This is a genomic window from Pseudomonas shirazensis (genome assembly GCF_050496565.1).
Classification (GTDB): Bacteria; Pseudomonadota; Gammaproteobacteria; order Pseudomonadales; family Pseudomonadaceae; genus Aquipseudomonas; species Aquipseudomonas shirazensis_A.
The window spans coordinates 1-56420 of the sequence record NZ_JBNWAE010000023.1; the positions used below are offsets into that span (position 1 = coordinate 1).

Sequence of the window (56420 nt, forward strand, 5' to 3'; positions counted from 1 at the left end):
ATAGGCCAGAAGGTGTAAACCTTATTCAGGACGGGACAAACGCCCCAAAAAAGTAACCAAAAAAGGGCTCGCTCCTACATCCGGCCCCTTCGCTGCGCTGCGGGGTCCCCTCGCTCCGGCCTTGCTCCCGGGCGGACCGCGCTGTACGGGCCATCCTGGCCCGCAGCGCTTGACGGCCATCCATGGCCGTCACCTCCCTTCGCAAGACCTGCGCTCGGCCTCCTGAAGTCGCAGTAGATCAAGATCAAAAGCAGATCAAGATCAAAGGCACGCCTCGCTGCGCTGGCGCAGAGCGGGATTGGTGTGGCTGTTTGATTTTTGTTTGGTTTGAGATTGCCGGGGCTGCTTCGCAGCCCTTTCGCGACACAAGGCCGCTCCTACAGTTGACTGTGCAAGCTCGTTAGATATGGGTGTTCTCGGTCGGCGTAGGAGCGGCCTTGTGTCGCGAAAGGCCAGCGGAGCTGGCCCGACAATCTAACATCGAACCACAATCGCGAAACCCACGCTCCCCCCGCTCTGCGCCAGCGCAGCGAGGCGTGCTCTTGATCTTGATCCACCGGCGACTCAGGAGGCCGAGCGCAGGTCTTGCGAAGGGAGGTGCCGGCCATGGATGGCCGGCAAGCGCTGCGGGCCAGGAGGCCCGTACAGCGCGGTCCGCCCGGGAGCAAGACCGGAGCGAGGGAACCCCGCAGCGAAGCGAAGGGGCCGGATGTGGAGCCAAGCCCTTTTTTGGTTACTTTTTTGGGGCGTCTGCCAAAAAAGTGACTCGCCGTAAAGGCGAAAGGGGCCCGACCAGCCAACACAACCAACGGATAAGCCCCCCCCTTTTTCAACCCTGCTGCAACCGCGGCCCAAACACAATAATCGTGGCCCCAACCACACACAACAAAGCCCCAACCCAATCGCTCCCCAACGGCCGAACCCGCTCAACCAGCGCCAACCAAAATAGCGAAGAAACAATATAAATCCCGCCATAAGCCGCATAGGCCCGCCCAGCATAGGCCGCCTCAACCCGCGTCAAAATCAGCCCAAACACACTCAGACTAACCAGCGCCGGCACCACCCACCAGGCACTCTTGCCCAACCGCAGCCACAGGTAAAACGCATAGCACCCGCCAATCTCGAACAACGCCGCAAGAAAGAACCAGAAGTAATTGACCACTGCCCACACCCGCACAGATCCAAAACTGCCGAGCATACCGCACTCGCCGACTACTGCCGCGCCTTGGCCCGCATCTTCACCGCCATCCCGGCCATCTCCGCATACAACACCTCCGGCGTCTGGCACTTGAGCTTCCAGGCCGCCCGCCCCGCCTCATGCGGCAAGATCAAAAACTCATCCGCCGCAATCCGCTCATGCATGTAATCGGCAATTTCCGCAGCACTGATCGGCGAGCCCTCGAGCAACTTGCCCACCTGGGCTTTCATCGCCGGGTCCGGCCCGCGGAACGAATCCAGCAGGTTGGTCTGGAAGAACGACGGGCACACCACATGCACCGCCACCTGCACCTGACGCAGCTCGACCAGCAGGCTCTCCGACAACGCCAACACCCCCGCCTTGGCCACGTTGTAGTTGCTCATGCCCGGCCCCTGCATCAGCGCCGCCATCGAGGCGATGTTGACGATCCGCCCCTGGCTGCGCTCGAGCAACGGCAAAAACGCCTTGCAGCCTTTGACCACGCCCATCAGGTTGACCGCCAGTTGCCAGTCCCAGTCCTCCAGCGACAACTCCGCAAAGAACCCGCCCGACGCAACCCCGGCGTTGTTGACGATCATGTCGATGCCGGCAAAGCGTTCCTCACAGGCCTGAGCCAGTGCCGTCAGCTGGCTGTAGTCGCGCACGTCGCAGCGCTGCACAAAACCTTCGCCACCAGCCGCCTGCACCAGCTCCAGAGTCTCGCGCAGGCCGGCTTCGTTGACATCGGCCAGCGCCAGCCGCCAACCCTCGCGCGCCCAACGCAGGGCAATTTCACGGCCGAGGCCAGACCCGGCGCCGGTGATCATCATTCGCTTGTGCATGCTGCAGGCCTTGTTCGGTGGGCAATAACGCGAGTCTAGCCAAGCCCGGCAAGAGCCTGGTGCGCTATCGAAATGCTGAATGAGCGAACATGCCGACAAGGCAGATAATCGATGGAATTTTCTTGTAACAGCCGCGGTCGGAAATGTAAGCGGCCAGGATTGCCCGGCCCCTTCCCCCACGAAAACACGCAAGGATTCTGCCCATGACCACGATCCTCATCATCATCCTGATTCTGCTGCTGGTTGGCGGTTTGCCAGTCTTCCCTCACTCGCGCAGCTGGGGCTATGGCCCGTCCGGCATCATTGGTGCGGTACTGGTGGTCCTGTTGGTGCTGTTGCTACTTGGCATGATATGACCCGGCACCGGTTCGGCTGACAGCTTCTCCAGCTGTCGTTCGAGCTGGTGTATGGCCAGGTGCAGCGCGTGTATTGCGCGCTGCACTTCGGCCACATTGCCTGGCTGTTGACGACAGCATCGCTCAAGTTCCTCACACGCTTTCAACAACGGCCCCGCTCGGGCTATCTGCGCCCCGCCTTTGATCCGATGGGCCAATACGGCCAGTTCTTTCGGATTGTTTGTTTGCTGCTGTAACCGTCGTAAATCCTCGGTCAAACTCCCGCGCAAGTCCTTCAATAAGCCGCGCAAGGCCTGCTGATCAGCGCCGACCAGACGTTGCAGATGGGCAAGGTCCAGCGCTGCATCTTCTCTGCCCGGCCCGGCCTGCGACGCGCCAGCGGTCCTCGCACCTGGGCCGGTCGCCAATGCTGCGGCCAGGCTGCTCAGTGCCAGCGGTTTGAACAGGCAAGCGTCCATACCTGCCGCCCGGCAGCGCTGGCGTTCCTCCTGCACCGCATTGGCGGTCAGCCCGAGCACGCGGCACCTGGGCCTTTGCGTACGCCGCTCATGCAGGCGAATGGCCCGGGCCAGCGCGTAGCCATCCAGGCTTGGCATGCTGCAGTCGCTGATGACCACATCGAATGGCTGGCCAAGCCACAGGCGCAAGGCTTGCGCACCTTCTTCGGCAATGCAGGTGCGGTGGCCGAGGTATTCCAGTTGCTGGGCCAACAGCAGGCGGTTGGCGGGATAGTCGTCGACCACCAGCACCCGCAGGTGGTGCTCGGCTGCAGGCGGCACGGCGCGCGGCGCCGGCTGGCGCTGGCCGTGCCAACGCTGACAACTCAGCAGGATCAACGCCTGTGTGCCGGCGCCGAGCACACTACGCAGGCGTAACTGGCCGCCCATCAGCTCGCACAGGCTGCGGCTGATACTCAGCCCCAAGCCGCTGCTGCAACGCGTTGATTGCTTTTGCCCGGCCTGGCGAAACGGCTGACCCAGTTCGGCCAGGTCTGCCTCGGCGATACCACTGCCGCTGTCCTTGACCAGCAGCTCCAGCGCCAGACTTCCGCCACGCTCGCGCACACACAGACTGACCTCGACGCGTCCCACGCGAGTGAACTTGATCGCATTGCTCAACAGGTTGGCCAGCACCTGCTTGAACCGCAGTGGGTCGAGCAGAACCTGGACATCGCCCGCACCCTCGCAGTGCAGCAACAGCGTCAGGCCTTTACGCCGCGCCTGCTGTTGAAACAGTTGCACCACCTGCTCGACCTGCTCGCGCAACTGCACCGGCTGCAGTGCCAGCTGCAGTTGCCCGGCTTCGATGCGGGTGATGTCCAGAATATCGCCGATCAGCGCCAGCAAGCCGCGCCCGGCATCGGCCGCCACATCAATCGCCACACGGTCCAGTGTGCCTTGCTCGGCCTTGTGCTGGGCCAGTTCAAGCATGCCCAGCAAGGCGTGCATGGGCGTGCGAATCTCATGGCTCATGGTCGCCAGAAAACGCGTCTTGGCCTGGTTGGCGGCTTCCGCCATGTGCTTGGCCTGGTGCAGTTCAGCATGCAACCGGCGCAGGTAGCGGACCCACAGCAGCGCCAGCAGCAACAGCAACAGCACCAGGCCGAAACCGAGCAGGATCTTCAGGCGCTGACGCGGCCACAGACCATCGGCGACGATCATCGGATTGCGCCAGCGTCGCACCAGCGTCTCGGTCTCGCGCGGGGTCAGGCTGAGCAGGGCCTTGTTCACGATACCCTGCAGCTCGACCTCGCCCCGCAGGCTGGCCAAGGCAAAGTGTGCAGGTGGCATGGCCAGGCTGGCGCTGATGCGCAGCTGGCCTGGGTACCAGCGCGCGATCAGCGGGCGCGCATCGTCGAGTGTCAGTACTGCAGCTGTCGCCCGGCCGCTGGCCAGCGCTTGCAGCGCGGCCAGCGGCCCTTGGGCCTGGAGCACGCGCACCTGTGGATAACGCTGGGCCAGTTCATCTTGCACCGCGCTGCCCCACACCACTGCCAGCGACTGCCCCGCCAACTGGCCAAGGCTGCTCGGCGCGGCCGGCTCGGTACGGCTGACCAACACACGCGCAGCGCTCAGGTAAGAGCGACTGAAGCTCAACTGCTGGGCCAGCGCCGGGCTCTGGGGCAAGCCGGCGATCAGCTGAGCATGGCCCTGGCGCAACTGCCCAAGCATGCCCTCGACGCTGCTGGCGGCAGCCAGCTCGAACTGTAAACCGCTGCGCCGGCTGATCAGTTCCAGCACCTCCACGCTCAGACCGCGCCAGTGGCCGCTGCTATCGCGGTAGCTCAGCGGCAGTGATTGCTCGTCGAGCAGTACCTTCACCGTTGGATTGGCCTGCAACCAGCGTTGCTCATCTTCGCTCAGCTGCAGCGGCGCCGCGCTTGCAGGGGCTGCGCCGGTCACGCTCCAGCGCTGCTCGATGCGGGCGCGTTGGCTGGGCGACAACCCTTTGAGCACTGAATCGAGCATGTCAGCCAACGGTGCTGCGTCGCGGCGCAGGGCAAAGCCGATATCCTGCCCGGCCAGGCCTGCACTGCCGATTTCCTCGATACCGCGCAGCGAGGTCCGCGCCAGGGCATAGCGCCCCGCCAGGGCGTGCCCCAGATACAGGTCGGCCTGGCCCAGGGTCAGTGCGGCCAGCGCGCTCAGCGTTGTCGGATGCAGCTCGATCCGCGCCAGCGGATAGAGCTGGCGCAACTGCTCGACGCTGCGATAGCCCTCAACTGCAACCAGCCGAAACGCAGCGCCCGGCGGCGGCGCGGGCTGATCGCCTTGGCGTGCCATCAGCAGCGGCTGGTCCTGCGCATACGCATGCGACAAGCGCAGGCCTGCGGCCAGGGCACGCTCGCGGCTTACCGAGCCGAGCAGGTCAACCATGCCATCGCGTAATCCGGCCACGGCGGCGTCAAACGAGGCAAAGGTATGCACGCTGATGGACAGGTTCAGTTGCTCGGCCACAAGCCCGGCATAGTCGGCAGTGATACCTTCATAGGCCTGCCCAGTGCCGAGGATGTCCAGTGGCGCATCGTCACGCGCGATCACCCCAAGGCGCAGTTGCCGGCGCCCCCACAACCAGCGCAGATCAGCATCGTCGGGCTCGACTCGCTGGTCATCGAGGTTGGCCCTGGCGTGCAACAACGGGGCGGCACCAGCCGGCAGCGTGAACAGCGCCAGAACGCCGCACAGGGCTGCCAGAAAGACACGCGGGCGCACCGGCTGACGACGTCAGAGCAGTTGATTGCGGCGGGCGAAATCCGCCAGATCGATCAACGAGTGCAGGCGCAGTTTTTCCAGCAGCCGGCTCTTGTAGGTGCTGATGGTCTTGTTGCTGAGCAGCATCGTTTCGCCGATGGCCTTGTTGCTCAAGCCGCGTGCCAGGTGCTGCAACACCGTGAGCTCGCGGTCGGTGAGGCCGGCAATGCACTCCCGTTCGCTGGCGCGCAGGTCCTGGCTGCGCACCGAACTCAGGGCCACATCGGGGAAATAGGTAAAGCCGGACAACACCGCACGCACCGCCTTGTTCAGTTCAGCCAGATCGTCGGTTTTCGACACATAGCCCGCGGCACCCGCCTGCAGGCAGCGCAACGAGTAGGCTTCGGCCAATTGCGAAGTGAGGATCACCACCTTGGCCGGTTGCGCCAAGCTCTTGAGCCTGGCGATCACCTCCAGGCCATCCAGCCCAGGCATGGCGATATCGAGGATGATCAGGTCCGGCGCATGCTCACGGGCCAGCAGTACAGCATCGACGCCGTTGTCGGCCTGCGCCACCACCTCGACCTGTTCCTGGCGCAGCAGCATGCACACCGTGGTGCGGATGAATGGGTGATCATCGACCACCAATGCTCTATGCATGGTGCGCTCCGCCGGCATTCAGGCAATCAGAGTTCTGCATCGAAGATCACCGTGGCTTCGCCGGAATAGGTCGTGCCCGGTTGCTTGAGCATGGCCTGCACACCGTTGCGGGCCACGCTGAAGTGGAGTTGGCCGCCGCGGTTCAGGGTTGGCTGCATCGATTCGAACTGCAGCGCTGCCGGACGTCCAGTGGGCAACGACAGTCGGGTCACCGGCCGGCCCTGGTGGCGGATGCCTGCAGGCAAGGTCAGGGCAATGTCCACCGGGACTTGATCATTGTGCTGATTACGAATGCCGCATTGATCACCAAGCGTGTACTGGCAAGTCTTGTAGACCTTGAACGGCCCGGTTGACCACAGCCTGAACGGCAGGTCACGGTACAACTGCGACGGCGCCGCAGCCCCGCCCAGCCATGCCTGCCAGCCGCCTTTGGGCTCCAGCACCGCCCGCTCGGAGCCGGGTGGAAACTCAAAGATGAACGCGTGCTGCACATCGAGCACGAAATTGACCGTGAGGCTGTCGCCGCTCAAAGAGGTGACACCGCTGCCAAAGTCAAAATCACCGCCCGGCCCGATGCTGTATGTCCGGCTACCGCGGTAGATGCCCGCGGCGAGGCGATAAGGCGGCGGGATATCAAGCAGGAACGACAAGCCCATCTGGGATACATCAGAGTTGTCGACGTGACCATCAGGCGCCCAGGAATAACTGGCCCAACACGGCTCCGGCGCCTGCGGCTGGCGCATATAGGTATGGAAGGTGACCGTACGCGCAGCATGACTGGAGAGCCGGTTGCCATTGCTGCAACCGCCCTGCACATCGCCCTGCAACGGGCTGTAGCTGAAGTTCGACGGGGTATGCACCTGTTGGCTAACCGAGAGGATGTCAAAGTTCATCCGACGCATTTCACCGCTGAGCTCGTGAAACACCTCGACCTGTTTGCGTGCCGGAAGCTTCAGGTAGTACCTGTCGCGCAGATCGCCCGCGCTTTGCTGGCTGCGTTTGGAGTAGGCAATCGGCACGTCGACGGTGGATTTGCCGTTACACAGTCCCGACCACAGCCGACACAGCGCAGCCGGTGGCGTGGTATTGACGAATCGCCCGCTGCCACCGCCGCGATACTCGGCGCTGATGGTCACCTCCAGCGCCTGTGCCATTGGCAGCCAGCCGAGTATCGCCATGGCCGCACCCGCCCAACGCAGCATGTATCGAAGGCTATGCGCACTGCTCACCCGGGCACCACCAGTGTCTTGCGCTGGTCGCCTTCGTACATCTCGAACTGGAACACCGGCTTGCCCGCCACCGGCTCGAAGCGCCGCGTACTGCCGGGCAACAAGTGATGCTTGGTGGCGGCTTCGCATTTCTGGTCGGCCGCCTGGCACTGGCGAAAGTGATCCAGCACCACCGTGGCGTTGCCTTGATTGACCACCTGCAGGCGACCGCCCTGGCCCGTTACATCGGTCTGATACTGCGCCGCCGCCGGGTGCACGAACAACAGTGTGCCGTAGCCGGCCAGCAGGTTGACGCCCGCCTTGAGGCTGTCGCGATAGCTTTCGGCCTCCGCTTCGGTGACGGCAAAGCCATCGCCCTGCTCGGGCAATACCGGGATGAAGCGCAGGCGGAAATAGCGCTCCTGGGCTCGCTCACCGCGGTACAGCAAGCGCACCGCCTGCATGCCACGGGCGGGGATGATCAGCCGCGCCGGGCTGGCGATCAGGCCGCGCTGCTCCAATGGCAGTTGCGTCTGGTCGATCTCGCGGGGCACGCCGTTGGCGTCGTACACCAGTTCGGCGACGCTGACCTTGACGAAGGCGGTGCTGTCGCCGCCATTGCGCACCCGTTTGAGCAAGGTGCTGCGGTCGCCTTCGAGATAGTCGTACAGCCCCCCGACATTCAGTTCCGGCGCAGCCTGCAGCGGCAATGGCGCCAGCAGTAGCGACAGGTAAAAGAGTTTCCACGGTTTCATCTGCAACCTCGTTTGATGGTGCCAGGCAAACAGCCAGCGCTCATTTGTGCACATGGGCTGCCGGCAAGAAAGTCAGACCGTTCCGATAAAAAAGAAGAAATTTCCTAGAGACGACTGCTACTCACAGCTCAGCATCGAAGACCACCGTCACCTCACCGGCAAAGCGTGTCCCAGGTTGGCTGAGCATGGTCTGTACTGCACTGCTGGCGGCTTCGAAATGCAGTCGCCCGGGACGGTCGCTGACAATGGTCAGGTGCTCGAAGCGCAAGGCCGCGCCGGGGCCGGTCGGAATCGCCAGGCGGCGCACTGGCTGGCCGCTATGCACGACGCCCTCGGGCAGGCTCAAGGACACCTCGACCGGTGCCTGGACCCCGGCCGGATTGCGGATCGCGCACGCTCCGGCGAGGGTGTACTGGCAGCGTTTGTAGACCTTGAACGGCCCGGTCGACCACATGCGCATCGGCACGTCCCGATACAACCGTCGCGGCGCGCCACGCCCGCCCAGCCAGGCGTTCCAGCCACCTGGGGGCTCAAGCACGGCGATATCCGAGCCCGCCGGAAATTGCAGGACAAAGGCGTGCTGGACGTCCAGCTCGAAGTCCACTACCAGCGTGTCGCTGCTCAGATCCGAGACCTGATTGCCGAAGTCGAAGTCGCCGCCAGGGCCGATACGAAAGGTCACGCTACCGCGATAGAGGCCTTGGCCGAGGCGGCGCGGTGGTGGCAGGAACAGCCGATAACTGATGCCGAAATCGGTGAAGTCGGTGACCCGCACGTCGCCCACGGAGCCGTATGTAGCACTTGAATAGCACGGCTGCGGGCTGCTCGGATTACGGACGCTCCACAGGTAGGCGCCGAATTGGAAGTCAGGTTCTGCCAACTCTCCGGTGACGAACTGGCAGCCGCCTTTTACATCGGTTCCGCTTGCCGGCGAATAGTCCTCACTGCGGACTTGATAAGCCTGGGCGAAGGCGGTGATCTCGAAGCTGACTTCATGGCTTTCGCCAGTCCCTTGATGCACGACCTGCACTTTGCGCGTGCCAGGTACCTTCATGTAGAACTGATCCCGCGCATCCGGTGCGCGATAGATCGAAGTCTTGGCGAAGCTGATCGGCACGCCAACGGTCTCCATGTCTTCGCAAGTACCGAGCCAGCCGGAGCAGAACGGGGCCGGTGGCGTGGTGTTCTCGAAGTGCCCGTCTGTACCGCCCTGATAACGGGCGCTGATGGTCACCTGCGCAGCCTCGACCATCGGGCTGCAGGCAATCAGCAAGGCGCCGGGCAGCGTCAACAGCAACCGAAAAAGTCTACCGTTCATCCTCGTTCTCCTGTGCTCAGCGGGTCACTGCCACCCAGCAGTTGCGGTGGCGCGCAGACCTGATCACCGGCCAGCAAGACGTTGCCCTCGCGAGGCAGCTGCTTTGGCTCAAGCCTGAGCAGGCAAGCGACCTTGCCCGCATGGCGTATCTCCAGCGTCGGCGTGCCTTCGCTCATCTCCACCGCAAAGATCCCGCTGGCCTCGCTGACGCTGCGGCTGGCGTGATTGATCACCAGCGCACCGCGCATGGGCTGGCGCTGCTGATCAAGCAGGCGGCCAAGCACGGTCACCGTGCGCAATACCTTCAACTGGCGATACTCGACGCCGCCGCGATTGAGGTGGTAGTCCAGGCTGGCCGGCTGAATCACCGCGTCGGGGTCATGTTTGCCAGCGAAATCGAACTGCACGGTCCCGGCCCGATAGGCACTGACAGGGATAATGTTGCGCCCTGGGCGCAGGGTGGCGCCCAGCCCGTTGAGGTCATCGGCGCGCAGCTCCAGGTCATCCAGATCGCTGTCGATGTCGACCACCAGGCCGGCTTCGTGGGGCAGGTATTGGCCACTCAGGGCCAGCTTGCCGCCGCCCACGGCCAGCGTGCTCTGCAGGTTCAGGCCGGCACTGAGCTGGCCGCTGTAGGACGACGACTGCGCGTAGGCGTCGCCATACACCTGCTGGTTCTGAAACTGGGTGTTGGCGCCGAAACCTGCACCGTAGCGGTCGACATTGAGCGTGCCGCCTACACTGCGTATTGCGCCCAGCTGCACGTCCTGCTGATAGCTCAGCGATGCATTCTGATCGCGTCCGCCATCGTGCGAAGTGCGACTGCCGAGGCTGGCGGCGATGCGCTGGCCCGGCCCACCGAGGCTCATGCTCAGGCTCAGATTGACCCCACGGTTGCGGCTGTCGCCCGTGCTTGCGGTGCCAGGGCGGTCGAACAGCGACAGGCGCCAGTTGGCATCCGAGCCGCCGAGCTTACCGTAGTAAGACCAGCCCAGATCGATCCCCAAGCCGTTGGCGGCACCTGAGCTGTGGTCCAGACGCAGGCTCGCCGTGCTGCGCGCATCAAGGCGCTGGCTGAGGGACAGCGAACTCTGGCTGATCTCCTGCTGGCGGCGTGCGCCACGCCAGCCTGAATTGCCGGTGTCGATCCAGGTGCGGCTGTGGCTTGCCACCAGCGAGCCATTGGGCAGGTTGCTGATCACCTGCAGGTCGTAACCGGTGCCTTGGTTGTCGCTGCGGTAAACGTTGCCATACAGCTTAAGCTGGTCGAGCGCGTCCCAGTCCAGCGAGGTGCCGTACTGCATGGCTTCGTCGACCCGCTGTGCGGACACACCGAGCACGGCGCGCGGGTGCAGCAGATAGTTGGCCAGCACGCCCGCGCCGAGGCTGTCCTGGTAGTCCTTGTCCCAGTTGCTCAACAGGTTGCTCTGGCGGCCGGCGTAGACGTTGTAGCGCCAGCGGCTGTCGGGGTTGCTCCAGTTGTTTGGTTTGTAGATGAAAGCGTCGCTGCGCGAGGTTTCCTGGCCGTCTTCGAGCAGGCGTACCTCAATCTGATAAATGCCGCCGGGCAATACCCGCGTGTCGAGGGTCTGCAGACCGGCCTGCACCGGCTGACTGTTGATCAGCACGCCGTTGCGGTAGATCTCGACCACGCCGGGCCGATTGGGGGTGACATAAACGGGGGTGGCACTGGCCTGGCCGTTGTCGATCAACAGGCTGTCACTGCTGCCGAACATCACCCCCAAGGTGGTATCCGGGCTGCTGCCCAGCAGGCGCGGCTGGCGGGTCAGGCCTTGCGCGCTCGGGGTGAAATAGCCCAGCCGCAGAAATTGCTGGTCGAACAAACGCTCGGCGTACAACTGATCGAGGCGGTGACGGACCCGGTCGGATTGCTCGTTGCCGCGGTCAAACTGCGCATCGGCAAGGGTTGTCCAGTTGCCGATGCTGCCTTGGCCCTGGGCGGCGAAGCGGCCGTTGGTCTGGCTGCCGTTGCGCACCAGGTTGAGCTGATTACGCAGCAACAGGCCGCTGCTGCCCTGCTCGGGGAGGGTGTAATAGCGCGGCTGCTCGAGGTTGGCTTCGGCGCTGGCGGTCACCAGCGACAGCTGTGAATTGACCAGACTGTAATGAATGGCCTGGAGCCCATCGGCACAGTCGCTGACGCAGGCCCCCAGTGCTCGCCCGTCAGCCAGGCGCTGCAACCAGCGGCTGCGCAGTTGCGCCGGTTCGCGGCTTTCCTGGGTGTCGGTGAACTCCAGCAACTGGACCTGGCCGGCGCGGCTGAGCACCACCATCGCATCGCCCAGGTAACGGCCATTCAGATCGACGCGCACCGCGAGCGGCACATCAAAGAAATGCGCTTCGAATTCTTTCGGCAAGCCTTGCGCTTGGCTCACCATGTTCAACGCTGCCGGCGGCGCCGCCCAGGCTGGCAACAGCGCGCAGCAGGCGCCGAGGGCGATGCCCCAACGCCGGGTAACAGCATATATAGGAGTGGACGGCATGACCCTGCCTGCAAGCAATGACCGCCCTCGCCGCCGGCGAGCAGCCGGGCGGCAAAGGGGGTACTAACGGATGAAGAGGATGCGCTGCGGGATGCGATCAAGGGATCGGCGCGGCGGTCTCGAACATCATGCTGACCAGGCCTTGGTAGCTGCCTGGCTGATAACCACCAGCCGGTACGGTTGGCTCGACCATGAAGTCCAGAGTCGTGCCGGTAGCGGCTTGTGGCGCTGCGAGCACCTCGGTTGCGGTGGTGGTCAGGGTGGTAGCGCCAACCTTGACGTTCAGATCGATCACATTGACACCGCTGGTGACGGCGGCCGGGGTCAGCAGGTGCGCGGTGATCGGGCCGATAGTGCTTTTGGCTTGCAGTTGCTTGCGGATCGGCTCGAGGGTGCCTTGAAACGAGTTCCAGGCCATGTCTTGCGGGTCGTTCATCCAGTTGCCGCCGACCGGCTCGACATAGAACGCAGCAGTCGGGACGGTAGCGGTGATCAGCACCTGTTTCTCGATCGGGTCAGCTGCGATGGCCGAGTTGGCGGCCAGAACAGCCAGGGGAAGAGCCAGCAGAAAAGCTTTCACGAATGTATCTCCTTGAATCCTGCAATCAACGCCACAGGAAGCGTGCACAAGCGGCACAGCGCCGTTGGCAGGAGCGATTATTCGGAAATGCCGGTGGGCAAACTCTAGGATCGGTCTGACCGCGCTTGGGAAATTTCCCAGCGTGAGGGTTGCGCAGGGTGTGCCGCGCCAGAAACGACAACGCCCCGCAATGCGGGGCGTTGTTCAATGCTCAGAGCAGGTTAGTGAGAAACCGCACCACTGGCGCCCAGGCCGGTTTGCGAACGGACGAACTGTGGGTAGAACAGCGCGCGCTCGTTGACCGCTTCCTTGGACTTGTCGGTGACCGAGAAGAACCAGATACCGACAAAGGCAATCAGCATGGAGAACAGTGCTGGGTACTCGTACGGGTAGATGGCTTTTTCGTGACCAAGGATCTGCACCCAGATGGTCGGGCCAAGGATCATCAAGCCAACGGCACTGATCAGGCCCAGCCAACCGCCGATCATGGCGCCGCGGGTGGTCAGCTTCTTCCAGTACATCGAAAGCAGCAGAACCGGGAAGTTACAGCTGGCCGCGATGGAGAATGCCAGGCCAACCATGAAGGCGATGTTCTGCTTCTCGAACAGAATGCCCAGGCCGATAGCCAGGATGCCGAGGAAGATCGTGGTGATCTTCGACACGCGGATTTCGTCCTTGTCGTTGGCCTTGCCTTTGCGCCAGACGCTGGCATACAGGTCATGCGACACCGCCGAGGCACCGGCCAGGGTCAGGCCGGCAACCACTGCGAGGATGGTGGCGAAGGCCACTGCCGAGATGAAGCCGAGGAAGATACTGCCACCCACAGCGTCAGCCAGGTGCACCGCAGCCATGTTGTTGCCACCCAGCAGTGCGCCGGCGGCGTCCTTGAAGTCCGGGTTGGTGCTGACCAGCAGGATCGCGCCGAAGCCGATGATGAAGGTCAGGATGTAGAAGTAACCAATGAAGCCGGTCGCGTACAGCACGCTCTTGCGCGCTTCCTTGGCATCGCTGACGGTGAAGAAGCGCATCAGGATGTGCGGCAGGCCGGCGGTACCGAACATCAGTGCCAGGCCCAGCGAGAATGCCGAGATCGGGTCTTTGACCAGGCCGCCGGGGCTCATGATCGCTTCACCCTTGGCGTGTACCTTGATCGCTTCGGAGAACAGCGTGTTGAAGTCGAAGTTGACGTGTTTCATCACCATCAGCGCCATGAAGCTGGCACCGGACAGCAGCAGCACGGCCTTGATGATCTGCACCCAGGTAGTGGCGAGCATGCCGCCGAACAGCACGTACATGCACATCAGGATGCCGACCAGGATCACCGCAACGTGGTAGTCCAGGCCGAACAGCAGCTCGATCAGCTTGCCGGCACCGACCATCTGCGCGATCAGGTAGAACGCTACCACCACCAGCGAGCCCGAGGCCGACAGGGTGCGGATCTGTTTTTGCCCGAGGCGATACGAGGCCACGTCGGCAAAGGTGTATTTGCCCAGGTTACGCAGGCGCTCGGCAATCAGGAACAGAATGATCGGCCAGCCGACCAGGAAGCCGATCGAGTAGATCAGGCCATCGTAGCCGGAGGTGAACACCAGCGCCGAAATACCCAGAAAGGACGCCGCCGACATGTAGTCACCGGCAATCGCCAGGCCGTTCTGGAAACCGGTGATCTTGCCGCCGGCTGCGTAGTAGTCCGAGGCTGACTTGTTGCGTTTCGAGGCCCAGTAGGTAATCCCCAGAGTGAACAGGACAAAGGCCAGGAACATGAGAATGGCAGCCATGTTCAGGGGCTGTTTCTGCACCTCGCCGGTGAGCGCGTCAGCCGCCCACACAGCGGGTGCGAAGACACCGCAGGCCAAGACGGCCAAAGTTTTGGTAGGTCGCATCATTGCTTGGCCTCCGCCAGAATTGCCTTGTTCAGTTCGTCGAACTCGCCGTTGGCGCGACGCACATAGATGGCGGTCAGCACAAAGGCTGAAAGGATCAGACCGACGCCCAGGGGGATGCCCCAGGTGATGGACGATTCAGGGCTGATCTTGGCGCCGAGAATGTGCGGGCCATAGGCGATGAGCAAGATGAATCCGCAGTAGAGGCCGAGCATGATTGCTGAAAGAATCCAGGCGAATCGCTCGCGTTTGCTGACCAGTTCCTTGAAGCGGGGACTGTTCTGTATCGAGAGGTAAATGCTGTCGTTCATTGTTTTTGTCCTAGCAGCACAGATTATGGATAACCCACCTGTAACTTTATGCTGCTGTTGGACGCCAACCAGACGACCTTAGTCTTAGATGCAAGAGTGTTTTGCAGTTTTGGTAACAAACATCAGGCAGTGCAGTGTTGGTTTGGCTGAAAACAGCGCGCCCAAGGCGACGACTCAACCTTGGGCGGCGATGCTGCTATGGCTCGATCAACGCGTTACTTGGCAGTCCACTCCGCCACGCGCTCAGGGTGTTTGGCGACCCAATCCTTGGCCGCTTGTTCTGGTTTGGCACCATCCTGAATGGCCAGCATGACTTCGCCGATCTCATCCTTGGACTGCCACTGGAACTTCTTCAGGAACGCGGCAACTTCCGGGGCTTTTTTCTCCAGGTCCTTGCTGCCGATGCTGTTGACGGTCTCAGCCGCGCCAAACACGCCTTTCGGGTCTTCGAGGAACTTCAGCTTCCACTTGGCGAACATCCAGTGCGGCACCCAGCCGGTAACCGCGATCGACTGCTGCTTGGGATACGCGCGGCCCAGTTCGGCGGTCATGCCTGCGCCGGAGCTTGCCTGCAGCTTGTAACCGGTCAGGTCGTAGTCCTTGATCGCCTGCTCGGTCTTGATCATCACCCCCGAACCTGCGTCGATACCGACGATCTTCTGCTTGAAGCTGGTGTCGGTCTTGAGGTCTTCAATGCTGTTGGCCTTGACGTACTCAGGCACGATCAAGCCAATCTTGGCGTCTTTGAAGTTAGGCCCGAAGTCGACCACCTTGTCCTTGTTCTTGGCCCAGTATTCGCCATGGGTCACCGGCAGCCAGGCCGAGAGGATCGCATCGAGTTTGCCGGTGGCAACCCCTTGCCACATGATCCCGGCCGCTACCGCCTGCAGCTTGACGTCATAGCCGAGCTTTTCCTTGATAACCTCGGCGGCGACGTTCGTGGTCGCAACACTGTCGGCCCAGCCATCGACATAACCGATGCTTACTTCTTTAGCCATGGCCTGCCCAGCGCTCATGGCCAACAACAGGGCGGACCCCACCCCCAGCATACGTCGCATGTTCATCAATGCATCCCCTCGTCAGGTCTCGGAGATAGCATCATCAACCTGCAACAAAGCGCGACCTGCTCCAGCCGCGACCTTTACCTTAATCAGATGCGACAGCACTTGGCCATTAGCGCCATCGGCCGTCATTGGCCTGCGCGATCCTTGCATGCCAATGCGTTGGCGCCGGCGATTTGCGGCTATCATCTAGCCCTTTGCGCCTGACGATGGACCGCCCGATGCCCCGCTCCGCCCGCAACCTGCTGCCACTTTATCTGTTCGCCTGCCTGCTCGCCCTGGCCGGGCTGGGCGCGCTCTGGTACGGGCTGGGCAAGCCAGTCCTGTTGCCCGACGCCGCCAGCCCGACGCATAAACTGCAATGCGCCTCGTATACCCCGTTCGACAAGGACCAATCGCCGTTCGACCAGCCGTTTCTCCTGCGCCCGGCGCGGATGGACGCTGACCTGGCCCTGTTGGCCGAGCGTTTTCAGTGCATCCGCACCTATTCGATGACCGGTCTTGAGGCGATCCCGGCGCTGGCGCGCAAGCATGGCCTGAAAGTCATGCTCGGCGCCTGGGTCAATGCCAACCCGGTCGACAGCGACAAGGAAGTCGCACTGCTTATTGCCGCCGCCAATGCCAACCCCGATGTGGTCAGTGCGGTGATCGTCGGCAACGAGACCTTGCTGCGCAAGGAAGTCACCGGCGAGCGTCTGGCCGAGCTGATCACGCGGGTCAAGGCCCAGGTCACGGCGCCAGTGACCTACGCCGATGTCTGGGAGTTCTGGCTGCAGCATCCACAGATCGCGCCAGCGGTGGACTTCCTGACCATTCACCTGCTGCCCTACTGGGAAGATGACCCACGCAGCATCGACCAGGCGTTGGCCCATGTGGCCGAGGTGCGCCAGGTGTTCGGCGCGCGTTTTGCGCCCAAGCAGATCATGATCGGCGAGACCGGCTGGCCGAGCGAAGGCCGCCAGCGTGAAACCGCATTGCCCAGCCGGGTCAACGAGGCACGCTTCATTCGCGGCTTTGTGGCGATGGCCGAGCAGAACGACTGGAGCTACAACCTGATCGAAGCCTTCGACCAGCCCTGGAAGCGCGCCAGCGAGGGTGCGGTGGGCGGTTATTGGGGGTTGTACGACGCCGACCGGCAGGATAAAGGCATTCTCGAAGGGCCGGTCAGCAACCTGGCGTTGTGGCCACAGTGGTTGGCGGCGAGTGCGTTGTTGCTGCTGGCAGCACTGCTGTTTGCCGGGCGCCCGGCCAATGCCCGGGCCGCGCTGGTGCTGCCGCTGCTGGCGGCGATCGGCGCTGCCAGCCTTGGCCTGTGGGGCGAATTGATGCGCACCAATGCACGCTTTGCCGGCGAATGGCTGTGGGCAGTGTTGCTGGCAGGCCTGAACCTGCTGGTGCTGGCCCACGCCCTGCTGGCTTTGGCGCAGCGCCAGGGTTGGCGTGAGCGGCTGTTTGCCTGGTTTGAAGGGCGCGCCGGCTGGCTGTTGCTGGCGGCGGGTTTTGCCGCTGCAGTGAGCATGCTGGCGATGGTCTTCGAACCGCGTTATCGCAGCTTCCCGACTGCCTCGTTGCTGTTGCCGGCGCTGGTGTACTTGCTGCGACCAGTCGAGGCGCGCCGGGCCGAGGTGGCCTTGCTGGCATTCATCATCGGCGCCGGGGTGCTGCCGCAGTTGTACCGTGAAGGGCTGGCCAACCAACAAGCCTGGGCGTGGGCAGTGGTTAGCGTGCTGATGGTCGGCGCGTTGTGGCGCAGTTTGCGCACGCGCTGATCCTCATGCCAGCCTGGCGGCTTGCGGCTGACGCACCAGACGCAAGCCGGCCAGAACCACGGCAAACACGGCGATACTGGCGGTGTACAGCACCAGCGCGCTGAGCCCGAACAGCAGGCCGACTGCGGCCAGGTACCAGCCGGCGCGGCCCTTGACCAGGTGTGCGAGCACGCTCAGTGCCACGGCAGCCCAGGCAATCAACTGGAAATGAATCGCCAGGCCGAGCAGCGAGCGCAACTGGCATTGCCAGTACTGCGCAGGCACGCCGCACAGGCCAACCCACTGGCCGTCTTCCATCAGCCCGTAGCGCACGCCATAGCTGGCCGCCAGCCACAATGGCAGGCACAGCAACAGGGCAATGACGGGCAGTGAACGAGGCATGAAGATCTCCGGGCAAAAGTAAACGAACGCCAGCATAATCATTGGCAACATCTGCGCAAGGCAAGATTTCCCGCTAGCAGCTATGTTGCTCATAGCGATACTTACCGCGCCATTCATTGGCACGGTAAAAACTGGCATAACAAATGGCCACACACCCGGCAACTTTGCCTGCTGGGCCGTGGTCAGAGCCTGCGTACGGTCATGCCTTGCCGAATTTTCTGGGGGATTCAATGCTTCGATCACTGCGCCTCGCTGCCCTTCTGGGTGGCTTGCTTATGGCTGCGGCCGCCTCGGCGCGGGATATCGACGCCGCCAGCTATGGCTTTCCATTGACCAATCCGTTCGAGGCGACGATTGCCACCACTCCGCCTGAACTGCGGCCGACGCTGCCCAGTGATGAAGACATCACCCAGGACGACTACAGCCTCACCCTGCGCCCGGAGCGTGAGTTCACCCTGCCGGACAACTTCTGGCCGGTGAAAAAGCTCAAGTACCGCATGGCCCGTCAGGACCACGAAGCGCCGCTGATCTTCGTCATTGCCGGCACCGGCGCGCCTTACAGCAGCTCGACCAACGAATACCTGAAAAAACTCTACTACCAGGCAGGCTTCCATGTCGTCCAGCTGTCGTCGCCGACCAGCTGGGACTTCATGAGCGCTGCCTCGCGTTTTGCTACCCCTGGCGTGACCAAAGAAGATGCCGAGGATCTGTACCGGGTCATGCAGGCAGTGCGTGCACAGCACCCGCGCCTGCCGATCAAGGACTTCTACCTCACCGGCTACAGCCTGGGCGCCCTTGATGCGGCGTTTGTCAGCCACCTGGACGAGACCCGGCGCAGCTTCAACTTCAAGCGCGTGCTGCTGCTCAACCCGCCGGTCAACCTCTACACCTCGGTGAGCAACCTCGACAAGCTGGTGCAGACCCAGGTCAAGGGCATCGACCGCAGCACCACGTTCTACGAACTGATGCTGGAAAAACTCACTCGCTACTTCCAGGACAAGGGCTACATCGACCTCAACGACGCGCTGCTGTATGACTTCCAGCGCTCGCGCGAGCACCTGTCCAACGAGCAAATGGCGATGCTGATCGGCACTTCGTTCCGCTTCTCGGCGGCCGACATTGCCTTTACCTCCGACCTGATCAACCGCCGCGGCCTGATTACCCCGCCAAAGCAGCCGATCACCGAAGGCACCAGCTTGACCCCGGCATTCAAGCGCGCCCTGCAGTGCGACTTCGAGTGCTACCTGACCGAGCAGGTGATCCCGATGTGGCGCGCCCGCACCGACGGCGGCAGCGTGCTGCAACTGGTCGATCAGGCTAGCCTGTATGCCCTTGAAGGCTACCTGAGCAAAAGCCCGAAGATCGCCGTCATGCACAACGCCGACGACCTGATCCTCGGCCCTGGCGATATTGGTTTTCTGCGTAAAGTATTTGGTGATCGGCTGACCCTGTACCCGCACGGCGGCCATTGCGGCAACCTTAATTACCGCGTCAACAGCGACGCCATGCTGGAGTTCTTCCGTGGTTAAACGACTGCTGCTCGTCACCGCTTTGCTCGCCGCCGGGTATGCCCAGGCCGAGGAGATCGCGCCGCGTACCAGCGTGATCGATGCCAACGTAGCCGATGCGCCGGTCGAACAAAGCGATGGCTTTCTCGACCCGCTGCGCGCGCTCAAATTCAACCCTGGCCTGGACCAGCGCGAGTTCGAGCGCTCGACCCTGACCGCGCTGAACGTCTACGACCCGCTGGAGTCAGTGAACCGGCGCATCTACCACTTCAACTATCGCTTCGATCAGTGGGTACTGTTGCCTGCCGTCGACGGCTATACCGCGATCACACCACGCTTCGTGCGGACCGGGGTGAGCAACTTCTTCAACAATCTTGGCGATGTGCCCAACCTGTTCAACAGCGTGTTGCAGCTCAAGGCCGAACGTTCGGCAAAGATCACTGCACGGTTGATGTTCAACACCATCATTGGCGTTGGCGGGCTGTGGGATCCGGCGACCAAGATGGGCCTGCCGCGCCAGAGCGAAGACTTCGGCCAGACCTTGGGCTTCTATGGTGTACCCGACGGGCCGTACATCATGCTGCCGATCCTGGGCCCATCGAACCTGCGCGACACCACCGGCGTGGTGGTGGATTACGCCGGCGAACAGTCGATCAACTACCTGGACATGGCCAATGTCACCAGCGATCACCCGGAGATCCTGTTCCTGCGTGCGGTGGACAAGCGCTATACCACTGCCTTCCGGTATGGCCAGCTGAATTCGCCGTTCGAGTACGAGAAGGTGCGCTACGTCTATACCCAGGCGCGCAAGTTGCAGATCGCCGAGTAACCCTCTGCCGAGCAGGGTCCTTGTCGGGGCGCCGGATCTATGCCGCGCCGCTGAATTGTCGGGGCCGCTGCGCGACCCTTTCGCGACACAAGGCCGCTCCTACAGGGACCGCGCAAAAAGGAAATACGCGGCCCCTGTAGGAGCGGCCTTGTGTCGCGAAAGGGCTGCAAAGCAGCCCCGCCGATTCAGCGAAAGGGCATAAATAGTGGGGCCGCAAAGCGTCCCAAAAACTCACAAGCCAAGAAACCGGCTCAGCTCCCCACACTTGGCCAAAGCATCGCGCCGGCCCAGCTCGATCAGCTCACTGCAATAACTCGCCTAGAACAGCAGATAACTCAACACCCCTGCCCCACTCGTGCCGGTTGCCCCCGTCCCGCGCAGGAACATGCGCAAAGCCGCCGGCAATTGGCGTCGATGACGCAATCACCAATACCTCGATCGGCACCAGGCCCAGCGCCCGCGCATTGAAGTGTACTGGCAGCATGTGGCTGAGGTGATTAAGCCGTTGCAACAGTTCGATGTCGTCTTCCAGGCTGTCGATGAAGCGCGACACCACCGGGGTGGTGGTGGATTACGCCGGCGAACAGTCGATCAACTACCTGGACATGGCCGATGTCACCAGCGACCTCCCGGAGATCCTGTTCCTGCGTGCGGTGGACAAGCGCTATACCACTGCCTTCCGTTATGGCCAGCTGAATTCGCCGTTCGAGTACGAGAAGGTCCGCTACGTCTATACCCAGGCGCGCAAGTTGCAGATCGCCGAGTAACCCTCTGCCGAGCAGGGTCCTTGTAGGAGCGGCCTTGTGTCGCGAAAGGCCCGCGAAGCGGGCCCAGCCCTATCAGCGGCGAAGCTGAGATCTGGGGCCGCTACGCGCCCCTTTCGCGACACAAGCCGCTCCTACAGGAAACTCGGTAGCGGCCTAAAGTTGCACAATTGCAGACTCAACTCACAAGCCAAGAAACCGGCTCAGCTCGCCACGCTTGGCCAAGGCATCGCGCCGGCCCAGCTCGATCAGCTCACTGCAATAACTCGCCTCGAACAGTAAATAGCTCAACACCCCTGCCCCACTCGTGCGGGTTGCCCCCGGCCCGCGCAGGAACATGCGCAAGGCCGCCGGCAACTGGCGTCGATGACGCGCGGCGATTTCATCCAGCGGCTGGCTCGGCGCAACTACCAGTACCTCGATCGGTGCCAACCCCAGCGCTCGCGCATTCAAGTGTGCCGGCAGCATGTGGCTGAGGTGGTTGAGCCGTTGCAACAGTTCGATGTCGTCTTCCAGGCTGTCGATGAAGGTGCTGTTAAGCATGTGCCCGCCGATCTGCGCCAGGCTTGGCTGGCGACCGCTGAACAGACGCTGGCTGGGCAACGGCGGCGCCGGCCGTTGCGGGTTGCCACTGACGCCGACCACCAGCACCCGGCTCGCGCCTAGGTGCAAGGCAGGACTGATTGGCGCTGACTGGCGCACCGCACCATCGCCAAAGTACTCGTCGCCAAGCTTGACCGGAGCAAACAGCAAAGGGATCGCCGAGCTGGCCAGCAAGTGCTCGATGCTGAGTTCGGTCGGCACGCCGATACGGCGGTGACGTAACCAAGGCTGAATCGTCTCGCCGCCTTGATAGAAGGTCACTGCCTGGCCCGAGTCGTAGCCAAAGGCGGTGATGGCCACGGCGCGCAATTGCTCGCTGGCCAGCGCTTCGCCAATGCCGTCCAGATGCAGGTGCGCCTGCAGCAGGCCGCGCAACGGGCTGCTGTCGAGCAACGCCACCGGCACATCGCCGCCAAACCCCAGCAGGCTGTGGCTGACAAACCGGCTGGCCTGGCGAATCACCCCAGGCCAGTCGCTGCGCAGCACCAGATGGCTGCTGAAGTTCTGCCAGAAGGCGGTCAGGCGCTGCACCGATTCGGCAAAACGCGTGGCACCGCTGGCCAGCGTCACCGCATTGATGGCCCCGGCCGAAGTGCCGACGATTACTGGGAACGGGTTGGCCGCGCCAGGCGGCAGCAGCTCGGCGATCCCCGCCAGCACGCCCACCTGATAGGCCGCGCGGGCGCCGCCGCCAGAGAGAATCAGGCCAGTGGTTGCAGTCATTTGATCCTCCCTGGATGCGCTGGCGTCAGCGCTGCTTCTTGTCGTACAGCCGTGGCGCGCCTTCAGGACGGGACTTGAAGCGGCGGTGCGCCCACAGGTACTGCTCCGGGCATTCACGCAGCACGCTCTCGACCCACTGGTTGATGCGCAGGCAGTCAGCCTCCTCGCTCTCGCCCGGGAAGTCCTGCAGCGGTGGATGCACCACCAGACGGTAACCGCTGCCATCCTCAAGCCGGCGCTGGGTGAACGGAATCACCCGCGCTTTGCCCAGACGGGCAAACTTGGTGGTGGCGGTAACCGTCGCCGCCGGGATACCGAACAACGGCACGAACAGGCTCTGCTTGGCGCCGTAGTCCTGATCCGGTGCGTACCAGATCGCGCGGCCGCTGCGCAGCAGCTTGAGCATGCCGCGCACGTCCTCACGCTCGATCGCCAGCGAATCGAGGTTATGCCGCTCGCGGCCACTGCGCTGGATGAAATCGAACAACGGATTGCCATGTTCGCGGTACATGCCGTCGATGGTGTGCACCTGGCCGAGCAGTGCAGCGCCGATTTCCAGGGTGGTGAAGTGCACCGCCATCAGAATCGCGCCCTGGCCATCGCGCTGGGCGGCCTGCAGGTGCTCAATACCTTCGATATGCGCCAGCTGCGCCAGCCGGGCCTTAGGCCACCACCAGCTCATGGCCATTTCGAAGAAGGCGATGCCAGTGGAGGCGAAGTTTTCTTTGAGCAACTGCTGCCGTTGGTCGGCGCGAAGCTCAGGGAAGCACAGCTCAAGGTTGCGCGCAGCGATGCGCCGACGCTCGCCGGCAAAGCGATACATCACCGCGCCCAGCGCACGGCCCAGCGCCAGCAATGCCCGGTACGGCAGTTGCACGGTCAGCCACAGCAGCCCCAGGCCCAACCACAGCCCCCAGAATCGCGGGTGGAGAAAATAACGACGAAAACGCGGGCGTTTCATTCAAGCTTCCGGAAAGACAAAGGCCGCGCATTCTACAACGGATCGTCGCCGGTTGCGGGCAACCCGCGTTCTCGTTATAAGTCAGGGCACTTTTTCCGTTACAAGCCGTCTATGCAGACCATGAGCCCAAACCACACCCCCGAACACGCCCCCGCGTTCCAGCTCAAGGGCAGCATGCTTGCCATTACCGTTCTGGAACTGGCGCGCAACGACCTTGAATCGCTGGACCGCCAGCTGGCGGCAAAAGTCGCCCTGGCGCCGAATTTCTTCAGCAACACACCACTGGTGCTGGCGCTGGACAAACTGCCGGCCGGCGAAGGCGCCATCGATTTGCCCGGGCTGATGCGCATCTGTCGCCACCATGGCCTGCGCACCCTGGCGATTCGTGCCAACCGTATCGAAGACATCGCTGCAGCAATTGCCATCGACTTGCCGGTGCTGCCGCCGTCCGGTGCCCGCGAGCGCCCACTGGAACCTGAGCCGGAAGTGAAAAAGCCCGAGCCAGAACCAGTACCTGTCGCACCAGCCGAGCCGGAAGTGCGCCCGACCCGGATCATCACCACACCTGTACGCGGTGGCCAGCAGATCTATGCCCAGGGCGGCGATCTGGTGGTGACCACTTCGGTCAGCCCGGGTGCGGAACTTCTTGCCGATGGCAACATCCATGTCTACGGCGCAATGCGTGGTCGGGCCCTGGCGGGGATCAAGGGCAACACCAAGGCGCGCATCTTCTGCCAGCAGATGACCGCAGAGCTGGTCTCGATTGCCGGTCAGTACCGGGTCTGCGAAGACTTGCGCCGCGACCCGCTGTGGGGTTCGGGGGTACAGGTCAGCCTGTCTGGCGATGTGTTGAACATCACCCGGCTTTAACGGATACTTGCGGCATTTTTAGAGCAACTTTTTCATCGTTGCCGTTTTGTGCTTTTTCAGGGGCTGTGGCCCCGACTATTTTATTTAGGGGTGAAACACCTTGGCCAAGATTCTCGTGGTTACTTCCGGCAAAGGGGGTGTGGGCAAGACCACCACCAGCGCCGCCATCGGTACCGGCCTGGCCCTGCGCGGGCACAAGACTGTCATCGTCGACTTCGACGTCGGCCTGCGTAACCTCGACCTGATCATGGGCTGCGAGCGTCGCGTGGTGTATGACTTCGTCAACGTGGTCAACGGCGAAGCCAACCTGCAGCAGGCCCTGATCAAGGACAAGCGCCTTGAGAACCTGTTCGTGCTGGCCGCCAGCCAGACCCGCGACAAGGACGCGCTGACCCAGGAAGGCGTCGAGAAGGTCCTGATGGACCTGAAGGAAAACTTCGAATACGTGGTCTGCGACTCCCCTGCGGGTATCGAAAAGGGCGCTCACCTGGCCATGTACTTCGCTGACGAAGCGATCATTGTGACCAACCCGGAAGTGTCTTCGGTACGCGACTCGGACCGCATGCTCGGCCTGCTGGCGAGCAAATCGCGCCGCGCCGAGCGTGGTGAAGACCCGATCAAGGAACACCTGCTGATCACCCGCTACCACCCAGAGCGCGTGAGCAAGGGTGAGATGCTGGGCGTCGAAGACGTCAAGGACATCCTCTCGGTGGACCTGGTCGGCGTGATTCCGGAATCGGAAGCCGTACTGAAAGCCTCGAACCAGGGCGTGCCGGTCATCCTCGATGACCAGAGCGATGCAGGCCAGGCCTACAGCGACACCATCGACCGCCTGCTCGGGAAGACCCTTCCTTTGCGGTTCATCGAAATGCCGAAGCAAGGATTCTTCGCGCGCCTGTTTGGAGGCAAGTAAACCATGAACCTTTTTGACTTCTTTCGTGGCAGACAGAAACAGAGCAGTGCGTCGGTAGCGAAAGAGCGTCTACAGATCATCGTGGCGCACGAGCGCGGTCAGCGCACCACGCCGGACTACCTGCCGGCGCTGCAGAAAGAGCTGGTCGAGGTGATCCGCAAGTACGTCAATATCGGCAACGATGACGTGGTGGTTGCCCTGGAGAACCAAGGTAGCTGCTCGATCCTCGAGCTGAACATCACCCTGCCCGAGCGTTAATAAACGCTGCGGGCACACCTGCAGGAGCGGCCCTGAACCGCGAAGCAGCCACTGACGCAACCAGGACAGCTGGTGCCGCCCGTGGCTGTTTTGCGGTTCAGGGCCGCTTTTGTCAGTTTTTCCAGAGAAGACGCAACAATGCCCCTGTCGAACGTGCACATCCTTCATCAGGACGACGCTGTCCTGGTCATCAACAAGCCGACCCTGCTGCTTTCAGTGCCGGGCCGCGCCGACGACAACAAGGACTGCCTGATCACCCGCCTGCAGGAAAACGGCTACCCGGAAGCGCTGATCGTGCATCGCCTCGATTGGGAAACTTCGGGGATCATCCTGCTCGCCCGGGACGCCGACAGTCATCGTGAACTGTCGCGCCAGTTTCATGATCGCGAAACCGAAAAGGCCTACACCGCACTGTGCTGGGGCCAGCCGGCGCTGGACAGCGGCAGCATCGACCTGCCACTGCGCTACGACCCGCCGACCAAACCTCGGCACGTGGTCGACCACGAGCAAGGCAAGCATGCACTGACCTTCTGGCGCATCGTCGAGCGCTGTGGCGACCATTGCCGGGTCGAGCTGACGCCGATCACCGGCCGCTCGCATCAACTGCGCGTACACATGCTGTCGATCGGCCATCCGCTGCTCGGCGACCGGCTGTATGCCAACCCCGAGGCGCTGGCTGCCCATGAGCGGCTGTGCCTGCACGCGAGCATGCTCAGCTTTACCCACCCGGTCAGCGGCGAGCGCTTGAAGTTCGAGTGCCCGGCACCGTTCTGAAGTCGCTGTGCGCCGACACAAAACGTCGCAGAACTGCGTTAAACTCGCGCCATTGCTGTCTGGAGTGAACTATGCGCGATGTTTTGAACCAGGGCCTGATCGAATTCCTCAAGGCCTCCCCGACGCCCTTCCACGCCACGGCAAGCCTGGTCCAGCGCCTCGAAGCCGCTGGTTTTCAGCGCCTCGACGAGCGTGACAGCTGGGCCACCGTGCCTGGCGGGCGTTACTACCTGACCCGCAACGACTCTTCGCTTATCGCGATCAAGCTGGGTTCGCTGTCTCCGCTGCTGAGCGGTATCCGCATGGTTGGCGCGCACACCGACAGCCCATGCCTGCGGGTCAAGCCGCAGCCTGAACTGCAGCGTCACGGCTTTTTGCAGTTGGGCGTCGAGGTCTACGGCGGCGCGCTGCTGGCGCCGTGGTTCGACCGTGACCTGTCGCTGGCCGGGCGGGTGACCTTCCGCCGCGATGGCAAGGTCGAAAGCCAGCTGGTCGACTTCAAGCTGCCGATCGCGGTGATCCCCAACCTGGCGATCCACCTCAATCGCACCGCCAACGAAGGCTGGCCGATCAACGCCCAGCTCGAACTGCCGCCGATCATCGCCCAGGTGGCCGGTGACGAGCGGGTCGATTTCCGCGCTGTGCTCACCGAGCAGTTGGCCCGCGAACACGAACTGAATGCCGACGTGGTGCTCGACTACGAGCTGAGCTTCTACGACACCCAGGACGCGGCCCTGATCGGCCTCAATGGCGACTTCATCGCCGGCGCCCGCCTCGACAACCTGCTGTCGTGCTATGCCGGCCTGCAGGCGATGCTGGCCACCGACAGCGACGAAACCTGCGTGCTGGTCTGCACCGACCATGAAGAAGTCGGCTCCAGCTCGGCCTGCGGCGCCGACGGCCCAATGCTCGAACAAACCCTGCAGCGCCTGCTGCCGGATGGTGACGAGTACGTTCGCGTGATCCAGCGTTCGCTGATGATCTCGGCCGACAACGCCCACGGCGTGCACCCCAACTACGCCGACAAGCACGACGGCAACCACGGACCCAAGCTCAATGCCGGGCCGGTGATCAAGGTCAACAACAACCAGCGCTACGCCACCAACAGCGAAACCGCCGGGTTCTTCCGCCACCTGTGTATGGCCGAAGAAGTCCCGGTGCAGAGTTTTGTGGTGCGCAGCGACATGGGTTGCGGTTCGACCATCGGCCCGATCACCGCCAGCCACCTGGGGGTGCGCACGGTCGATATCGGCTTGCCGACCTTTGCCATGCACTCGATTCGCGAGCTGTGCGGTAGCCATGACCTGGCTCACCTGGTCAAGGTCCTGGGCGCGTTCTTCCGCACCCGCGAACTGCCTTGAAGGCAACCTGCCGAGGGTCAATGGCCACCCTCGGCGCAGCCGCTATGCTGGATGCATAGTGGCTTTCCAGTTATTCCGCAGAAGGATTCTGTCGCATGTCGCCCTTTCTCTCGTTGTTCGTTCCGGTATTTCTGTTCCTGATGCTGCTGACCATCGGCTTCAGCCTGCGCGAGCGCAACGCCGGGGTGCTGATGATGTGGATCGGCACCTTGGGCATTTTCGGCATCATGTGCTGGAAGATCCTCGAGAAACTGCCCACATAAACCTCTACACTCGGTCGATCGATCGTCCTGAGGTAGTTTTTCCGGTGCCTGTCTTCCTGCGTTGCCTGACCCTGCTGCTGTTGCTGTTCATCACGCCGAGCTACGCCGCCGGCATTCCCGGCCTGCTCGGCTCGAGCGCGCCGGCACAACCGCAAGCCAGCGAGCCGCTGGCCAAGTCGCTGGACGAGGTGATCAAGAACCTCGAAAACGACCAGCAACGCAGCAAGCTGCTGGCCGACCTGAAAAAACTTCGAGATGCCAGCAAACAAACCCAGGCCAACCCGGAACAGGGTGTGCTCGGGCTTATCAGCGGCGCCTTGCATGACATTGAAAAGCAGTTCAGCGGCGATGAAAGCCCGTTTCGACGCTGGTCGCTTGAAATCAGCCAGGCCCAGGATGAGCTCAGTGCGCTGATGGTGCCGGTGCAGCAGTGGCCGGCGATTCTGTTCGGCTTCGCGGCAGTGATTGCGGTGTGGAGCCTGTTGGCCATGCTGTTCAATTGGATCAGCCAGCGGGTACGCCTGCGCTTCGGGCTCAAGGCAGAGCTGCCGCAGCACCCGCGCACCGGTGACCTGGTGTTGTTCGCACTGCGCAAGCTGGGGCCCTGGCTGGTGGCGCTGATCTTCACCGTCTACCTGAGCTTTGCCCTGCCACCGTCGCTGGGCAAGTCGCTGGCGATGGTGCTGGCCTATGCCCTGGTGGTGGGTACCTGCTTCTCGGCAATCTGCGTGATCGCCTTCTCCCTGCTCGATGGCCCACACCGCCACCGCGCCCTGCATATTCTGCGGCATCAGGCCTTCCGCCCGCTGTGGCTGATCGGCAGTTTCGCAGCGTTTGGTGAAGCGATGAACGACCCGCGCCTGACCGCTACCCTGGGCATCCACCTGGCCCACGCCCTGGCGACCCTGGCCAACGTGCTGGCGGCGCTGTGCACCGGGTTGTTCGTGCTGCGCTTCCGCCGCCCGATCGCCCACCTAATCCGCAACCAGCCACTGTCGCGTCGGCTGAACCGGCGCACCTTGAGTGACACCATCGAGATTCTTGGCAGCTTCTGGTTTATCCCGGCGATGATTCTGGTAGCGATCTCACTGGTGGCCACCTTCGTTTCCGCTGGCGATACCAGCACTGCCCTGCGCCAGTCGCTGATGTGTACCGTGCTGGTGGTGGTGTGCATGGTGGTCAATGGCCTGGTGCGCCGCCACGCCGCCAACCCGAAGCGGATCAATCGCCGCCAGGCGGTGTATGCCGAGCGCTTGCGCAACTTTGGCTACGCCCTGCTGCATGTGCTGATCTGGCTGGTGTTCATCGAGCTTGGCCTGCGCGTCTGGGGCCTGTCGATGATCGGCTTTGCCGAGGGCGAGGGCCATGACGTCAGCCTGCGTCTGCTCGGCCTGGCCGGTACCCTGATCGCCGCCTGGCTGGTGTGGATCCTCGCCGATACGGCGGTGCATCATGCACTCGTGCGCTCGCGCCGTGGCCTGGCCAACGCCCGCGCGCAGACCATGATGCCGCTGATCCGCAACGTCATGTTCGTGGCCATCTTCATCATTGCGGTGATCGTCGCCCTGGCCAACATGGGCATGAACGTCACGCCGCTGCTGGCCGGTGCCGGGGTCATCGGCCTGGCCATCGGTTTCGGGGCGCAGTCACTGGTCGCCGACCTGATCACCGGGCTGTTCATCATCATCGAAGACTCACTGGCAATCGACGACTACGTCGAAGTCGGCGGCCATCTGGGCACCGTCGAGGGCCTGACCATCCGCACCGTGCGCCTGCGCGATATCGACGGCATCGTGCATACCATCCCGTTCAGTGAAATCAAGAGCATCAAGAATTACTCGCGTGAGTTCGGCTACGCGATCTTCCGCGTGGCCGTGCCCCATGGCATGAGCATCGACAAGGCCATCACGCTGATCCGCGAGGTCGGCCAGACCTTGCGCAGCGACCCATTGATGCGCCGCAACATCTGGTCGCCGCTGGAGCTGCAAGGGGTGGAGAGCTTCGAGGCTGGCCAGGCGATCCTGCGGGCGCGCTTCAAGACCGCACCGATCAAGCAGTGGGAAGTGTCGCGGGCGTTCAACCTGGCGCTCAAACGCCAGCTCGATGAGGCCGGCCTCGACCTGGCGATGCCGCGCTTGTCGGTGCAAGTGGTCACGGCAGGTGGCGGCGGGATGAGCGAAGCGGTTGCCGGCGAAACACCGCCAGCAAAGCCGTCTCTATAATCGCTCTATAATCGCTCTATAATCGCTCTATAATTGCCTATAAATCTTTTGGGAGGCACCGTAAGGTGTCTTCCAGCATGCAGCTCTGCATGGAAACCAACTACCCCGCCTCCGCCCTGATCCGCACTGCATCATGGCGCCAGTACTCCAGGTCGCAGTCGATCAGATGTCCCTGCTGATCGCAGTTGACCCGGGTTACCTGCAAGCCCGGGCTGCCCGCCGAGATCTTCAGCGCGCTGGCGGCAGCCAGGGGCAGCGCGGTGGGCAGGATCTCGAAGCTGACCCGGCCATATTCGATCTGATACTCGCGAGCGTAGATCTCGGTCAGCGACTGGCTGAGGTCGTGCTCGAGAATCTGCGGGAAGTACGCCGGCGCCAAGTAGTGCTCGGTATACAGCACCGCGCGACCGTCAATCCGCCGGACCCGGCATATCTGCACCACGCTGGACAACCCCGGCAGGCGTAGGCGCGCGCAGATCGCCGCCGAGGCCGGCTGCAGGCGCGCCGATAGCAGCTCGGTGGCGGGCACCCGCCCCTGCTCGCGAACCATCGCGTGGAAGTGGCTGCGGGCGATCAGGTCATAGCTCAGCCGCTGCGGCGCAACGAACCAGCCACGGCGCTCTTCGCGGTAGATCAAGCCCTGTGCCTCCAGCTGCAGCAGCGCCTCGCGCAGGGTGATTCGCGTGGTGGCGAAGACCTCGCTGAGCTTGCGCTCGGCCGGCAGTTTGCCGCCCGGCGCCAGCAGGCCGTGTTCGATCTGCTCCTGTAGGGCATGACAGATGACTGTTACCGCGCGCGCTGGCGTCGCTTGCATCAAAGTTTACCTATCTGGACTAGTCCAGCCCCACAACAGGGCAACTGGAGAATAGTGCAAGCCTAGGCACAGGCCATGAACATCCGGTTACAGGAGCACTTGGGAGCGTCGGCGAAAATGCATCAGGCCAGGCGGATCAGGGCCTGGTATCTGGTCTACGCTGTATTTTCAGGCATCTCGATAGGCCGGCCAAGGCGCTGACCTACATCAAACTGTCACGCTGGCAGCCTACCTTGGCGCAAGGTTTGCTGACCTAGACCACACATCGTCAAACGCGCGGTTTGCATCCTCATATCGACTGCAAGGCATTCCCACCCAAGGAGCTTCGGATGAAACAGTTTTTCATGGCGTCATTGCTCGGTTCGGCCATCGCCCTGTGCACCTCGGCAATGGCCGCCGACGACCTCAAGACACTGGAAGATGCGGCCCGCAAGGAAGGCGCGGTGAACAGCGTGGGCATGCCCGATGCGTGGGCCAACTGGAAGGCCACCTGGGACGACCTGGCCAGCAAGTACGGCCTCAAGCATATGGACACCGACATGAGCTCGGCGCAGGAAATCGCCAAGTTCGAGTCGGAAAAAGACAACGCCAGTGCCGACATCGGCGACGTCGGTGCAGCCTTCGGCCCGATCGCCTTAGCCAAGGGTGTGAGCCAGCCGTACAAGCCAAGCACCTGGGATCAGGTGCCGACCTGGGCCAAGGACAAGGATGGCCATTGGGCGCTGGCCTACACCGGCACCATTGCCTTCATCATCAACAAACAGTTGGTCAAAGAGGATGAGCGGCCAAAAACCTGGCACGACCTCGAGAAGGGCAAGTACAAGGTTGCCATCGGTGACGTCGGCACCGCAGCCCAGGCGGCCAACGGCGTGCTCGCCGCCGCCATCGCCTACAAGGGTGACGAACACAATATCGAGCCAGGTCTGCAGCTGTTCACCAAGCTCGCTCAGCAAAAACGCCTGTCGTTGGCCAACCCGACCATCCAGACCCTGGAAAAAGGCGAAGTGGAAGTCGGCGTGGTCTGGGACTTCAACGGCCTGAGCTACCGCCAGCAGATCGACCCGGAGCGTTTCGAAGTATTGATCCCGTCTGACGGCTCGATCACCTCGGGCTACACCACCATCATCAACAAGTACGCCAAAAACCCCAATGCGGCCAAACTGACCCGCGAATACATCTTCAGCGACGCCGGCCAGATCAACCTGGCCAACGGCCACGCGCGGCCGATCCGTGCCGAGCACCTGAAGCTGCCGGCTGAAGTACAGGCCAAGCTGCTGCCCAACGAGCAGTACGCGCCGGCCCAGCCGATCAAGGACGCCACGGCCTGGGAAACCACCTCCAAGGCGCTGCCGCAGAAATGGCAGGAGCAGGTCATCATCGAGATGGAGTAAGGGCTAGTTCTCCAGCGCCTGATGCGGCCTTTTCGCGGGTAAACCCGCTCCCACAGGTTGCGCAGGCGCTTCATGGCCTTGGGTAGAGCACATGACCCTGTGGGAGCGGGTTCACCCGCGAAAAGTACACCGCGGTAATAACGGGAGTCTCCATGCAACACAACGTCATTCTGGTCCTGCTCGACGGCCTCAACCACGAGGTGGCCCACCATGCGATGGGCCACCTGCACGCTTACGTCGAAGCTGACCGCGCTGCGCTGTACCGGGTCCAGTGCGAGCTGCCGTCGCTGTCGCGGCCGCTGTACGAGTGCATTCTCACCGGCGTACCACCGCTGGAAAGCGGCATCGTCCACAACAACGTCAACCGCCTGTCCAACCAACGCAGTGTGTTTCACTACGCCCGCGAGGCAGGCCTGGGCACCGCGGCCGCCGCGTATCACTGGATGAGCGAGCTGTACAACCGCTCGCCGTTCGACCCGCTGCGCGACCGCCACACCCATGCGCCGAAACTGCCGATCCAGCATGGGCTGTTCTATTACGCCGATCACTACCCCGACTCGCACCTGCTGGCCGACGCCGAGTACCTGCGCCGCCGCCACGCTCCGAATTTCCTGCTGGTGCACCCGATGAACATCGACGATGCCGGCCATCGTCATGGCCTCGACAGCAGCCAGTACCGCAACGCCGCCCGCGGCGCCGACATCCTCCTGGCTGACTACCTGCCGCGCTGGCTCGAAGAGGGTTACCAGGTGCTGGTGACCGCCGACCATGGCATGAACAACGATCGCTCGCACAATGGCCTGCTGGCCGAGGAGCGTGAAGTGCCGCTGTTCGTCTTCGGCAGCGCGTTCAGCCTCGACCAGAATGCCAAGCCGCTGCAGACCGAGCTGTGCGGCACGATCTGCGAGCTGCTTGGTGCGGCGCATGACAAAAGCGTCTGCCGCGAGCTGCTGTCGTGATGGCCGGCAGCCGCGGGCGCTACCTGGCCATGCTCTGCCTGCTGCCGTTCGCGCTGTTCTTTCTGGTGTTCCAGATCGCGCCGCTGGGCTGGGTGGCGATTCACAGCGTGCAGGCCGAGGGCGGCTGGAGCCTGGACAACTTCAGCAAGGTGTTCGCCTCCAAGTTCTATCTGCAAGCCTTGCAGCGCAGCCTGGAGATCAGCTTCTGGTCGAGCCTGTTCGGCATCATCATCGCCACCCTTGGCGCCTACTCGCTGCGCCAGGTTGACTCGAAGCTGCGCGACTTCGTCAGTGCCTTCGCCAACATGACCAGCAACTTCGCCGGCGTGCCGCTGGCCTTCGCCTTCATCATCCTGCTCGGCTTCAACGGCGCATTGACCTTGCTGCTGAAGCAGATCGGCCTGCTTGAAGACTTCAGCATTTACTCCAAGACTGGCTTGATCCTGGTGTACACCTACTTCCAGATCCCGCTCGGCGTGTTGCTGCTGTACCCGGCGTTCGACGCCCTGCGCGAAGACTGGCGCGAATCCGCGGCGCTGCTCGGCGCCAGCCACTGGCAATTCTGGCGGCACATCGGCCTGCCGGTGCTGACCCCGGCGCTGCTGGGCACCTTCGTGATTCTGCTGGCCAACGCCCTCGGTGCCTACGCCACGGTTTATGCACTGACTACGGGCAATTTCAACGTGCTGCCGATCCGCATCGCGGCGCTGGTGGCGGGAGACATCAGCCTCGACCCGAACCTGGCCAGCGCTCTGGCGATGGTGCTGGTAGGGCTGATGACGCTGGTCACGGTGGTCCATCAATGGCTGTTGAAAAGGAGCTACCATGCGCGCTGAATCCCGCCCTGGCGGCTGGTACCACCGCGCCGTGGTCTACCTGCTGTTTCTGATCCTGCTGCTGCCGCTGGCCGGCACCTTGCTCTACTCGCTGTCGACCAGTTGGTCGGCGAGCCTGTTGCCTAGCGGCCTGACCTTCAAATGGTACGTCGCACTGTGGAGCGAGCCGCGCTTTCTCGCCGCCTTCGGCCAGTCGCTACTGGTGTGTGTCGGCGCGCTGCTGTTGTCGGTGGTCCTGATCCTGCCGTTGTTGTTCGTGGTGCATTACCACTTCCCGCGGCTGGATGCGCTGATGAACATCCTCATCCTGCTGCCGTTTGCGGTGCCGCCGGTGGTGTCTTCAGTGGGCTTGTTGCAGCTGTATGGCAGCGGGCCGATGGCGATGGTCGGCACGCCGTGGATCCTGATCGGCTGCTACTTCACCGTGGCCCTGCCGTTCATGTACCGGGCCATCACCAACAACCTGCAGGCGATCAACCTGCGCGACCTGATGGACGCCGCCCAACTGCTCGGCGCCAGCACCTGGCAGGCGGCGTTTCTGGTGGTGCTGCCGAACCTGCGCAAGGGCCTGATGGTGGCGCTGCTGCTGTCGTTCTCGTTCCTGTTCGGCGAATTTGTGTTCGCCAACCTGCTGGTCGGCACCCGCTACGAAACCCTGCAGGTGTACCTGAACAACATGCGCAACAGCAGCGGCCACTTCAACAGCGCGCTGGTGATTTCCTATTTCGCCTTCGTCCTGGTGTTGACCTGGGTGGCCAATCGCTTGAACAAGGACAAACCCTGAGATGAGCTTCGTCAGCGTAGAGAAACTGCAAAAGAGTTACGCCGGCAGCCCGGTGTTCGACGATATCGACTGCCAGATCCAGCGCGGCGAATTCGTCACCCTGCTCGGGCCGTCGGGTTGCGGCAAGTCGACCTTGCTGCGCTGCATTGCCGGCCTTACTCCGGTCGACAGCGGCCGGATCCTGCTCGACGGCCAAGACCTGGTGCCGCTGAGCCCGCAAAAACGCGGCATCGGCATGGTCTTTCAGAGCTATGCGCTATTCCCCAACATGACCGTCGAGCAAAACGTCGCCTTCGGTTTGCGCATGCAGAAAACCCCGGCTGAAGAAAGCCGCACGCGGGTCCGCGAAGTGCTCGAGCTGGTCGAGCTGGGCAGCTTTGCCGGGCGTTATCCGCATCAGTTGTCCGGCGGCCAGTGCCAGCGCGTGGCGCTGGCCCGTTCACTGGTGACCAGGCCGCGCCTGTTGCTGCTGGATGAGCCGCTGTCGGCGCTGGATGCACGTATTCGCAAGCACCTGCGCGAGCAGATCAGGGCGATTCAGCGCGAGCTGGGGCTGACTACGATCTTCGTCACCCACGACCAGGAAGAAGCACTGACCATGTCCGACCGCATCTTCCTGATGAACCAGGGCCGGATCGTCCAGAGTGGCGACGCCGAAACCCTCTATACCGCGCCGGTGGACCTGTTTGCCGCAGGCTTTATCGGCAACTACAACCTGCTCGATGCCGACAGCGCCAGCCGCCTGTTGCAACGCCCGGTCAGCAGCCGCCTGGCGATCCGCCCCGAGTCGATCAGCCTGAGCCTCACCGGTGAACTGGACGGCCAGGTGCGCAGCCATAGCCTGCTCGGCAACGTCATCCGCTATCGGGTCAAGGTGCGCGGGGTCGAACTGGTGGTTGACGTGCTCAATCGCTCGTCAGAGGATCTGCATGCGGACGGTCAACGGGTATCCTTGGCTATCGACCCAACGGCGCTACGCGAAGTGGCATAGAAGTAGCTCAGGAGAAGTACCGATGGCTTTGGCAATTTTCGATCTGGATGAAACCTTGATCCACGGCGACTGCGCGTCGCTGTGGAGTGAGCACATGGTGCGGCTGGGCTGGGTCGATGGCGAGTCGTTTCTGCGCCGTGACCGCGAGATGATGGAAGCGTACAGCAAGGGTGAGATGGCCATGGAAGACTATATGGCCTTCAGCCTCGAGCCGATTGCCGGGCGCACGCTGGAGGAGCTGGCGCACCTGGTCGAGCCATGGGTTGAAGATGTGATCGAGCCGATCATCTACGGCGACGCCTGCCGCTGCATTGCCGAGCACCGCAAGCAAGGTGATCGGGTGCTGATCATCTCGGCCTCCGGCACTCACCTGGTCGGGCCGATTGCGGCGCGCTTGGGCGTTGAGGAATACCTGGCGATCGAGCTGGAAGCGGTGAACGGCGTGTATACCGGCAACACCCACGGCGTGCTGACCTATCGCGAAGGCAAGATCACCCGGCTGCTGGAGTGGCTCGATCAGGAGCAGGAAAACCTCGAGGGCGCGAGCTTCTATTCGGACTCGCGCAATGACCTGCCGCTGCTGCTCAAGGTCGATCATCCCAGGGCGGTCAATCCGGACCCGGTCCTGCGTGCCCATGCCGAGCAGCATGGCTGGCCGATCCTCGACTGGAAGTGAAACAGCCGGGGCCTGCGCCCCGGCATGGCTGACTCAGTCCAGAGTATCGTCGATCACCAGCACCAGCTTGCCGGAGACCTGATTGGTCGCAAGCTCTGCGTAGGCGGCTTCGGCGAACGCGACCGGATAGGTATCCACCAACTGCGCCTTGAGCCGACCATCGGTGAATAACGGCCAGACCTGCTGGCCGAGTTCCTTGAGCAGTTCGGCCTTGAAGTCATCATCGCGATTGCGCAAGGTCGAGCCGGTCAGCTGCAGGCGCTTGCCGAGAATCTGCGCCAGGTCCAGTTCGAACTTGCGCCCGCCCATCAAGCCGATCATCACCCAGCGCCCGTCGCGCGCCAGCAGCTCGACATTGAGCGGGCCGTAGCTGGCGCCAACCGGGTCAAGGATGACGTCGAACGGGCCCAGTTGCTTGAGATTATCGAGGTTGGCGTTGCGCACCACGCCACCGGCAGCGCCCAGCGCCTCGCAGTAGGCCAGCCGCTCTGGCGAGCCGACGCTGACCCAGACCGGATTGCCCAGCGCCTTGCACAGTTGAATCGCCGCCGAGCCGACGCCACTGGCGCCGGCATGCACCAGCAGTTTTTCGCCAGGTTTGAGCGCGCCGAGCTGGAAGATATTCAGCCAGGCCGTGGCATACACCTCGGGGATCGCCGCCGCCTCGTGCAGGCTCAGGCCCTCGGGCACCGGCAGCACGTGGCGAGCATCGACCACCACTTCCTCGGCCATGCCACCACCCGCCAGCAGCGCACAGACGCGCTCGCCGACGCGCCAGTCGGTGCCGGGGCCGACTTCACTGATAATCCCGGAACATTCCAGCCCCAGATACGGGCTGGCGCCCGGCGGCGGAGGGTAATTGCCCGCGATCTGGAGCATATCCGCCCGATTCAGGCCTGCCGCGGCTACGCGGATGCGTACCTGGCCGGCATCACAGGTCGGGCGCTCGGCCTCGACCCACTCCACATGTCCGTCAACGCCTTGCAATGCCTTCACAGTGCCTCCATAGTTGAGTCATGACTGAGCCCGGGATCGCCTTGTCCCGGGCTTTTTGCAGTATTTGCCCGGCTCCATGGAACCGGCGAACGGAATAGACGGCCTACTATGCGTGATCAATTGCCTTTACGTCGAATCAGCATGAAGCATTTTCTGCCCAGCACCGCCCTCGCCCTGCTCATTGGCGTTGGCAGCCTGACGCTTGGCGGCAATGCGGCCGCCGCCAACAAGTGGGAAAGCCTGCAGCCAGACCGGGACGAGGTGGTTGCCAGTCTCAATGTGGTCGAGCTGCTCAAGCGCCACCACTACAGCAAGCCGCCACTGGATGACGCCCGTTCGGTGATCATCTACGACAGCTACATCAAACTGCTCGATCCATCGCGCAGCTACTTCACGGCCTCGGACATCGCCGAGTTCGACAAGTGGAAGACCCAGTTCGACGATTTCCTCAAGAGCGGTAATCTTGATCCGGGCTTCACCATCTACAAGCGTTACCTGAACCGCGTCAAAGCCCGCCTGGACTTTGCCCTGGCCGAACTCAACAAGGGCGTCGACAAGATCGACTTCACCGTTGACGAGTCGCTGCTGGTCGATCGCAAAGACGCGCCATGGCTGAAGAACGACGCCGAGCTGGACGACCTCTGGCGCAAACGCGTCAAGGATGAAGTGCTGCGCCAGAAGATCGCCGGCAAGGACTTCAAGCAGATTCAGGAAACCCTGATCAAGCGCTACAAGAACCAACTTGCGCGGCTTGACCAAACCCGTGCCGAAGACATCTTCCAGGCTTACATCAACACCTTCGCCCAGTCCTACGACCCGCACACCAACTACCTGTCGCCGGACAACGCCGAAAACTTCGACATCAACATGAGCCTGTCGCTCGAAGGCATCGGTGCGGTGCTGCAGAACGACAACGATCAGGTCAAGATCGTCCGCCTGGTACCGGCCGGCCCTGCCGCCAAGACCAAGCAGGTCGCCCCGGCCGACAAGATCATCGGTGTGGCCCAGGGCAACAAGGAAATGGTCGACGTGGTCGGCTGGCGCCTGGACGAAGTGGTCAAGCTGATCCGCGGGCCGAAAGGTTCGGTGGTGCGTCTTGAAGTCATCCCGGCCAGCAATGCGCCGAGCGACCAGACCAGCAAGATCGTCTCGATCACCCGTGAAGCAGTCAAGCTTGAAGAGCAGGCGGCGAAAAAGTCGGTGCTCAAGCTCAAGCAGGACGGCCGTGACTACAAGCTGGGGATCATCGAGATCCCGGCCTTCTACCTCGATTTCAAGGCCTACCGTGCCGGCGATCCTGAGTACAAGAGCACCACGCGCGACGTCAAGAAACTGCTCACCGAACTGCAGAACGAGAAAGTCGACGGCGTGGTCATCGACCTGCGCAACAACGGCGGCGGCTCGTTGCAGGAAGCCACCGAGCTGACCAGCCTGTTCATCGACAAGGGCCCGACCGTGCTGGTGCGCAACAGCGACGGCCGCGTCGATGTGCTTGAAGATGAAAACCGCGGCGCGTTCTACAAAGGCCCGCTGACGCTCTTGGTCAACCGTCTCTCGGCCTCGGCCTCGGAGATTTTTGCCGGCGCCATGCAGGACTACCACCGCGCCTTGATCATCGGCGGCCAGACCTTCGGCAAAGGCACCGTGCAGACCATCCAGCCGCTCAACCACGGTGAGCTGAAACTGACCCTGGCCAAGTTCTACCGGGTTTCCGGGCAGAGCACCCAGCATCAGGGCGTGCTGCCGGATATCGACTACCCGTCGATCATCGACACCAAGGAAATCGGCGAGAGCGCCCTGCCCGAGGCCATGCCATGGGACACCATCAAGCCGGCGATCAAGCCTGCCGTGGACCCGTTCAAGCCGTTCCTCACCGAGCTGAAGGCCCGTCACGACGCCCGTAGCGCCAAGGATGCCGAGTTCACCTACATCCGTGACCGCCTGGCCCTGAGCCAGAAGCTGATGAGCGAGAAGACCGTCAGCCTCAACGAGCAGACCCGTCGCGCCCGCCACGATGAAATCGAGGGCAAGCAACTGGCCCTGGAAAACATCCGCCGCAAGGCCAAGGGTGAAGAGCCGCTCAAGGAACTGAAGAAAGAAGACGAAGACGCGCTGCCGGTGGAAGATGAAAACACCAAACCGGAAGACGACGCCTACCTGGCCGAAACCGGGCGCATCCTGCTTGATTACCTGAGCCTGAGCTCGTCGGTAGCCAAGAAGTGATCGCCGGCTAACGCCAGTCGCAAAAAAGGGGGACGCATTGGCGTCCCCCTTTTTTTATCGACCGCGGCGCTCGGCAGTGCGCTGCGCACCCCTGTAGGAGCGGCCTTGTGTCGCGAAAGGGCTGCGAAGCGGCCCCAGGATTTATGCAGCACCGCAAATCGCCTGGCCCGCTTCGCGCGCCTTTCGGACCGGTCCGGCGTCCCGGCAAGGCCGCTCCTACACCGACCGGGTTGTTCCGGGCTCGGCATAGGGGTGCTCGAATACCCTGGCCACTTCCGAGGCGTGCCAGGAGGCTGCCTCCATGCCATCGACCGGCCCGGTAAACCTGCCCAGGCGCTCGGCACATTCGAAAAAGCCGGTACGCGGCAGGCGGCTGGCGCCCTGGCTGATCACCAGCGAGCTGCGCAGCGGCTGTTCGGCGCGTGCGTCGATGGCGGCCAGATGCTCCAGTGCGGCGGTCAGCGTCTGCATGGCCGGGGTTGGCAATTGCAGGCGCTCGAGCAGGGCACGGTAGGTCAGCAGGTGGCGCTGGCGGCGCGCCATGTCCAGCTCGCCGAGCAGCCCGTCCCAATGCTGGCGGCTGATCCTGACGGCGCTCATGACGGCTCGCTCCAGCCAGCAATGCCCAGGTGCCAGGCCAGGCTGCGCAGGATCGGCGCACCGGCTTCACGCTCACCGGCTTCGATCATGGCCAGGTAGGCCGGGCTGATACCGACGCTGCGTGCCAGCGCTTCAGGAGCAAGGCCCTTGGCCTCACGCAGGCGAGCCAGCTCGGTGATTGCCGGTAGGCTGGCAGGCGCTGCAGCAGGACCTGCTGGCGTCTGCTCTACCTTGGCGAGGCTGGACGCAGGCGCCTGGCCGGCAGCGACCAGCAAGGCCTGATACTGCTCCCAGGGAATGACGGCGTATTCGGGCTTATCGTCCCGGCTGATGACCTGAATTTCCATTGCAACCCCTCACGTAGGACTACTGCATGTAGCCCGTAGGCATAACCTTTATGCCAATTATATGACCAAGCGCGAGGGTCTGTGCAGATCAGGCTGAATTCAAGGCGTACCGCGCTCCAGGCGCAGGGCCTCGGGGGTGTCTGGCAGGCGCTCTACCACGCGCAGACGCTCCGGCGTTTGCGCGTCGCGCCAGGCCTTGAAGCGGCCCAGTTCGTCGGCCACGGTCTTCAATACCCAGCCGAGCACGGCGATGTCATCGAGAAAACCGACCCCCAGCAACCAGTCGGGGATCGCATCCAGCGGGCTGACGAAGTACAGCAGGCCGGCGACGATGGTCACCAGCGCCTTCGGGCTGATGGCGCGGTACTCGCCGCGCCACCAGGCCAGGCACAGGCTCTGCATCAAGCGCAGATCCTCACGCAATTGGCCTAGTTTTGGGCCTTTGCGTGCAACGGCAAACAACAGCGCCGGTAACCTACCACGGCTAAGCAGGCGCTCGGCCAGAGGCAGAAATCGGCTGAACTTCCAGGGTGCACTCATGGGGCCTCCGGGCGATGAGGTTATCCACATTTATTGTGGATAACCTTGTGAACAGGGCACAGTTTCCGCCGCCCCGTGCCGACAGGGCAAGGGTCGCGCTTAGATCGGGCGTTTTTTACCCAATCGTGACAGTCGCGCAAACGTTTTGCGTCATCGGGCAGACATGTTCGGCCACCCCAACTCGGACAAGCAATGCCGGCCGAGGTTCGCCTGGGTGCCCGCAAAAACGACAACGCCCCGTCGAGACGGGGCGTCGTAGACACGCTAAGGCTTACTGAGCTGGCGCTTCAGCTGGCGGCTCGGCGCCTTCGAGCTTGCTCGGATCTTTGATCGCCAGCAGTTCCAGGTCGAACACCAGTACCGAGTTGGCCGGGATCAGCGGGCTTGGGCTCTGTGCGCCGTAAGCCAGCTCAGCCGGGATGTACAGCTTGTACTTCTCGCCGACGTGCATCAATTGCAGGCCTTCGACCCAACCTGGGATCACGCCGCTGACCGGCAGATCGATCGGGCTACCGCGCTCGACCGAGCTGTCGAACACCTTGCCATCGATCAGCTTGCCTTCGTAGTGAACGGTCACCACGTCAGAGGCTTTTGGCTGTGGGCCATCGGCTTTCTTCACGACTTCGTACTGCAGACCGGAAGCGGTGGTCACGACGCCCTGTTTCTTGGCGTTTTCTTCGAGGAACTTCTTGCCAGCCGATGCGGCTTGTTCGCTCGCTTTGGTCAGGCGCTCTTCGGCACGCTTTTGCAGCGCGGTGAAGGCCTCGACCAGTTCGTCATCCTTGATGCGCTGCTCTTTCTTGCTGACAGCGTCATCGATACCCATGGCGACTGCTTTCGAATCAAGATCTTCCATGCCTTCCTGAGCCAGGCTCTTGCCCATGTTCAGGCCGATACCGTAGGAGGCTTTCTGTGCCGGGGTTTTCAGCTCGACGTCGCTGGTCTGAGCGTCGCAGCCCGCCAGAACCAAACTTACCAGGGCAACCGCAGCCGCCAAACGATGTTGTTTCATGCTAGTTCCTTGTTCATGCGCCATAAGGGCAATCAGGGTAAAGCCGCGAGCTTAGCAGGCGGTCGTTACCAATGGCTACCGGCATAGGAGCCGCTTGCGGGCAGTAAGTTCAGTAGGTGAAAGGTTGTTCATGGCGGGGGATTGGGCTTGGTTTGAGTATGTCGGGGGCTGCTGCGCAGCCCATTCGCGACACAAGGCCGCTCCTACACAGACCGCGCAACCAAGGCATACGCGGTCCCCTGTAGGAGCGGCCTTGTGTCGCGAAAGGGGCGCATAGCGCCCCCAGCAATTCCGGATATAACTCATCACGGATAAACCCCATCACGATATTCCCCAGCCAACTCCCGCAACACCTCGCACACCCACTGCGCCGGCAGGCTCTGCGGCAGCGCGGCATTGCGACAGATACCTACCGAGCCACCCGGCTCATAGATGCCCAGGTCCAGCTCGACCAGCTCGCCGCGGCCCAGATCGATCAGCACCGCGTCACGCGGGGCAACCCAGACCGCATCGCTGCCCAGCAGATAGCGCCGGCTCAGCGCCAGCGACAAGGTCTCCAGGCGTTGCGCCGGCATGTGGATGCCGCACTGCACGAACAGGCTGTCGGCGTGTTGGCGAATAGTGGTGCCGAGCGGAGGCAACACCAGCGGATAGTCGCCAACCCGGCTGCGCTCGAGCGGCTGCAGCGCCAGCAGCGGATGGCCCGGACGCACCACCAGGCTCATCGATTCGCTGTACAGATGCTCGAACGACAAGCCCTGGATCTGCGGGCTGTCGGTCATGCGCCCGACCACCAGCTCCAGCTCACCCAGGCGCAACTGGCCGAGTAACTGCGCACTGACCCCAGTGACCACACTGATCAGCAACGCCTGATGGCGCTGATGCAGGCGGCACAGCGCCTCGGGCATGAGCAGGCCTTCGACGGTCGAGAGCACGCCAATGCGCACCTGCGACGGCGCGCGTGCCTCACCGCGCACACTGTTCACGCCATCGCGCAGGGCCTGCACGCTGGGGCCGGCGTAGCGCATAAAGCGGGTGCCGGCGGTGGTCAGCTCGACGCCCAGCCGAGTGCGCTCGAACAGCCGCGTCTCCAGCAACTGCTCAAGCTCCTTGAGGGTCTTGGAAATCGCTGGCTGGCTGATCGCCAGAACGTCAGCCGCACGCGCCAGGCTGCCCTGGCGGGCGATTTCCAGAAAGCACAGCAAGTGGCGGTACTTGATTCGAGTATCGAGATTCATGCGTAAGAGCAGCTCTGCCCGCGATCAGCGTCGGTCCGCCATCTTAGCGCATCGCTACCTCGACAGCCTCCCCTGCCAGGCGCACCGGCCAGGTACGCAGCGCCTGCTGCGGGTCTTCCAGGCAGCGCCCGCTGCGCAGGCTGAAGTGCTGCTTGTACAAGGGCGCCGCCACCGTCAGCTCGCCACCGATGCTGCCGATCAGGCCGCGTCCGATGATATTGGCGCCCGAACGCGGGTCGCGGTTGGCCACGGCATACAGCGGCTGAGCCTGGCCAGGCAGGTAGAACAGCGCCACCTGCTCGCCGTCCACCCACACCACCACACCGGAATCGGCGACCAGATCGCCACGCTGGCAAACCGTTTGCCAATTCTGTTGTTGCGCCACTGCGACATTGGATGAGCTCATCAGACGGCCTCCTCGACGGTTGGGATCAGGTGCAGCGCGGCCACCGGCCGGCGTTGTTCGCGTTCACGCACAAAGTGCACGTCAGGGTCAGCGCGCTGATCGTTGACGAAGGTGCGGAAGCGCTTGAGCTTCTCAGGGTCGTTGAGGGCGTTGGCCCACTCGCATTGGTATTGATCGACGACGTGCTGCATCTGCGCTTCGAGCTCGCTGCCAAGCTGCAGGCTGTCGTCGAGGATCACTGCCTTGAGGTAATCCAGGCCGCCTTCCAGGCCCTCGCGCCAGACCGAAGTGCGCTGCAGTTTGTCGGCGGTGCGGATGTAGAACATCAGCACGCGGTCGATCATGCGGATCAGGCTGTCGTCATCAAGGTCGGTGGCGAACAGCTCGGCGTGTCGCGGGCGCATGCCGCCGTTGCCGCAGACGTAGAGGTTCCAGCCCTTGTCGGTGGCGATCACGCCGATGTCCTTGCTCTGCGCCTCTGCGCATTCGCGGGTGCAACCGGACACAGCAAACTTGAGCTTGTGCGGCGAGCGCAGGCCCTTGTAGCGGTCTTCCAGGCGCAGGGCCATAGCCACGCTGTCCTGCACGCCGTAGCGGCACCAGGTGCTGCCGACGCAGGATTTGACCGTACGCGTCGACTTGCCATAGGCGTGGCCGGTCTCAAAGCCCGCAGCGATCAGCTCGCCCCAGATCAGCGGCAACTCGTGCAACTGCGCGCCGAACAGGTCGATGCGCTGGCCGCCGGTGATCTTGGTGTAGAGGTCGTATTTCTTCGCCACCTGGCCGATCACGATCAGCTTGTCCGGGGTTATCTCGCCACCGGGAATGCGCGGCACCACCGAGTAGGTGCCGTTTTTCTGCATGTTGGCCATGAAGGTGTCGTTGGTGTCCTGCAACGGTACCAGCGCGGCGTCCATGATCGGCTGGTTCCAGCACGAGGCCAGGATCGAACCTACCGCCGGCTTGCAGATGTCACAGCCGACATGGCCGTTGCCGTGACGCTCGAGCAACTCGTTGAACGTGCGGATGCCCTCGACCCGGACCAGCCCGTAAAGCTCCTGACGGGTATAGGCGAAGTGCTCGCACAGGCTCTTGTCGACGGTGACGCCGCGGGCGGTCAACTCGTGCTCGAAAACCTGCTTGAGCAGCGCCGCGCAACCGCCGCAACCGCTGGCCGCCTTGGTGCAGCTCTTGACGGCGGCGAGGTCGCTGCAGCCGCTGTCGATGGCCGCACAGACCGCGCCCTTGCTTACATTGTGGCAGGAGCAGATGGTCGCCGTATCGGGCAAGGCATCGGCACCCAGCGCCGGTGCGCCGCCGCCCTGCGGCAGGATCAGCGCGGCCGGGTCAGCGGGCAGGGCAATTCCGTTCTGGCAGTACTGCAGCAGGGTGTCGTAGTAGCTGTTGTCGCCGACCAGCACCGCGCCGAGCACATGCTTGCCGCTGGCATCGACCACCAGCCGGCGATAGGCCGCGTTGGCCTCGTCGATGAAGCGGTAACTGCGTGCACCGGGAGTCGCACCATGGGCATCGCCGATCGAGCCGACATCGACTCCAAGCAGCTTGAGCTTGGTCGACATGTCGGCGCCGGTGAACGGGGTAGACGTTTCACCCAGCAACAGTGCAGCAAGGTTGCGCGCCATGCTGTAACCGGGCGCGACCAGGCCGAACACGCTGCCGTTCCACGAGGCGCATTCGCCGATGGCAAATATCTGCGGGTCGCTGCTGCGGCAATCGTGGTCGATCGCCACCCCGCCCCGCGCACCAATCTCCAGGCCGCAGGCGCGGCCAAGAGCGTCCTGTGCGCGGATACCGGCGGAGAACACGATCAGGTCGGTTTCAAGAAATTCGCCACCGTCGAAATTCATCCGGTAGCGGTACTCACTGCCCGTGCTGATCGACTGGGTGGCGCGTGACACATGCACACCGACGCCCAGCGCCTCGATCTGCGCTTTCAAGGCAGCGCCGCCTTCACTGTCGAGCTGCACCGGCATCAAACGCGGCGCGAACTCGACTACGTGTGCTTCCAGGCCCAGCGACTTCAGGGCGTTGGCTGCTTCGAGGCCAAGCAGGCCGCCACCGACCACCACACCCCGGCGGCTGCCGCTGGCGGCGGCGCGAATGGCGTCGAGGTCATCCAGGGTTCGATAGACCAGCCGCGATGTGCCGCTGGAACCTTCGACCGATGGCACGAACGGATAGGAGCCGGTGGCCAGGACCAACTGGTCATAGCCATAGCGGCCCTCGGCGGTGACAACCTCACAGCGCTCGCGATCGATCTCGAGCACGCCCTCACCAAGGTGCAGGTGCACGCCGTGGCGATCGTAGAAATCCGCCTCGCACATGGCCAGCGCTTCGCTGTCGCTGCCGGCGAAGTACTCTGAAAGGTGCACGCGGTCGTAGGCGCGCTGACGTTCTTCGCCGAATACGCGTACCTCGAAGCGCGCCAGCGCGCCGCGCTCGACCAGTTGCTCGACGCAGTGATGGCCGACCATGCCGTTGCCGACGATGACCAGTCGCTGAAGTTGTCCGCCGTTCGCTGTTGCCTGCATAGCCGATCCTCGATCACGGGTTGGCGGTGTTGGCCGCCGCAAAGACAAAAAAAAACGCCTGGAGCCGAAGCTCCAGGCGCCTTTGCCTGTTCTCATCTGGGTGAGGCCCCTGATTGATCGCCGTTGATCAGTGGGGCGTGTTGTGGATGGGGTGTAGCAGGGACTGTGCCAGGTCTGGGGTTTTGAGGTGAACCTTGGGGTCGCTTTGCGGCCCTTTCGCGACACAAGGCCGCTCCTACAGGAGATCGGCGCTGGTGAAGACGGGTGGTGGTGAGTAAGCCGATGCATTGCTTGCGGGGGGGGTTCGACTCGTGTTGGTGCACGCGTCCCCATCCTGGGGCACGGCGCTGCGGTGGCAAGGCTGGGGGCCATGGGGATATGCTGCAGCCTGATTCAAGCGAGGTCTTAGAAGCGCCAATGTCCCAAGTCATCCTCAAGACACCTGAACAACTCGAGCTGATGCGCCGCGCCGGCCAGTTGCTGGCCAAGGTATTCGCCGAGCTCGACGGTTTTATCCGTCCCGGCATAACGACCATGCAGATCAACGACCACGCCGAGGCGTTCATCGTCCAGACCCTGCGCGCCAGGCCGGCCAGCAAGGGCCAGTACGGTTTCCCCTATTCGCTGAACACTTCGGTCGATCACGTCGTCTGTCACGGCATGCCCAAGGCTGACGAAGTACTCGCAGAAGGCTCGATCGTCAACGTCGACATCACCCTGGAACAAGGCGGCTATATCGCCGACTCGTCGAAGATGTACCGCATCGGCGCGATCAGTGCTGAAGCCGAGCGGTTGGTAGAAACCACTTATGACGCGCTCTGGCGCGGCATCGAGCAGGTTCGCCCGGGGGCAACCCTGGGTGACATCGGCCACGCCATCCAGAGCACTGCCGAAGCGGCCGGGTACAGCGTGGTACGCGAATACTGCGGCCACGGCATCGGCCAGCAGATGCACGAAAAACCGGAGATCCTCCACTTCGGCCAACGCGGCATGGGCATGAAGCTCAAGCCGGGCATGGTCTTCACCATCGAGCCGATGATCAACCAGGGCGCGCGCGGCACCCGCGAGCTGAAAGATGGCTGGACGGTGATCACCCGCGACGGCGCGCTGTCGGCGCAGTGGGAGCACACCGTTGCGGTCACCGCGGACGGTTATGAAGTGCTGACCCTGCGCGAGGAAGAACGTCTGGCCGGAAAAACGGTCAGCTGAAGCGCCATCCCGAGCAGGCCATTTGCCGCCGCGCTGGCCGCTATTTACAATCGCCACCCGCAAGGCCGGCCGCCCTCCCCTGTTCTGCGCCGGCCCAGGAGTCCGTGTCATGGAAGAAACCGCGCAGCATTGGCTGCATGCCTTGTCCGCACCGATGGCTGCCCTCAACGGCGCCAGCTACACCGCGCCGGACTATCACGAGGGCGACGACCAGAGCGACCTCGAACGCTGGTGGGGCATCAGCAACCGTGCGCAGTTGCTGGATATCCTCGGCATGGCTGACAGCGGCCACGCCACCGAACTGTCCGAAGCCTACTGGCAGTTCCAGCGCTGTTTGCCCAGCCAGTGGCAAGCGCTGCTCGAACGCCTGCCCGAACGCGACCGGATCAAGTACCAGTACGCCGCCCGCACCTACCCTGACTGCGGCCCCGGCGGCACCCGCGCCTGGGACCTGGGGCGGATGAGCTTTCTGCTGCGCGCCGGGCTGAAAAAGTCCTATATCACCGCCGAAGAAAGCCTCTACCTGCACTACCGCCTGGCCTTGCGTGCCCGCCATTACTACAACAGCTGGGACGCCTACCTGGCCGGCTACCTGTTCGGCAAGGCGCTGTGGAACGTCTCTGACAGCAGCGACCAGGCCCTCGCCGCCGAACTCGAGCGCCAGGGCAGCGAGCACTGGAACCGCTGCATCCTGCTCAACCTGCGCCTGGGTGCCAGTGAGCTGCTGGCCAGCCTCAGCTGGGACTTGCCATTACCCGAACCGGAACGCCCGGCATCGCTGGAAGAGGACTGCTGGTCATGAGTTGCTGGATACGCCTTGGCCTGGAACCGACCCAGGATCTCAATCTGATCCGCCAGGCCTACCGCGGCCTGCTGCCTGCGCATCATCCGGAAACCGACCCGCAAGGCTTCCAGGCGCTACGCGAGGCCTACGAACAAGCGCTGCTTCTGGCCCGCGAAAGCGAGGCCGACGCGGCGCCGGTCGTCGAAGCCGAAGCCGAAGCCGAAGCCGAAGCCGAAGCCGAAGCCGACGAGATGTCAGCCGCCTTGCGCGGTTTTCACCGGCTGCTGGAAGAGCCCACCCTGCGTTTCGATCCGGCCGCATGGCAGGGCTACATCGTCGAGCTCGACGAACTGCCGTTGGACGAACTGGAACAACTGAGCTGGCAGCTGCTGCATGAACTGCGCAGCTGCGGGCCGATTTCGCACCGCTGCGCCGGCCTGCTGGCACAACGCCTGGGTTGGGCTGAACAGTTGCTGCGCCTGCAAGACCCGCAGGAGGTCGAAGCATTTCTCCAGCGCCTGAACGAACCCGATCCGTTCGATACCGCCCTGATGCGCGACTGGCCACCCGCTGCGCAACTGGAGACGTTGTGGTACTTCCGCAGCCTGGAATACTGTTTCAATCAGCGCCCGCTGTTCGAGTACGAGCAGTTTGTGCAGGCACACACCTGCCTCGCCTTCCCCAACGACGAAGCCCTGCTGCAACGCCTGCTGGTTCAGTTCTGCCAGGCCGGGATCGGCAGCCAGACCCTGCACGCGCAGGTGCTGCAGCAACTGCAACAGGCGCCCGACGATGGCGACCTGCTGTACCTGCTGGCGCGCCAGGCCGAGGCGCTTGGCGCCGAACAACAGGCACTGGACTGCTGGCTGCGGCTGTGGCGCGAACATCGCCACCCGCAGGCCGAGCGCTGGCTGCTCAACCTCTGTTCACGCCACCAGCCGCAGCGCTTGCCGCTGCTGATCCAGGCGTTCGACCTGCAGACCCCGCGCGACAGCTGGCCGGCCGACCTCGCCGACCCGGCGCAGGCCTGGGGTAGCCCGTCGCAGAGCCCGCAGACTTTGTCGCGCTGGCTCGAAGCGGCGCGGCTTGAACTGGGCGACATTGCCGCGACCTTTATCGACTGGCGCCTGGACGGTGACGACGAATTGCCGCTGCTGGCCTGGCTGCTGCAGGAGCAGCCGGACGCAGACTTGCAGCGCTTGTACTGGCTGGCCTGGGCCCTGCAACGCGGTGAGGCCGAGCTGCTGCGTCTGGTAATCGCTGAGCCAGCGCGGGAGGACACTCTCGATAACCTGATCCTGGAAGGCTTGCAGGCGCAAGCGGCGCAGCAGTTGCGCTGGCTGGAGCAGTCGCCGGTGGTACAGGCACTAGTGGACCTCTGCGCAGCCAATGATCCACGCGCGCAGTTGCCCGAAGCGCTGCACGAGGATGCCATTCGCCCGATCTGCCGCGAATGGCTGCGGCGTATGCGGGTGTATCCCGAGCACGCCCTGCATGAACTCAACAGCCAGTTCGACATGCGCCGCATGTTCACCCGGCCGTTCGCCCTGCAGACGCAGGAAGCCCTGGCCGCCCATGGCGCGCCGCTACCAGCGCCGGCAGCAGGCGAATCCCTGTGGGCCTGGCACCGTCAGCAGCTGTTCATGCTGGCGCTGTTCGACCAGCCAAGCCGCTGGCTGGCCTTGATCGACCCGCAACTGCCTGGGCAACTGCACTACCCTGCCGAGCACCCGTTCGCCGCCCTGCACAGCGCGTTGTTGCAGGCCATCGCCGGGCCACATGGCAGCAGCGATGTGCTGGCTGCGCTGGATTACAACGAACCGCTGCAAGGCCTGCTCGCCAGCCGCGTGCTGAGCCTGCGTACGGCGCTCGACAGCAGCCGCCTGCCCACCGCTGCGCAGTTGCTGACCTGCCTGGAAAACGAACCGGCAGTGCTCGACGATTACCCACTGGGCAAAATGCTGTTCTGCGCTGTGCTCTATCACGATCGCAGCCTCGACGAGGCCCAGCGCACCCGCCTACGTGATCGCCTAGAGGCGCTGTACATCGAGGACTATTGGTACGAGCCATTACGTCGCAGCCTGGTGGCCGGCAAGTGCACACATCCAAGCGGGCAGCTATTGCGTAAACAAGGCATGGCCAGCGCCCCGTTCAACGACGCCCTGGATGCCCTCGACAGCCTGCTCAATGACTGCGCACCGCCGAAAACGCGGTTGTTGCGTAGGTTGCAGAAAGCCAAAGACAACGTCGACCTCGACCCCGGCCTGCGCTGCGCGATCATGGCCCTGTTGGGCTGGACCGAACGCATGCTGCGCAACAACAGCAAGCAGGTGGCGGAGCCGATGTGGGCGGTGTGGAAGCTCAACAGCCGCCTCGACCGCAAGGGCTTCGGCCTGCATCTGTTGGCGGTGATCGCCTGCGGCAGCCTGATGACCTTGCTGCCGGCGATGGCGGCGCCGATGGTGCTGCTGATGGTCAGCGCCATGCTGCGGCGCCTGCGCGACCTCGGCCAGGGCGTACCGGTGCTGATCCTGCTGGTGGTGCTCAGCCGGGTGCTGCCGGTGGTGCCGCTGATACTGTTGAGCCTGCCAGGCGACAAGCTGCCCAACCGCTATGGGCCAGTGCCGGGCAAGGCAGCCGATCTGGAGGGTGGCTTGCAGGCCGCCTTGCGCCGGATGAACGGCTGAGCCGTCACCCTGTTCAAGGCAAAGGGCCGCAGTGCGGCCCGGGTCAACTTCAGTAACGCAGCTCGTCCAGCGCCTGGCTCAATTGCTGGCGTTGGCGGCTGATCTCACTGGCCTGCTGCCCCGCCAACACCCCATTGAAGGCATCCAGCCAACTGCCGATCAGCTCGCGCTCATCGCCCAGGCTCTGCATCCAGGCCCGCTCCAGCCGCGCCAGCAGGGTGCGGTTGGGCAAGGCGTCGCGTGGGTGAATTTTCAGCCGCGACAAGCGCTCATGACTGGCCTGGCGCGCGTCCTGATCCAGCCCGGTCGGGCTGCGGTCGATGCTGTGGCTGTGTTTGAGGCCGGTTTCGATGAAGGTCACATCGACTTCGAGCAAGCCGTTGATGTCGTAGCTGAAACGCACATCCAATGACTGGATCTGCCCGGTCGGCTGCAGCGGGACCTCGAAACTGTCGACCAGAATATTGTCGCGCACCCAGGGCCGCTCGCCCTGATACACCGCGATACGCACGGTTTTCTGCTCGGGATGAGTGCTGTAGAAGCGCTCGACCCGCGAGGTGGGGATCACCGTGTTGCGCTCGATGATCGGCGAAAACGCGCCGGCGCTCTGCTCGCCCCGCTGCGAGGCAATACCCAGGGTGTACGGGCAGACGTCGGTCAGGATCAGCTCGTCGATGGCCGCATCGCGTGCCTTGCAAGCCGCCTGGCTGGCGGCGCCGAGGGCGACGATGGTGTCTGGGTCCAGGTGCCGGTACGGCAGCCGGCCAAACAGCTTGGCCACCAACTGCTGCACCTGCGGCATGCGCGTGGCGCCGCCGACCAGCACCAGGCTGTCGAGCTCCTTGGGGCTCAGGCGCGCATCGCGCAGGGCCTGCTCGATCGGTGCGCGCACCCGCACCAGCAACGGCGCCCAGATGCCCTGCAGCTTGAGTTCGTCGAGCTGCCATTCGCGGGCCTGGCCGTCGCCTTGCCAGGTCAAGGTCCATTGGCCCTCGCCCAGCGCGTGTTTGAACTGATCGATGGCGTCGTGCAGGCTGGCCAGCGCCTGTGGCTCGAGTTGTTCGAGCTTGAGCCCCCAGTCGCGCAGGCATGCCAGCAACAATGCGTCGGTAAAGTCTTCACCGCCCAGATAGTTGTCACCGGTGGAGGCATGCACTTCGATCAGCGGCAGCGCGTATTCCAGCACGGTCACATCGAAGGTGCCGCCGCCCAGGTCGAACACCAGTGTGCGCTCGAACTTCTGTTCGTGCAGGCCGTAGGCCATGGCTGCTGCGGTTGGTTCGTTGATCAGCCGCTGCACCTTGAGCCCGGCCAACTCTGCGGCAAACACCGTGCGCTTGCGCTGCTCGTCACTGAAATAGGCCGGCACCGAGATCACCGCTTCGCTGACCGGGCAGCCCAGATACGCTTCGGCATCCTGCTTCAAGGCACCCAGCACCAGCGCCGACAGTTCTTCGGGGGTAAAGCGGTGCTCGCCAAGTTCGAAGCGCTTGTCGCTGCCCATAAACCGCTTGAAGGCAGCTGCGCTGCGCAGCGGGTGGGTGGTCAGGCGGGCTTTGGCGGCTTTGCCGACCAGAATACTGCCATCCTCATCGACGCTGACCACCGATGGCGTCAGTACGTCGCCGAGAGCGTTGGCGATCAAGTGGGCCTGGCCATCCTGCCATACGGCGATCAGGCTGTTGGTGGTGCCCAGGTCGATACCGAGCAAGGGCGCCGCAGCGGCGGGCGTTGGAGAGGTACTGGCATCCTGCATGGTCGGTCTCTTGCGTGCAATGAAGAGCCGGAGCACAGCCTGCTGGCCGCGACCGGCGGACAAGGCATTCTGACGCAATGCCAGAAACAAAAAAAGCGACCCTAAGGTCGCTTTCTCTGTCGCTTCAAGGTGTTCAGTGGGCCTTGAAGCTCAATATGGCGCAGCGGACGGGACTCGAACCCGCGACCCCCGGCGTGACAGGCCGGTATTCTAACCGACTGAACTACCGCTGCGCTATACATCGAGTGGTGGGTGATGACGGGATCGAACCGCCGACCCTCTGCTTGTAAGGCAGATGCTCTCCCGGCTGAGCTAATCACCCTTCGTCTCGGTGTGGCGCGCATTCTACGGAGGACGTACCACCCTGGCAAGCACTTTTTTCAAATAATTTTGCAGGCCTTTCAAGGACCTAGCGCAATCACGCTTTTATTGACCATTAACCGCCTGATGGCCCTCTGACAGGGTTGGCCGCATGGCCCCACTCGGAGAATAATGCCCGCCTTATGCATTAAGGAGAGATCTACCCCCATGTGGTTCAAGAACCTGCTGACCTACCGCCTGACCCAGGAAGTCCCATTCGAGCCTGAGGCACTGGAAACTGCCCTGGCCAGCAAGCCGGCCCGTCCGTGCGCCAGCCAGGAGCTGACCACCTATGGTTTCGTCGCGCCGTTCGGCAAGGGTGAAGACGCCCCGCTGGTGCATGTCAGCGGCGAGTACCTGCTGATTGCCGCGCGCAAGGAAGAACGCATCCTGCCCAGCAGCGTCGTCAACGACGCGGTCAAAGAGAAAATCGAAGAGATCGAGACCGAGCAGATGCGCAAGGTCTACAAGAAAGAACGCGACCAGATCAAGGACGAGATCATCCAGGCCTTCCTGCCACGCGCTTTCATTCGTCGCTCGATGATCTTTGCCGCCATCGCCCCACGCCAGGGCCTGATCCTGGTCAACTCAGCCAGCGCCAAGCGCGCCGAAGACCTGCTGTCGACCCTGCGTGAAGTCATGGGCTCGCTGCCGGTACGTCCGGTCACCGTGAAGGCTGCGCCTAGCGCGACCATGACCGAGTGGGTCACTTCGCAGGCGGCTCAGGACTTCCACGTCCTGGACGAGTGCGAGCTGCGTGACACCCACGAAGACGGCGGTATCGTCCGCTGCAAACGTCAGGACTTGAAAAGCGACGAGATCCAGCTGCACCTGGGCAACGGCAAGGTCGTCACCCAGCTGGCCCTGGCCTGGCAGGACAAGCTGTCGTTCGTGCTCGACGACAAGACCGTGATCAAGCGCCTGAAATTCGAAGAACTGCTGCAAGAGCAGGCCGAGCAGGACGGCGGTGAAGAAGCGCAGCAGCAGTTCGATGCGAGCTTCCTGCTGATGATGATGACCTTCAAGGAATTCCTGCCGGCGCTGTTCGAAGCGCTGGGTGGTGAAGAGATTCCGCAAGGCGTCTAATTGCGGCCTGGGGTTGCCCGCGCAGCCCCATTTGCATCGACTGGCTACTTAATAGAAGAACAAGGATTGCCCCATGCGTGCCCTCGCCGCCCTCGGCCGCTTCGTCGGCAACACCTTCGCCCTTTGGGTATTACTGTTTGCCTGCCTGGCGTTCCTGCAGCCGCAATGGTTCATCGGCCTGAAGGTAGCCATCGTGCCGCTGCTTGGGCTGGTGATGTTCGGCATGGGCCTGACCCTCAAACTCGACGACTTCGCCGCCCTCGCCCGCCAGCCCTGGCGGGTTGCGCTGGGTGTGGTCGCGCATTTTGTGATCATGCCGGGCATGGCCTGGTTGCTGTGTCAGCTGTTCCATCTCCCGGCAGAGATCGCCGTCGGTGTGATTCTGGTCGGTTGCTGCCCGAGTGGCACGGCCTCGAACGTGATGGTATGGCTGTCCAAGGGTGACCTGGCGCTGGCGGTGGCGATCGCGGCGGTGACTACGCTGCTGGCGCCGCTGCTGACACCTGCGCTGATCTGGTTCCTGGCCTCGGCCTGGTTGCCGGTTTCGTTCATGGACATGTTCTGGTCGATTCTGCAGCTGGTGATGCTGCCGATCATCCTCGGCGTGCTCGCCCAGCGCTTGCTGGGGGCACGGGTGCAGGCTGCAGTGCAGGTGCTGCCGCTGGTTTCGGTGGTGAGCATCGTGATGATTGTCTGCGCAGTGGTTGCGGCGAGCCAGGCGAAGATTGCCGAGTCGGGTTTGTTGATCATGGCGGTGGTGATTCTGCATAACAGCTTTGGCTATTTGCTTGGCTACCTCACCGGCAAGCTGTGCAAGTTGCCGCTGGCTCAGCGCAAGTCACTGGCGCTGGAGGTGGGCATGCAGAACTCGGGGCTGGGCGCGGCGCTGGCGGCGGCGCATTTTTCGCCGTTGGCGGCGGTGCCGAGCGCGTTGTTCAGTGTGTGGCACAACATCTCTGGGGCGCTGCTTTCAACCTGGTTCCGGCGTATGCAGGAACCAGGGGAGACGCAGGCCGAGGTCAGGCCTGAGGCGCACTGACCTTGCCTTGGTAAATGCACTTGTGCAATATAGTGCACACGTGAGGACGACCTCACCACGCACTGCGTGATCAGCCTGGGGACGGCCCCATCCTTAATACGATGGAGACTCACAGATGTCCTGGATCATTCTGTTTTTCGCCGGCCTGTTCGAAGTGGGCTGGGCGGTGGGCCTGAAATATACCGACGGGTTTACCCGGCCGTTGCCTACGGTGCTTACCGTGGGGGCAATGGTGATCAGCCTTGGCTTGCTGGGGTTGGCCATGAAGGAGTTGCCGCTGGGGACTGCTTATGCCATCTGGACTGGGGTGGGAGCAGTGGGCACGGTGATTGCCGGGATCATTCTGTTTGGGGAGTCGATGGCTTTGATTCGGCTGCTTAGTGTGGCTTTGATCATTACTGGGTTGGTGGGGTTGAAGGTTAGTGCTAGCTGACTAGATTGCTGGCGCGTGGGGGCTTATCCGGTTGCTGTGGTGGCAGGTCGGGCCCCTTTCGCCCTTACGGCGAGTCACTTTTTTGGCAAACGCCCCAAAAAAGTAACCAAAAAAGGGCTTGCTCCTACATACGGCCCCTCCGCTGCGCTACGGGGTTCCCTCGCTCCGGTCTTGCTCCCGGGAGGACCGCGCTGTACGGGCCTCCTGGCCCGCAGCGCTTGCCGGCCATCCATGGCCGTCACCTCCCTTCGCAAGACCTGCGCTCGGCCTCCTGAAGTCGCAGGTAGATCAAGATCAAAAGCAGATCAAGATCAAGGGCACGCCTCGCTGCGCTGGCGCAGATCAAAAGCGAAGGTCAAAAGCGTGGGTCAAAAGCGTGGGTCAAAAGCTGGGGCCGCTGCGCGACCCTTGGCGGGGGGGGGGGGGCGCCCGGCCCGCCGGGCGCGGGGGGGGTTGGCTGTGTGGGGTGTGGGGGGGCGGGGGGGGGGGGGGTTTGGATGGGTAGGGGGCGGGCGCCGCCGCCGGCCCCCCCCACGACCGGTCGGCCAACCCCCGCGCGATTACCGGTATGCGACCGCCAATGCCCCCGCGGTGACCCGTACCGGCCGCGCGTGCTCGTCCATGTGCAGCGTCACCGACTTGCCATCGGCCAGCGA

The 56420-nt window shown here is 63.1% G+C and carries 50 protein-coding genes, 2 tRNA genes and 2 pseudogenes (1 of these 54 running past the window's edge); 25 read left to right on the forward strand and 29 right to left on the reverse strand.

Annotation, left to right across the window (positions count from 1 at the left end; all coding sequences use genetic code 11):
* Positions 1 to 829 precede the first annotated feature (829 nt).
* Complete coding sequence (locus ACQZ2L_RS23395) at positions 830 to 1162, reverse strand: YnfA family protein (RefSeq protein ID WP_430328106.1); 333 nt, start codon at positions 1160 to 1162, stop codon at positions 830 to 832.
* 50 nt (positions 1163 to 1212) lie between these two features.
* The gene (locus ACQZ2L_RS23400; RefSeq protein ID WP_430328064.1) at positions 1213 to 2019 is read right to left on the reverse strand and encodes an SDR family oxidoreductase; all 807 of its coding nucleotides are present in this window, start codon (positions 2017 to 2019) and stop codon (positions 1213 to 1215) included.
* A gap of 197 nt (positions 2020 to 2216) precedes the next feature.
* Between ACQZ2L_RS23400 and ACQZ2L_RS23405 the strand changes: the two genes are divergently transcribed.
* Entirely contained in the window at positions 2217 to 2375 is a 159-nt protein-coding gene (locus ACQZ2L_RS23405; RefSeq protein WP_178080836.1) for a DUF3309 family protein, read from the forward strand.
* Here the strand turns inward: ACQZ2L_RS23405 and ACQZ2L_RS23410 are convergent.
* From ACQZ2L_RS23410 to ACQZ2L_RS23455, 10 genes are all read right to left on the reverse strand, one after another.
* Positions 2303 to 5587, reverse strand: coding sequence for a transporter substrate-binding domain-containing protein (locus ACQZ2L_RS23410; RefSeq protein ID WP_430328065.1), 3285 nt, complete (start codon positions 5585 to 5587; stop codon positions 2303 to 2305). The two genes, ACQZ2L_RS23405 and ACQZ2L_RS23410, sit on opposite strands and share 73 nt — an antisense overlap.
* A gap of 12 nt (positions 5588 to 5599) precedes the next feature.
* The gene (locus tag ACQZ2L_RS23415; protein ID WP_430328066.1) at positions 5600 to 6226 is read right to left on the reverse strand and encodes a response regulator; all 627 of its coding nucleotides are present in this window, start codon (positions 6224 to 6226) and stop codon (positions 5600 to 5602) included.
* Between the two features lie 26 nt (positions 6227 to 6252).
* A complete protein-coding gene (locus ACQZ2L_RS23420) occupies positions 6253 to 7428 on the reverse strand; it encodes a hypothetical protein (RefSeq protein ID WP_430328067.1) in 1176 nt (391 codons plus the stop codon).
* Positions 7429 to 7451: 23 nt separating this feature from the next.
* Positions 7452 to 8189: a molecular chaperone gene (locus tag ACQZ2L_RS23425; protein WP_430328068.1), complete on the reverse strand. Its 738-nt coding sequence runs from the start codon at positions 8187 to 8189 to the stop codon at positions 7452 to 7454.
* 121 nt (positions 8190 to 8310) lie between these two features.
* A complete protein-coding gene (locus tag ACQZ2L_RS23430) occupies positions 8311 to 9507 on the reverse strand; it encodes a hypothetical protein (protein WP_430328069.1) in 1197 nt (398 codons plus the stop codon).
* Entirely contained in the window at positions 9504 to 12011 is a 2508-nt protein-coding gene (locus ACQZ2L_RS23435; RefSeq protein ID WP_430328070.1) for a TcfC E-set like domain-containing protein, read from the reverse strand. The genes ACQZ2L_RS23430 and ACQZ2L_RS23435 overlap by 4 nt, the downstream gene beginning before the upstream one ends.
* Positions 12012 to 12108: 97 nt before the next feature.
* On the reverse strand, positions 12109 to 12591 hold the full coding sequence (locus tag ACQZ2L_RS23440) for a CS1 type fimbrial major subunit (protein WP_430328071.1): 483 nt from the start codon (positions 12589 to 12591) through the stop codon (positions 12109 to 12111).
* Positions 12592 to 12812: 221 nt separating this feature from the next.
* Positions 12813 to 14477: a cation acetate symporter gene (locus ACQZ2L_RS23445; RefSeq protein WP_430328072.1), complete on the reverse strand. Its 1665-nt coding sequence runs from the start codon at positions 14475 to 14477 to the stop codon at positions 12813 to 12815.
* Entirely contained in the window at positions 14474 to 14785 is a 312-nt protein-coding gene (locus tag ACQZ2L_RS23450) for a DUF485 domain-containing protein (RefSeq protein ID WP_430328073.1), read from the reverse strand. The genes ACQZ2L_RS23445 and ACQZ2L_RS23450 overlap by 4 nt, the downstream gene beginning before the upstream one ends.
* A 215-nt stretch (positions 14786 to 15000) precedes the next feature.
* Positions 15001 to 15849 carry a glycine betaine ABC transporter substrate-binding protein gene (locus ACQZ2L_RS23455; RefSeq protein ID WP_430328074.1) on the reverse strand — a complete coding sequence of 283 codons (849 nt, stop codon included), beginning with the start codon at positions 15847 to 15849 and terminating at the stop codon, positions 15001 to 15003.
* A gap of 206 nt (positions 15850 to 16055) precedes the next feature.
* On the opposite strand from ACQZ2L_RS23455, the gene ACQZ2L_RS23460 reads away from it, so the two are divergent.
* Positions 16056 to 17615: a beta (1-6) glucans synthase gene (locus ACQZ2L_RS23460; RefSeq protein WP_430328075.1), complete on the forward strand. Its 1560-nt coding sequence runs from the start codon at positions 16056 to 16058 to the stop codon at positions 17613 to 17615.
* 3 nt (positions 17616 to 17618) lie between these two features.
* Here the strand turns inward: ACQZ2L_RS23460 and ACQZ2L_RS23465 are convergent, their stop codons facing one another.
* Entirely contained in the window at positions 17619 to 17996 is a 378-nt protein-coding gene (locus ACQZ2L_RS23465) for a hypothetical protein (protein WP_430328076.1), read from the reverse strand.
* A gap of 230 nt (positions 17997 to 18226) precedes the next feature.
* Between ACQZ2L_RS23465 and ACQZ2L_RS23470 the strand changes: the two genes are divergently transcribed.
* A complete protein-coding gene (locus ACQZ2L_RS23470) occupies positions 18227 to 19525 on the forward strand; it encodes a serine/threonine protein kinase (RefSeq protein ID WP_430328077.1) in 1299 nt (432 codons plus the stop codon).
* Positions 19518 to 20333 (forward strand): MlaA family lipoprotein, encoded by an 816-nt coding sequence (locus ACQZ2L_RS23475; protein ID WP_430328078.1) that lies wholly within the window; start codon positions 19518 to 19520, stop codon positions 20331 to 20333. Before ACQZ2L_RS23470 ends, ACQZ2L_RS23475 begins: the two co-directional genes overlap by 8 nt.
* 231 nt (positions 20334 to 20564) lie before the next feature.
* On the opposite strand, the pseudogene ACQZ2L_RS23480 reads toward ACQZ2L_RS23475, so the two are convergent.
* Positions 20565 to 20883, reverse strand: a pseudogene (locus ACQZ2L_RS23480) (patatin-like phospholipase family protein); the annotation flags it as partial.
* On the opposite strand from ACQZ2L_RS23480, the pseudogene ACQZ2L_RS23485 reads away from it, so the two are divergent.
* Positions 20879 to 21100 (forward strand): annotated as a pseudogene (locus tag ACQZ2L_RS23485) (MlaA family lipoprotein); the annotation flags it as partial. The pseudogenes ACQZ2L_RS23480 and ACQZ2L_RS23485 overlap by 5 nt on opposite strands.
* A 180-nt stretch (positions 21101 to 21280) precedes the next feature.
* On the opposite strand, the gene ACQZ2L_RS23490 reads toward ACQZ2L_RS23485, so the two are convergent.
* Positions 21281 to 22423 (reverse strand): patatin-like phospholipase family protein, encoded by a 1143-nt coding sequence (locus tag ACQZ2L_RS23490; RefSeq protein ID WP_430328079.1) that lies wholly within the window; start codon positions 22421 to 22423, stop codon positions 21281 to 21283.
* A 25-nt stretch (positions 22424 to 22448) separates the two neighbouring features.
* A complete protein-coding gene (locus ACQZ2L_RS23495) occupies positions 22449 to 23384 on the reverse strand; it encodes a lipid A biosynthesis lauroyl acyltransferase (RefSeq protein WP_430328080.1) in 936 nt (311 codons plus the stop codon).
* Between the two features lie 111 nt (positions 23385 to 23495).
* Between ACQZ2L_RS23495 and minC the strand changes: the two genes are divergently transcribed.
* The 7 genes from minC to ACQZ2L_RS23530 all read left to right on the forward strand — a co-directional run bounded on the left by minC (position 23496) and on the right by ACQZ2L_RS23530 (position 30045).
* Positions 23496 to 24254: a septum site-determining protein MinC gene (gene minC, locus ACQZ2L_RS23500; protein WP_430328081.1), complete on the forward strand. Its 759-nt coding sequence runs from the start codon at positions 23496 to 23498 to the stop codon at positions 24252 to 24254.
* A 100-nt stretch (positions 24255 to 24354) separates the two neighbouring features.
* Positions 24355 to 25167, forward strand: coding sequence for a septum site-determining protein MinD (minD, locus tag ACQZ2L_RS23505; protein WP_186701522.1), 813 nt, complete (start codon positions 24355 to 24357; stop codon positions 25165 to 25167).
* Between the two features lie 3 nt (positions 25168 to 25170).
* Positions 25171 to 25425 carry a cell division topological specificity factor MinE gene (gene minE, locus ACQZ2L_RS23510; protein ID WP_101321688.1) on the forward strand — a complete coding sequence of 85 codons (255 nt, stop codon included), beginning with the start codon at positions 25171 to 25173 and terminating at the stop codon, positions 25423 to 25425.
* A gap of 138 nt (positions 25426 to 25563) precedes the next feature.
* The gene (locus ACQZ2L_RS23515; protein ID WP_207073665.1) at positions 25564 to 26199 is read left to right on the forward strand and encodes an RluA family pseudouridine synthase; all 636 of its coding nucleotides are present in this window, start codon (positions 25564 to 25566) and stop codon (positions 26197 to 26199) included.
* Between the two features lie 71 nt (positions 26200 to 26270).
* On the forward strand, positions 26271 to 27560 hold the full coding sequence (locus ACQZ2L_RS23520) for a M18 family aminopeptidase (RefSeq protein WP_430328082.1): 1290 nt from the start codon (positions 26271 to 26273) through the stop codon (positions 27558 to 27560).
* Between the two features lie 95 nt (positions 27561 to 27655).
* Complete coding sequence (locus ACQZ2L_RS23525; protein ID WP_178080787.1) at positions 27656 to 27823, forward strand: hypothetical protein; 168 nt, start codon at positions 27656 to 27658, stop codon at positions 27821 to 27823.
* 44 nt (positions 27824 to 27867) lie between these two features.
* The gene (locus ACQZ2L_RS23530) at positions 27868 to 30045 is read left to right on the forward strand and encodes a mechanosensitive ion channel family protein (protein WP_430328083.1); all 2178 of its coding nucleotides are present in this window, start codon (positions 27868 to 27870) and stop codon (positions 30043 to 30045) included.
* Positions 30046 to 30145: 100 nt separating this feature from the next.
* On the opposite strand, the gene ACQZ2L_RS23535 is transcribed toward ACQZ2L_RS23530, so the two are convergent.
* Positions 30146 to 30859 (reverse strand): UTRA domain-containing protein, encoded by a 714-nt coding sequence (locus ACQZ2L_RS23535; protein ID WP_430328084.1) that lies wholly within the window; start codon positions 30857 to 30859, stop codon positions 30146 to 30148.
* A 329-nt stretch (positions 30860 to 31188) separates the two neighbouring features.
* Here ACQZ2L_RS23535 and ACQZ2L_RS23540 point away from each other — a divergent pair, with 329 nt between their 5' ends.
* From ACQZ2L_RS23540 to ACQZ2L_RS23565, 6 genes are all read left to right on the forward strand, one after another.
* Positions 31189 to 32250, forward strand: a complete 1062-nt coding sequence (locus ACQZ2L_RS23540; protein ID WP_430328085.1) for an ABC transporter substrate-binding protein — start codon at positions 31189 to 31191, stop codon at positions 32248 to 32250.
* 152 nt (positions 32251 to 32402) lie between these two features.
* On the forward strand, positions 32403 to 33209 hold the full coding sequence (locus tag ACQZ2L_RS23545; protein WP_101321694.1) for an alkaline phosphatase family protein: 807 nt from the start codon (positions 32403 to 32405) through the stop codon (positions 33207 to 33209).
* Entirely contained in the window at positions 33209 to 34045 is an 837-nt protein-coding gene (locus ACQZ2L_RS23550) for an ABC transporter permease (protein WP_430328086.1), read from the forward strand. Before ACQZ2L_RS23545 ends, ACQZ2L_RS23550 begins: the two co-directional genes overlap by 1 nt.
* A complete protein-coding gene (locus ACQZ2L_RS23555) occupies positions 34035 to 34829 on the forward strand; it encodes an ABC transporter permease (protein WP_101321696.1) in 795 nt (264 codons plus the stop codon). Before ACQZ2L_RS23550 ends, ACQZ2L_RS23555 begins: the two co-directional genes overlap by 11 nt.
* 1 nt (position 34830) lies before the next feature.
* Positions 34831 to 35820 (forward strand): ABC transporter ATP-binding protein, encoded by a 990-nt coding sequence (locus ACQZ2L_RS23560; RefSeq protein WP_430328087.1) that lies wholly within the window; start codon positions 34831 to 34833, stop codon positions 35818 to 35820.
* 22 nt (positions 35821 to 35842) lie between these two features.
* Complete coding sequence (locus ACQZ2L_RS23565; protein WP_430328088.1) at positions 35843 to 36496, forward strand: HAD family hydrolase; 654 nt, start codon at positions 35843 to 35845, stop codon at positions 36494 to 36496.
* Positions 36497 to 36529: 33 nt separating this feature from the next.
* On the opposite strand, the gene ACQZ2L_RS23570 is transcribed toward ACQZ2L_RS23565, so the two are convergent.
* Complete coding sequence (locus tag ACQZ2L_RS23570; RefSeq protein ID WP_430328089.1) at positions 36530 to 37492, reverse strand: NAD(P)H-quinone oxidoreductase; 963 nt, start codon at positions 37490 to 37492, stop codon at positions 36530 to 36532.
* 141 nt (positions 37493 to 37633) lie between these two features.
* Between ACQZ2L_RS23570 and ACQZ2L_RS23575 the strand changes: the two genes are divergently transcribed.
* Complete coding sequence (locus tag ACQZ2L_RS23575; RefSeq protein WP_430328090.1) at positions 37634 to 39715, forward strand: carboxy terminal-processing peptidase; 2082 nt, start codon at positions 37634 to 37636, stop codon at positions 39713 to 39715.
* 216 nt (positions 39716 to 39931) lie between these two features.
* Here ACQZ2L_RS23575 and ACQZ2L_RS23580 read toward each other — a convergent pair whose 3' ends face one another.
* The 7 genes from ACQZ2L_RS23580 to nirB form a co-directional block, all read right to left on the reverse strand.
* Entirely contained in the window at positions 39932 to 40315 is a 384-nt protein-coding gene (locus tag ACQZ2L_RS23580) for a hypothetical protein (RefSeq protein WP_430328091.1), read from the reverse strand.
* Positions 40312 to 40662 carry a helix-turn-helix domain-containing protein gene (locus ACQZ2L_RS23585; RefSeq protein WP_430328092.1) on the reverse strand — a complete coding sequence of 117 codons (351 nt, stop codon included), beginning with the start codon at positions 40660 to 40662 and terminating at the stop codon, positions 40312 to 40314. The genes ACQZ2L_RS23580 and ACQZ2L_RS23585 overlap by 4 nt, the downstream gene beginning before the upstream one ends.
* A gap of 99 nt (positions 40663 to 40761) precedes the next feature.
* Positions 40762 to 41202, reverse strand: a complete 441-nt coding sequence (locus tag ACQZ2L_RS23590; RefSeq protein ID WP_430328093.1) for a YkvA family protein — start codon at positions 41200 to 41202, stop codon at positions 40762 to 40764.
* 271 nt (positions 41203 to 41473) lie between these two features.
* Positions 41474 to 42214, reverse strand: a complete 741-nt coding sequence (locus tag ACQZ2L_RS23595; RefSeq protein ID WP_430328094.1) for an FKBP-type peptidyl-prolyl cis-trans isomerase — start codon at positions 42212 to 42214, stop codon at positions 41474 to 41476.
* Positions 42215 to 42519: 305 nt separating this feature from the next.
* Positions 42520 to 43452, reverse strand: coding sequence for a pca operon transcription factor PcaQ (pcaQ, locus tag ACQZ2L_RS23600; RefSeq protein ID WP_430328095.1), 933 nt, complete (start codon positions 43450 to 43452; stop codon positions 42520 to 42522).
* A 43-nt stretch (positions 43453 to 43495) separates the two neighbouring features.
* The gene (nirD, locus tag ACQZ2L_RS23605) at positions 43496 to 43858 is read right to left on the reverse strand and encodes a nitrite reductase small subunit NirD (protein WP_430328096.1); all 363 of its coding nucleotides are present in this window, start codon (positions 43856 to 43858) and stop codon (positions 43496 to 43498) included.
* Positions 43858 to 46410, reverse strand: a complete 2553-nt coding sequence (gene nirB, locus ACQZ2L_RS23610; RefSeq protein ID WP_430328097.1) for a nitrite reductase large subunit NirB — start codon at positions 46408 to 46410, stop codon at positions 43858 to 43860. Before nirB ends, nirD begins: the two co-directional genes overlap by 1 nt.
* 417 nt (positions 46411 to 46827) lie before the next feature.
* On the opposite strand from nirB, the gene map reads away from it, so the two are divergent.
* The 3 genes from map (at position 46828) to ACQZ2L_RS23625 (ending at position 51090) form a co-directional block, all read left to right on the forward strand.
* Positions 46828 to 47619: a type I methionyl aminopeptidase gene (gene map, locus ACQZ2L_RS23615; protein WP_430328098.1), complete on the forward strand. Its 792-nt coding sequence runs from the start codon at positions 46828 to 46830 to the stop codon at positions 47617 to 47619.
* A 109-nt stretch (positions 47620 to 47728) separates the two neighbouring features.
* Positions 47729 to 48421, forward strand: coding sequence for a DUF1266 domain-containing protein (locus tag ACQZ2L_RS23620; RefSeq protein ID WP_430328099.1), 693 nt, complete (start codon positions 47729 to 47731; stop codon positions 48419 to 48421).
* Complete coding sequence (locus ACQZ2L_RS23625) at positions 48418 to 51090, forward strand: molecular chaperone DnaJ (RefSeq protein WP_430328101.1); 2673 nt, start codon at positions 48418 to 48420, stop codon at positions 51088 to 51090. The genes ACQZ2L_RS23620 and ACQZ2L_RS23625 overlap by 4 nt, the downstream gene beginning before the upstream one ends.
* Before the next feature lie 49 nt (positions 51091 to 51139).
* Here the strand turns inward: ACQZ2L_RS23625 and ACQZ2L_RS23630 are convergent, their stop codons facing one another.
* The 3 genes from ACQZ2L_RS23630 to ACQZ2L_RS23640 all read right to left on the reverse strand — a co-directional run bounded on the left by ACQZ2L_RS23630 (position 51140) and on the right by ACQZ2L_RS23640 (position 53168).
* A complete protein-coding gene (locus tag ACQZ2L_RS23630) occupies positions 51140 to 52846 on the reverse strand; it encodes an Hsp70 family protein (protein WP_430328102.1) in 1707 nt (568 codons plus the stop codon).
* 156 nt (positions 52847 to 53002) lie between these two features.
* A tRNA-Asp gene (locus tag ACQZ2L_RS23635) sits at positions 53003 to 53079 on the reverse strand.
* A 13-nt stretch (positions 53080 to 53092) separates the two neighbouring features.
* Positions 53093 to 53168: transfer RNA gene (locus ACQZ2L_RS23640), tRNA-Val, on the reverse strand.
* A 206-nt stretch (positions 53169 to 53374) separates the two neighbouring features.
* On the opposite strand from ACQZ2L_RS23640, the gene rdgC reads away from it, so the two are divergent.
* The 3 genes from rdgC (at position 53375) to sugE (ending at position 55764) form a co-directional block, all read left to right on the forward strand.
* Positions 53375 to 54292, forward strand: a complete 918-nt coding sequence (gene rdgC, locus ACQZ2L_RS23645; RefSeq protein ID WP_430328103.1) for a recombination-associated protein RdgC — start codon at positions 53375 to 53377, stop codon at positions 54290 to 54292.
* Between the two features lie 73 nt (positions 54293 to 54365).
* Positions 54366 to 55331, forward strand: coding sequence for a bile acid:sodium symporter family protein (locus ACQZ2L_RS23650; protein WP_430328104.1), 966 nt, complete (start codon positions 54366 to 54368; stop codon positions 55329 to 55331).
* A 115-nt stretch (positions 55332 to 55446) separates the two neighbouring features.
* A complete protein-coding gene (sugE, locus tag ACQZ2L_RS23655; RefSeq protein ID WP_101321713.1) occupies positions 55447 to 55764 on the forward strand; it encodes a quaternary ammonium compound efflux SMR transporter SugE in 318 nt (105 codons plus the stop codon).
* 560 nt (positions 55765 to 56324) lie between these two features.
* Here the strand turns inward: sugE and pgaD are convergent.
* On the reverse strand, positions 56325 to 56420 hold the 3' end of the coding sequence (gene pgaD, locus ACQZ2L_RS23660) for a poly-beta-1,6-N-acetyl-D-glucosamine biosynthesis protein PgaD (RefSeq protein ID WP_430328105.1). 390 nt of this gene lie beyond the right edge of the window; 96 of the gene's 486 nt are visible here — the last part of the coding sequence; its start codon lies off the right edge, out of view; the stop codon is at positions 56325 to 56327.

What these genes read in the sequence shown, in the direction of transcription:
- ACQZ2L_RS23400 (WP_430328064.1), bottom strand. Translation starts at nt 2,019, where the DNA reads ATGCACAAGCGAATGATGATCACCGGCGCCGGGTCTGGCCTCGGCCGT.
- ACQZ2L_RS23415 (WP_430328066.1), bottom strand. Translation starts at nt 6,226, where the DNA reads ATGCATAGAGCATTGGTGGTCGATGATCACCCATTCATCCGCACCACG.
- ACQZ2L_RS23420 (WP_430328067.1), bottom strand. Translation starts at nt 7,428, where the DNA reads ATGCTGCGTTGGGCGGGTGCGGCCATGGCGATACTCGGCTGGCTGCCA.
- ACQZ2L_RS23425 (WP_430328068.1), bottom strand. Translation starts at nt 8,189, where the DNA reads ATGAAACCGTGGAAACTCTTTTACCTGTCGCTACTGCTGGCGCCATTG.
- ACQZ2L_RS23430 (WP_430328069.1), bottom strand. Translation starts at nt 9,507, where the DNA reads ATGAACGGTAGACTTTTTCGGTTGCTGTTGACGCTGCCCGGCGCCTTG.
- ACQZ2L_RS23435 (WP_430328070.1), bottom strand. Translation starts at nt 12,011, where the DNA reads ATGCCGTCCACTCCTATATATGCTGTTACCCGGCGTTGGGGCATCGCC.
- ACQZ2L_RS23445 (WP_430328072.1), bottom strand. Translation starts at nt 14,477, where the DNA reads ATGATGCGACCTACCAAAACTTTGGCCGTCTTGGCCTGCGGTGTCTTC.
- ACQZ2L_RS23450 (WP_430328073.1), bottom strand. Translation starts at nt 14,785, where the DNA reads ATGAACGACAGCATTTACCTCTCGATACAGAACAGTCCCCGCTTCAAG.
- ACQZ2L_RS23455 (WP_430328074.1), bottom strand. Translation starts at nt 15,849, where the DNA reads ATGAACATGCGACGTATGCTGGGGGTGGGGTCCGCCCTGTTGTTGGCC.
- ACQZ2L_RS23460 (WP_430328075.1), top strand. Translation starts at nt 16,056, where the DNA reads ATGGACCGCCCGATGCCCCGCTCCGCCCGCAACCTGCTGCCACTTTAT.
- ACQZ2L_RS23465 (WP_430328076.1), bottom strand. Translation starts at nt 17,996, where the DNA reads ATGCCTCGTTCACTGCCCGTCATTGCCCTGTTGCTGTGCCTGCCATTG.
- ACQZ2L_RS23470 (WP_430328077.1), top strand. Translation starts at nt 18,227, where the DNA reads ATGCTTCGATCACTGCGCCTCGCTGCCCTTCTGGGTGGCTTGCTTATG.
- ACQZ2L_RS23490 (WP_430328079.1), bottom strand. Translation starts at nt 22,423, where the DNA reads ATGACTGCAACCACTGGCCTGATTCTCTCTGGCGGCGGCGCCCGCGCG.
- ACQZ2L_RS23495 (WP_430328080.1), bottom strand. Translation starts at nt 23,384, where the DNA reads ATGAAACGCCCGCGTTTTCGTCGTTATTTTCTCCACCCGCGATTCTGG.
- minC (WP_430328081.1), top strand. Translation starts at nt 23,496, where the DNA reads ATGCAGACCATGAGCCCAAACCACACCCCCGAACACGCCCCCGCGTTC.
- minE (WP_101321688.1), top strand. Translation starts at nt 25,171, where the DNA reads ATGAACCTTTTTGACTTCTTTCGTGGCAGACAGAAACAGAGCAGTGCG.
- ACQZ2L_RS23515 (WP_207073665.1), top strand. Translation starts at nt 25,564, where the DNA reads ATGCCCCTGTCGAACGTGCACATCCTTCATCAGGACGACGCTGTCCTG.
- ACQZ2L_RS23520 (WP_430328082.1), top strand. Translation starts at nt 26,271, where the DNA reads ATGCGCGATGTTTTGAACCAGGGCCTGATCGAATTCCTCAAGGCCTCC.
- ACQZ2L_RS23525 (WP_178080787.1), top strand. Translation starts at nt 27,656, where the DNA reads ATGTCGCCCTTTCTCTCGTTGTTCGTTCCGGTATTTCTGTTCCTGATG.
- ACQZ2L_RS23535 (WP_430328084.1), bottom strand. Translation starts at nt 30,859, where the DNA reads ATGCAAGCGACGCCAGCGCGCGCGGTAACAGTCATCTGTCATGCCCTA.
- ACQZ2L_RS23540 (WP_430328085.1), top strand. Translation starts at nt 31,189, where the DNA reads ATGAAACAGTTTTTCATGGCGTCATTGCTCGGTTCGGCCATCGCCCTG.
- ACQZ2L_RS23545 (WP_101321694.1), top strand. Translation starts at nt 32,403, where the DNA reads ATGCAACACAACGTCATTCTGGTCCTGCTCGACGGCCTCAACCACGAG.
- ACQZ2L_RS23550 (WP_430328086.1), top strand. Translation starts at nt 33,209, where the DNA reads ATGGCCGGCAGCCGCGGGCGCTACCTGGCCATGCTCTGCCTGCTGCCG.
- ACQZ2L_RS23555 (WP_101321696.1), top strand. Translation starts at nt 34,035, where the DNA reads ATGCGCGCTGAATCCCGCCCTGGCGGCTGGTACCACCGCGCCGTGGTC.
- ACQZ2L_RS23560 (WP_430328087.1), top strand. Translation starts at nt 34,831, where the DNA reads ATGAGCTTCGTCAGCGTAGAGAAACTGCAAAAGAGTTACGCCGGCAGC.
- ACQZ2L_RS23565 (WP_430328088.1), top strand. Translation starts at nt 35,843, where the DNA reads ATGGCTTTGGCAATTTTCGATCTGGATGAAACCTTGATCCACGGCGAC.
- ACQZ2L_RS23575 (WP_430328090.1), top strand. Translation starts at nt 37,634, where the DNA reads ATGAAGCATTTTCTGCCCAGCACCGCCCTCGCCCTGCTCATTGGCGTT.
- ACQZ2L_RS23580 (WP_430328091.1), bottom strand. Translation starts at nt 40,315, where the DNA reads ATGAGCGCCGTCAGGATCAGCCGCCAGCATTGGGACGGGCTGCTCGGC.
- ACQZ2L_RS23585 (WP_430328092.1), bottom strand. Translation starts at nt 40,662, where the DNA reads ATGGAAATTCAGGTCATCAGCCGGGACGATAAGCCCGAATACGCCGTC.
- ACQZ2L_RS23590 (WP_430328093.1), bottom strand. Translation starts at nt 41,202, where the DNA reads ATGAGTGCACCCTGGAAGTTCAGCCGATTTCTGCCTCTGGCCGAGCGC.
- ACQZ2L_RS23595 (WP_430328094.1), bottom strand. Translation starts at nt 42,214, where the DNA reads ATGAAACAACATCGTTTGGCGGCTGCGGTTGCCCTGGTAAGTTTGGTT.
- pcaQ (WP_430328095.1), bottom strand. Translation starts at nt 43,452, where the DNA reads ATGAATCTCGATACTCGAATCAAGTACCGCCACTTGCTGTGCTTTCTG.
- nirD (WP_430328096.1), bottom strand. Translation starts at nt 43,858, where the DNA reads ATGAGCTCATCCAATGTCGCAGTGGCGCAACAACAGAATTGGCAAACG.
- nirB (WP_430328097.1), bottom strand. Translation starts at nt 46,410, where the DNA reads ATGCAGGCAACAGCGAACGGCGGACAACTTCAGCGACTGGTCATCGTC.
- map (WP_430328098.1), top strand. Translation starts at nt 46,828, where the DNA reads ATGTCCCAAGTCATCCTCAAGACACCTGAACAACTCGAGCTGATGCGC.
- ACQZ2L_RS23620 (WP_430328099.1), top strand. Translation starts at nt 47,729, where the DNA reads ATGGAAGAAACCGCGCAGCATTGGCTGCATGCCTTGTCCGCACCGATG.
- ACQZ2L_RS23625 (WP_430328101.1), top strand. Translation starts at nt 48,418, where the DNA reads ATGAGTTGCTGGATACGCCTTGGCCTGGAACCGACCCAGGATCTCAAT.
- ACQZ2L_RS23630 (WP_430328102.1), bottom strand. Translation starts at nt 52,846, where the DNA reads ATGCAGGATGCCAGTACCTCTCCAACGCCCGCCGCTGCGGCGCCCTTG.
- rdgC (WP_430328103.1), top strand. Translation starts at nt 53,375, where the DNA reads ATGTGGTTCAAGAACCTGCTGACCTACCGCCTGACCCAGGAAGTCCCA.
- ACQZ2L_RS23650 (WP_430328104.1), top strand. Translation starts at nt 54,366, where the DNA reads ATGCGTGCCCTCGCCGCCCTCGGCCGCTTCGTCGGCAACACCTTCGCC.
- sugE (WP_101321713.1), top strand. Translation starts at nt 55,447, where the DNA reads ATGTCCTGGATCATTCTGTTTTTCGCCGGCCTGTTCGAAGTGGGCTGG.